The sequence below is a fragment of the Bacteroides sp. 1_1_30 genome, assembly GCF_020982715.1.
GTDB lineage: Bacteria > Bacteroidota > Bacteroidia > Bacteroidales > Bacteroidaceae > Bacteroides > Bacteroides xylanisolvens.
Genome location: NZ_JAJKHN010000033.1, coordinates 1 through 57,671, shown reverse-complemented (window position 1 = coordinate 57,671; position 57,671 = coordinate 1). Strand labels below are relative to the sequence as shown.

53 protein-coding genes and 1 riboswitch (1 of these 54 running past the window's edge) are annotated in these 57,671 nt (G+C 42.7%); of the genes, 31 read left to right on the top strand and 22 right to left on the bottom strand.

Features of this window, described 5'->3' with window-relative positions:
* Both LPH68_RS11825 and LPH68_RS11820 read right to left on the bottom strand, forming a co-directional pair.
* Positions 1 to 820: the start of a DUF3987 domain-containing protein gene (locus LPH68_RS11825; RefSeq protein ID WP_151923472.1), read on the bottom strand. The gene continues 1,022 nt to the left of window position 1, outside the view; only the first 820 of its 1,842 coding nucleotides appear in the window; its start codon is at positions 818 to 820; its stop codon lies beyond the left edge, outside the window.
* Between the two features lie 27 nt (positions 821 to 847).
* The gene (locus LPH68_RS11820) at positions 848 to 1,477 is read right to left on the bottom strand and encodes a BT4734/BF3469 family protein (protein ID WP_004309226.1); all 630 of its coding nucleotides are present in this window, start codon (positions 1,475 to 1,477) and stop codon (positions 848 to 850) included.
* Between the two features lie 167 nt (positions 1,478 to 1,644).
* Here LPH68_RS11820 and LPH68_RS11815 point away from each other — a divergent pair, with 167 nt between their 5' ends.
* The 12 genes from LPH68_RS11815 to galE all read left to right on the top strand — a co-directional run bounded on the left by LPH68_RS11815 (position 1,645) and on the right by galE (position 12,336).
* Positions 1,645 to 1,797, top strand: coding sequence for a hypothetical protein (locus LPH68_RS11815; protein ID WP_004317950.1), 153 nt, complete (start codon positions 1,645 to 1,647; stop codon positions 1,795 to 1,797).
* Entirely contained in the window at positions 1,794 to 1,931 is a 138-nt protein-coding gene (locus LPH68_RS11810; protein WP_153882629.1) for a hypothetical protein, read from the top strand. The genes LPH68_RS11815 and LPH68_RS11810 overlap by 4 nt, the downstream gene beginning before the upstream one ends.
* A 98-nt stretch (positions 1,932 to 2,029) precedes the next feature.
* Positions 2,030 to 3,604 carry an ATP-binding protein gene (locus LPH68_RS11805; RefSeq protein WP_151923473.1) on the top strand — a complete coding sequence of 525 codons (1,575 nt, stop codon included), beginning with the start codon at positions 2,030 to 2,032 and terminating at the stop codon, positions 3,602 to 3,604.
* A gap of 32 nt (positions 3,605 to 3,636) precedes the next feature.
* Positions 3,637 to 5,190, top strand: a complete 1,554-nt coding sequence (locus tag LPH68_RS11800) for an ATP-binding protein (RefSeq protein WP_087317703.1) — start codon at positions 3,637 to 3,639, stop codon at positions 5,188 to 5,190.
* Between the two features lie 237 nt (positions 5,191 to 5,427).
* Positions 5,428 to 5,853: a SoxR reducing system RseC family protein gene (locus LPH68_RS11795; RefSeq protein ID WP_004317952.1), complete on the top strand. Its 426-nt coding sequence runs from the start codon at positions 5,428 to 5,430 to the stop codon at positions 5,851 to 5,853.
* 7 nt (positions 5,854 to 5,860) lie between these two features.
* Positions 5,861 to 6,775, top strand: coding sequence for a Fe-S cluster domain-containing protein (locus LPH68_RS11790; protein ID WP_008022714.1), 915 nt, complete (start codon positions 5,861 to 5,863; stop codon positions 6,773 to 6,775).
* A 24-nt stretch (positions 6,776 to 6,799) separates the two neighbouring features.
* Positions 6,800 to 8,137, top strand: a complete 1,338-nt coding sequence (gene rsxC / locus LPH68_RS11785; RefSeq protein WP_151923474.1) for an electron transport complex subunit RsxC — start codon at positions 6,800 to 6,802, stop codon at positions 8,135 to 8,137.
* A 5-nt stretch (positions 8,138 to 8,142) separates the two neighbouring features.
* Positions 8,143 to 9,150: an RnfABCDGE type electron transport complex subunit D gene (locus LPH68_RS11780; RefSeq protein WP_008022713.1), complete on the top strand. Its 1,008-nt coding sequence runs from the start codon at positions 8,143 to 8,145 to the stop codon at positions 9,148 to 9,150.
* Entirely contained in the window at positions 9,147 to 9,884 is a 738-nt protein-coding gene (locus tag LPH68_RS11775) for an RnfABCDGE type electron transport complex subunit G (protein WP_009039486.1), read from the top strand. The genes LPH68_RS11780 and LPH68_RS11775 overlap by 4 nt, the downstream gene beginning before the upstream one ends.
* 14 nt (positions 9,885 to 9,898) lie before the next feature.
* Complete coding sequence (rsxE, locus tag LPH68_RS11770; protein ID WP_004295586.1) at positions 9,899 to 10,483, top strand: electron transport complex subunit RsxE; 585 nt, start codon at positions 9,899 to 9,901, stop codon at positions 10,481 to 10,483.
* A gap of 22 nt (positions 10,484 to 10,505) precedes the next feature.
* A complete protein-coding gene (gene rsxA / locus LPH68_RS11765; RefSeq protein ID WP_004303570.1) occupies positions 10,506 to 11,078 on the top strand; it encodes an electron transport complex subunit RsxA in 573 nt (190 codons plus the stop codon).
* Positions 11,079 to 11,301: 223 nt separating this feature from the next.
* Positions 11,302 to 12,336 carry a UDP-glucose 4-epimerase GalE gene (gene galE / locus LPH68_RS11760; protein WP_009039487.1) on the top strand — a complete coding sequence of 345 codons (1,035 nt, stop codon included), beginning with the start codon at positions 11,302 to 11,304 and terminating at the stop codon, positions 12,334 to 12,336.
* A gap of 256 nt (positions 12,337 to 12,592) precedes the next feature.
* On the opposite strand, the gene ispE is transcribed toward galE, so the two are convergent.
* Positions 12,593 to 13,417: a 4-(cytidine 5'-diphospho)-2-C-methyl-D-erythritol kinase gene (ispE, locus tag LPH68_RS11755; protein ID WP_009039488.1), complete on the bottom strand. Its 825-nt coding sequence runs from the start codon at positions 13,415 to 13,417 to the stop codon at positions 12,593 to 12,595.
* A 199-nt stretch (positions 13,418 to 13,616) separates the two neighbouring features.
* On the opposite strand from ispE, the gene dnaB reads away from it, so the two are divergent.
* The 6 genes from dnaB (at position 13,617) to LPH68_RS11725 (ending at position 21,083) form a co-directional block, all read left to right on the top strand.
* Positions 13,617 to 15,179, top strand: a complete 1,563-nt coding sequence (gene dnaB / locus LPH68_RS11750) for a replicative DNA helicase (RefSeq protein ID WP_151920955.1) — start codon at positions 13,617 to 13,619, stop codon at positions 15,177 to 15,179.
* Between the two features lie 112 nt (positions 15,180 to 15,291).
* Positions 15,292 to 17,754 carry a phenylalanine--tRNA ligase subunit beta gene (pheT, locus tag LPH68_RS11745; protein ID WP_151920954.1) on the top strand — a complete coding sequence of 821 codons (2,463 nt, stop codon included), beginning with the start codon at positions 15,292 to 15,294 and terminating at the stop codon, positions 17,752 to 17,754.
* 33 nt (positions 17,755 to 17,787) lie between these two features.
* The gene (locus LPH68_RS11740) at positions 17,788 to 18,525 is read left to right on the top strand and encodes a YebC/PmpR family DNA-binding transcriptional regulator (protein ID WP_008643715.1); all 738 of its coding nucleotides are present in this window, start codon (positions 17,788 to 17,790) and stop codon (positions 18,523 to 18,525) included.
* A 9-nt stretch (positions 18,526 to 18,534) separates the two neighbouring features.
* Positions 18,535 to 18,780 carry a TIGR03905 family TSCPD domain-containing protein gene (locus tag LPH68_RS11735; protein ID WP_032843626.1) on the top strand — a complete coding sequence of 82 codons (246 nt, stop codon included), beginning with the start codon at positions 18,535 to 18,537 and terminating at the stop codon, positions 18,778 to 18,780.
* 258 nt (positions 18,781 to 19,038) lie between these two features.
* Entirely contained in the window at positions 19,039 to 20,292 is a 1,254-nt protein-coding gene (locus tag LPH68_RS11730; protein ID WP_008022695.1) for an Nramp family divalent metal transporter, read from the top strand.
* Between the two features lie 29 nt (positions 20,293 to 20,321).
* The gene (locus tag LPH68_RS11725; RefSeq protein ID WP_230296941.1) at positions 20,322 to 21,083 is read left to right on the top strand and encodes an exodeoxyribonuclease III; all 762 of its coding nucleotides are present in this window, start codon (positions 20,322 to 20,324) and stop codon (positions 21,081 to 21,083) included.
* Here LPH68_RS11725 and LPH68_RS11720 read toward each other — a convergent pair.
* Entirely contained in the window at positions 21,078 to 21,485 is a 408-nt protein-coding gene (locus tag LPH68_RS11720) for a secondary thiamine-phosphate synthase enzyme YjbQ (protein ID WP_004312772.1), read from the bottom strand. The genes LPH68_RS11725 and LPH68_RS11720 overlap by 6 nt on opposite strands.
* A 15-nt stretch (positions 21,486 to 21,500) precedes the next feature.
* Positions 21,501 to 21,767 carry a hypothetical protein gene (locus LPH68_RS11715; RefSeq protein WP_008643710.1) on the bottom strand — a complete coding sequence of 89 codons (267 nt, stop codon included), beginning with the start codon at positions 21,765 to 21,767 and terminating at the stop codon, positions 21,501 to 21,503.
* Between the two features lie 92 nt (positions 21,768 to 21,859).
* Here LPH68_RS11715 and LPH68_RS11710 point away from each other — a divergent pair, with 92 nt between their 5' ends.
* The 5 genes from LPH68_RS11710 (at position 21,860) to nhaA (ending at position 27,250) form a co-directional block, all read left to right on the top strand.
* Entirely contained in the window at positions 21,860 to 22,318 is a 459-nt protein-coding gene (locus LPH68_RS11710) for a C-GCAxxG-C-C family protein (protein ID WP_004312774.1), read from the top strand.
* Positions 22,319 to 22,473: 155 nt separating this feature from the next.
* Positions 22,474 to 22,674 (top strand): winged helix-turn-helix domain-containing protein, encoded by a 201-nt coding sequence (locus LPH68_RS11705; RefSeq protein WP_004295603.1) that lies wholly within the window; start codon positions 22,474 to 22,476, stop codon positions 22,672 to 22,674.
* A 128-nt stretch (positions 22,675 to 22,802) separates the two neighbouring features.
* Positions 22,803 to 24,584, top strand: coding sequence for a translation elongation factor 4 (gene lepA, locus LPH68_RS11700; RefSeq protein ID WP_004312779.1), 1,782 nt, complete (start codon positions 22,803 to 22,805; stop codon positions 24,582 to 24,584).
* A gap of 140 nt (positions 24,585 to 24,724) precedes the next feature.
* Complete coding sequence (locus LPH68_RS11695) at positions 24,725 to 25,903, top strand: sodium:proton antiporter (RefSeq protein ID WP_120144364.1); 1,179 nt, start codon at positions 24,725 to 24,727, stop codon at positions 25,901 to 25,903.
* Positions 25,904 to 25,948: 45 nt separating this feature from the next.
* Positions 25,949 to 27,250, top strand: a complete 1,302-nt coding sequence (gene nhaA, locus LPH68_RS11690; protein ID WP_008022684.1) for a Na+/H+ antiporter NhaA — start codon at positions 25,949 to 25,951, stop codon at positions 27,248 to 27,250.
* Here the strand turns inward: nhaA and LPH68_RS11685 are convergent.
* The 4 genes from LPH68_RS11685 to LPH68_RS11670 form a co-directional block, all read right to left on the bottom strand.
* Positions 27,247 to 28,482, bottom strand: coding sequence for a DNA recombination protein RmuC (locus LPH68_RS11685; RefSeq protein WP_118408516.1), 1,236 nt, complete (start codon positions 28,480 to 28,482; stop codon positions 27,247 to 27,249). The two genes, nhaA and LPH68_RS11685, sit on opposite strands and share 4 nt — an antisense overlap.
* Entirely contained in the window at positions 28,482 to 29,336 is an 855-nt protein-coding gene (map, locus tag LPH68_RS11680) for a type I methionyl aminopeptidase (RefSeq protein ID WP_008643702.1), read from the bottom strand. The genes LPH68_RS11685 and map overlap by 1 nt, the downstream gene beginning before the upstream one ends.
* A 100-nt stretch (positions 29,337 to 29,436) precedes the next feature.
* The gene (locus LPH68_RS11675) at positions 29,437 to 30,060 is read right to left on the bottom strand and encodes a DUF4858 domain-containing protein (RefSeq protein ID WP_118408867.1); all 624 of its coding nucleotides are present in this window, start codon (positions 30,058 to 30,060) and stop codon (positions 29,437 to 29,439) included.
* A gap of 111 nt (positions 30,061 to 30,171) precedes the next feature.
* Complete coding sequence (locus LPH68_RS11670) at positions 30,172 to 31,812, bottom strand: B12-binding domain-containing radical SAM protein (RefSeq protein ID WP_008643700.1); 1,641 nt, start codon at positions 31,810 to 31,812, stop codon at positions 30,172 to 30,174.
* Positions 31,813 to 31,923: 111 nt separating this feature from the next.
* On the opposite strand from LPH68_RS11670, the gene LPH68_RS11665 reads away from it, so the two are divergent.
* On the top strand, positions 31,924 to 32,322 hold the full coding sequence (locus LPH68_RS11665) for a hypothetical protein (protein WP_008022678.1): 399 nt from the start codon (positions 31,924 to 31,926) through the stop codon (positions 32,320 to 32,322).
* A gap of 74 nt (positions 32,323 to 32,396) precedes the next feature.
* On the opposite strand, the gene LPH68_RS11660 is transcribed toward LPH68_RS11665, so the two are convergent.
* Both LPH68_RS11660 and rlmD read right to left on the bottom strand, forming a co-directional pair.
* Positions 32,397 to 33,317, bottom strand: a complete 921-nt coding sequence (locus tag LPH68_RS11660; RefSeq protein ID WP_004312314.1) for an RluA family pseudouridine synthase — start codon at positions 33,315 to 33,317, stop codon at positions 32,397 to 32,399.
* A gap of 103 nt (positions 33,318 to 33,420) precedes the next feature.
* The gene (gene rlmD / locus LPH68_RS11655) at positions 33,421 to 34,791 is read right to left on the bottom strand and encodes a 23S rRNA (uracil(1939)-C(5))-methyltransferase RlmD (RefSeq protein ID WP_229077641.1); all 1,371 of its coding nucleotides are present in this window, start codon (positions 34,789 to 34,791) and stop codon (positions 33,421 to 33,423) included.
* 247 nt (positions 34,792 to 35,038) lie between these two features.
* On the opposite strand from rlmD, the gene ppdK reads away from it, so the two are divergent.
* Positions 35,039 to 37,759, top strand: coding sequence for a pyruvate, phosphate dikinase (gene ppdK, locus LPH68_RS11650; RefSeq protein WP_230296940.1), 2,721 nt, complete (start codon positions 35,039 to 35,041; stop codon positions 37,757 to 37,759).
* Between the two features lie 108 nt (positions 37,760 to 37,867).
* On the opposite strand, the gene LPH68_RS11645 is transcribed toward ppdK, so the two are convergent.
* Entirely contained in the window at positions 37,868 to 38,431 is a 564-nt protein-coding gene (locus LPH68_RS11645; RefSeq protein WP_118419475.1) for a YdeI family protein, read from the bottom strand.
* A 406-nt stretch (positions 38,432 to 38,837) separates the two neighbouring features.
* Here LPH68_RS11645 and LPH68_RS11640 point away from each other — a divergent pair, with 406 nt between their 5' ends.
* Together LPH68_RS11640 and LPH68_RS11635 are read left to right on the top strand one after the other, a co-directional pair.
* Positions 38,838 to 39,371 carry an outer membrane beta-barrel protein gene (locus LPH68_RS11640; RefSeq protein WP_009039498.1) on the top strand — a complete coding sequence of 178 codons (534 nt, stop codon included), beginning with the start codon at positions 38,838 to 38,840 and terminating at the stop codon, positions 39,369 to 39,371.
* Between the two features lie 196 nt (positions 39,372 to 39,567).
* Positions 39,568 to 40,140, top strand: coding sequence for a porin family protein (locus LPH68_RS11635; RefSeq protein ID WP_015531006.1), 573 nt, complete (start codon positions 39,568 to 39,570; stop codon positions 40,138 to 40,140).
* A 144-nt stretch (positions 40,141 to 40,284) separates the two neighbouring features.
* Here the strand turns inward: LPH68_RS11635 and LPH68_RS11630 are convergent, their stop codons facing one another.
* From LPH68_RS11630 to LPH68_RS11585, 10 genes are all read right to left on the bottom strand, one after another.
* Positions 40,285 to 40,893 carry a thiamine phosphate synthase gene (locus LPH68_RS11630; protein ID WP_004313169.1) on the bottom strand — a complete coding sequence of 203 codons (609 nt, stop codon included), beginning with the start codon at positions 40,891 to 40,893 and terminating at the stop codon, positions 40,285 to 40,287.
* A 62-nt stretch (positions 40,894 to 40,955) separates the two neighbouring features.
* Positions 40,956 to 41,648 carry a HesA/MoeB/ThiF family protein gene (locus LPH68_RS11625; protein ID WP_151923475.1) on the bottom strand — a complete coding sequence of 231 codons (693 nt, stop codon included), beginning with the start codon at positions 41,646 to 41,648 and terminating at the stop codon, positions 40,956 to 40,958.
* 4 nt (positions 41,649 to 41,652) lie between these two features.
* Positions 41,653 to 42,777 (bottom strand): 2-iminoacetate synthase ThiH, encoded by a 1,125-nt coding sequence (gene thiH / locus LPH68_RS11620; RefSeq protein ID WP_151923476.1) that lies wholly within the window; start codon positions 42,775 to 42,777, stop codon positions 41,653 to 41,655.
* Positions 42,778 to 42,856: 79 nt separating this feature from the next.
* A complete protein-coding gene (thiC, locus tag LPH68_RS11615) occupies positions 42,857 to 44,554 on the bottom strand; it encodes a phosphomethylpyrimidine synthase ThiC (protein ID WP_004303540.1) in 1,698 nt (565 codons plus the stop codon).
* 13 nt (positions 44,555 to 44,567) lie between these two features.
* Entirely contained in the window at positions 44,568 to 45,341 is a 774-nt protein-coding gene (locus LPH68_RS11610; protein ID WP_004295706.1) for a thiazole synthase, read from the bottom strand.
* Between the two features lie 44 nt (positions 45,342 to 45,385).
* Positions 45,386 to 46,003 (bottom strand): thiamine phosphate synthase, encoded by a 618-nt coding sequence (locus LPH68_RS11605; RefSeq protein ID WP_004312310.1) that lies wholly within the window; start codon positions 46,001 to 46,003, stop codon positions 45,386 to 45,388.
* A 4-nt stretch (positions 46,004 to 46,007) separates the two neighbouring features.
* On the bottom strand, positions 46,008 to 46,208 hold the full coding sequence (gene thiS, locus LPH68_RS11600) for a sulfur carrier protein ThiS (protein WP_004303537.1): 201 nt from the start codon (positions 46,206 to 46,208) through the stop codon (positions 46,008 to 46,010).
* A 60-nt stretch (positions 46,209 to 46,268) separates the two neighbouring features.
* Positions 46,269 to 46,362: riboswitch (TPP riboswitch) on the bottom strand.
* A 55-nt stretch (positions 46,363 to 46,417) separates the two neighbouring features.
* The gene (locus LPH68_RS11595; RefSeq protein WP_008648147.1) at positions 46,418 to 48,400 is read right to left on the bottom strand and encodes a HAMP domain-containing sensor histidine kinase; all 1,983 of its coding nucleotides are present in this window, start codon (positions 48,398 to 48,400) and stop codon (positions 46,418 to 46,420) included.
* 151 nt (positions 48,401 to 48,551) lie between these two features.
* Positions 48,552 to 49,169, bottom strand: coding sequence for a superoxide dismutase (locus tag LPH68_RS11590; protein WP_004295710.1), 618 nt, complete (start codon positions 49,167 to 49,169; stop codon positions 48,552 to 48,554).
* A 75-nt stretch (positions 49,170 to 49,244) separates the two neighbouring features.
* Positions 49,245 to 50,984, bottom strand: coding sequence for a hypothetical protein (locus LPH68_RS11585; protein WP_022199083.1), 1,740 nt, complete (start codon positions 50,982 to 50,984; stop codon positions 49,245 to 49,247).
* Between the two features lie 146 nt (positions 50,985 to 51,130).
* Here LPH68_RS11585 and LPH68_RS11580 point away from each other — a divergent pair, with 146 nt between their 5' ends.
* The 4 genes from LPH68_RS11580 (at position 51,131) to LPH68_RS11565 (ending at position 57,052) form a co-directional block, all read left to right on the top strand.
* On the top strand, positions 51,131 to 53,509 hold the full coding sequence (locus LPH68_RS11580; protein ID WP_004312306.1) for an ATP-dependent helicase: 2,379 nt from the start codon (positions 51,131 to 51,133) through the stop codon (positions 53,507 to 53,509).
* Positions 53,510 to 53,534: 25 nt separating this feature from the next.
* Positions 53,535 to 54,227: a hypothetical protein gene (locus LPH68_RS11575; protein ID WP_004312305.1), complete on the top strand. Its 693-nt coding sequence runs from the start codon at positions 53,535 to 53,537 to the stop codon at positions 54,225 to 54,227.
* 266 nt (positions 54,228 to 54,493) lie between these two features.
* The gene (locus tag LPH68_RS11570; protein ID WP_004312304.1) at positions 54,494 to 56,056 is read left to right on the top strand and encodes an ATP-binding protein; all 1,563 of its coding nucleotides are present in this window, start codon (positions 54,494 to 54,496) and stop codon (positions 56,054 to 56,056) included.
* 93 nt (positions 56,057 to 56,149) lie between these two features.
* Positions 56,150 to 57,052, top strand: a complete 903-nt coding sequence (locus tag LPH68_RS11565) for an Rpn family recombination-promoting nuclease/putative transposase (RefSeq protein WP_008776660.1) — start codon at positions 56,150 to 56,152, stop codon at positions 57,050 to 57,052.
* Positions 57,053 to 57,671 lie beyond the last annotated feature (619 nt).

Here is a 57,671-nt window from a genome sequence, read left to right as displayed (position 1 = left end):
TCCTGTTAGGGGGCATTTGTGGAGCCTCCTTTTTGGTTCGTTCTTTTCCCATTGCATCATACTCGGCTTTCTCTTTTTTGTATGCTTTCATCTGTATGGCCACTTCTTTGCGGATCTCGTCGTGGATAGGTTCCACGAGTAAGCGGATGTAGGAAAGGATACCTTTGCCGGAAGCCGAAGGAGCCACTACGAAACATTGGAGGCTGGGGTGATGGTATTTGCCGCCATATAGGCATCGCACGTGGCGCGACATACAAGCACCCAGGGCAGTGAGCGCTCCCAATAACATGATGTCGTGTTGTATTGGGCTGCTCCCGGCTTTTATGATACGTTGCAAAAATTCCGGCCAGTTGTTTTTCGGAAAAGTGGGCAATTGATGTTGCGGTTCACTGCCCGGCAATAGTTCTTCTTCCCCTTCTTTATCATCGGAGATATTGTCATTTCCCACCTTATTATGCGCGCCCGTGTGTGGGGGAAATTTGCGTGCTGTACCTGCTGTACCTTTTGTACCTGTGGGATGTTTGGGCATTTCTTCTATGCAGATGCTTACTCCCGTCGCTTCGGCAAGGTGGAAAGCGGTGCCCAGGTGCACTTCTCCACGTTGGGTGTGGAGTGCGTTGGAGAATACCCGTTCGGCATGTTCGCGCTGATACTTGGGAGATACCCGGCACAGGCGGTGAAAAAACTCACGTCCTGCTTCGCCGCAATCCGTTGCGATGGCGAATGACAATTGTACGTATTCAAGATAAGTGGGAGCAATGTCCGCTCCTGCCGTTTCGACTGCTTCGGTGAGACGGCGTAAAGATTCAATATCGGTCATTTTGATTTATGATTTTTGATTTATGATTTATTCGTTGGTGGTTCTGAACAATGCTTCCGGGTCGTAACTAAGGAAACAGGATCTCACGAGGTCTTTGCCGGAGAAATCTACTTTGGATTTTGTTTCGGAAGAAACTGCTGTTACCGTATTGTATGCCGTCTCTACGTACCGCATCGCCCAACTCATGTTGTCTGTGATATTTGGGATGTCATTTGTCGTGGAGGAATAATGGCAGGGAACAAATGCCTTTACACCCAGTCCGCTGGGGCTGACAAAGGTGAGTACAGGTTGTAGGAGAGGATCGTCATAGAGCATACGTCGCATTTCCACTGCTTCCTGATAAGAGTGGAGACCGTCCACATCTACTATCACCAGGTGAGACGGGGAGACGAAATCCTTACTGCTACGGCGGGTGAATGTGCCGCAGGGGGTCACATACGGTAGTAATGACGCTTTGGCGGTTCGTATATCTTCGGAGTTGCGTACTTGTTCGGTCAGGGCTTTGAGATTCTCGTTGCAAGTAATCATTTGGAAAACTTGTTCGATGGAGACTTCGCAGAAGGGGATAAGCGTGGGAGGAGTCATCAGTCGGCCTTGTTTGTCTTTGATAGGAGCGATAGGTGGCATGAAATAGGACATTCTGTAGTTGTTTGGCATCATTTTCTTTTTGTTTCAAGTTAAAATGTTTATTTTTGCAAAAAAATATGAGTGTGTTTCAAAACACGGCGTAAAATTAGTAAATGCAAAATAGACATCGTCCCGACATGTTGGGATGAAAGTGAAAATAATTAACCGTTACGGTGTAATTTTAACAATAAAAAAGAATGGAAAATGAAAAAGGGTTATATGTAGCTTTAGGAGTTTACATAGGAGAGTTGCAAAAGCGTGCGGATTTGAAAAATGACGAAATACGGAAGAGCGTACACATCGGCCACTCTACTTTTAATGATTTAAAAAAGGGGCAAAACGCCCATTGAGTGATTACGTAAAAGTGGTGGAGTGCTGTCTGGATGCCTTCAATGAAGAGGAAGCCGGAGTTATCTGGGATGAATGGAGGAGAATGTATTTTCGATACAGGAGAAGAAAAGAGGAGGAGAGAGGAGAACGGTGAAAAAACAGATAAGGTAAAAGTGGCAGGCGGGAAAAAGTTTCCCGCCTGTGGTCTTTATGAATGGATTTTTTTGTAGCTTTGTGAAAAATAAGATTGATATGGAAGATTTGCAAAGATTATATCCTATCGGGATACAGACTTTCTTTAAGATACGTGAGGGGAATTTTCTCTATATTGACAAGACGGAATATGTGTACCGGATGACGCATTCGGCTTCCAGCTATCTGTTTCTAAGCCGTCCCCGACGTTTTGGAAAATCTTTGCTTACCAGTACCCTTCACTGTTATTTCGAGGGACGGAAGGATTTGTTTGAGGGACTGGCCATGGAGACATTGGAGAAGGAATGGATACAACACCCGGTGTTGCACTTCGACATGAGTACCGCTAAACATGTGGACAAGGAACAACTGAACGCGGAACTGGAATTGAAACTCATGGCATACGAGGAGATTTATGGACGTGTAGAAGAGGAACTGTATGTGAATCAGCGTCTGGAGGGACTTATAAAACGTGCTTATAAGCAGACCGGTAAAAAAGTGGTTGTCTTGATAGACGAATATGACGCTCCTCTGCTTGACGTGGTTCATGAGGAGAAAAATCTGCCGCAGTTGCGTAATGTGATGCGCAATTTTTACAGTCCGTTGAAGGCGTGTGATCCTTATCTGCGCTTTGTTTTTCTTACGGGTATAACCAAGTTCTCGCAACTTAGCGTGTTCAGTGAACTTAATAATATCACCAATGTGAGTATGCTGCCTGATTATGCTGCCATTTGCGGTATCACTGCTGAAGAACTCCGTACTCAAATGGCTCCCGATGTAAAGCATCTGGCTACCCGGTTGGGAATCACTGCAGAGGAGATGTTGGACAGACTGAAGGAAGATTATGACGGTTATCATTTTTCGTGGCCGTCGCCCGACGTTTTCAATCCTTTCAGTTTGCTGAAGGCGATGGCTTTGGGAGAGATCGGCTCTTATTGGTTTGAGAGTGGTACACCCACTTATATCATAGAGATGCTGCGTAAATATGCTGTATTGCCATCAGAAATTGGTGGCGAGGAAGCGTCTCCCAGTGATTTTAACGTACCTTTAGAGTTGGCTACCAATTATATGCCGTTGCTTTATCAGGCCGGTTACCTTACGATAAAGGGTGCGGATTTGGAATTTGACGCATATATGCTTGATATTCCAAACAAAGAGGTGCGTGTTGGTCTGATGAAAAGCCTGATCCCATCTTATGTGAAGAGTGACAGTCATGAGGTGAACAGTGTGGTGCGTAATTTGGCGCGTAACATTGTGCGGGGAGATATGGACGAGGCTTTGAAGCTGCTTCAGGCTTTTCTTTCCACTGTGCCTTATTGCGACAACACGGATTATGAGGGGCATTACCAGCAGATGCTATATGTGATATTCTCATTGCTGGGTATTTATACCGATGTGGAGGTGCACACACTGAAAGGACGTGTGGATATGGTGCTTCGCACGAGGACTACTCTCTATCTGGTAGAACTGAAATTGAATCAAAATGCGGAGACTGCCATGAAGCAAATTGATTTGCAGCAATATGCAGATCGTTTTACTCTTTGCGGGCTTCCGGTGGTAAAGGTTGCAATAAATTTTAGTGCGGAGACTCGGACAATTGCTGATTGGGTGATTTCAAGAGGAACGTATGCATAGTTGTATTATAATTTAAATAATTTTAAAAGAGTATGAGTAGCAAGATATACCCCATTGGCATACAGAACTTTGAAAAAATCCGGAAAGACGGTTATTTCTATATTGATAAGACTGCTTTGATTTATCAGATGGTGAAGACAGGCAGTTATTATTTCTTGAGCCGTCCCCGTCGTTTTGGAAAAAGTCTGTTGATATCTACGCTTGAAGCGTATTTCTTGGGCAAGAAAGAACTTTTTGAGGGCTTGGCCATGGAAAAGCTGGAAAAGGATTGGACTACATATCCCATTTTTCATATCGATCTTAATACGGAGAAGTATGATACGCGGGAGAGCCTGGATAGTATATTGAATTTCACATTGGAGAAATGGGAACAGCAATATGGCACCGCTCCGTCGGAAACAACTTTTGCATTGCGTTTTCGCGGCCTTATTGAACGGGCTTATGAGCAAACCGGGCAGCGTGTGGTCATTCTGATAGATGAATATGATAAGCCCATGTTACAAGCAATAGGTAACGAGGAGCTTCAGAAGGAATTCCGTAATACCATGAAAGCTTTTTATAGTGTGCTGAAGACCATGGATGGTTGTATTCAGTTTGCATTTTTGACGGGAGTGACGAAATTTGGTAAGGTAAGCGTGTTCAGCGATTTAAATAATCTCGATGACATCTCAATGCGGAAGCAATACGTGGATCTTTGCGGAGTTTCTGAAAAAGAATTGCATGATAATCTGGAAATTGAACTGCATGAACTGGCGGATGCAAAGGAGCTGACTTATGGTGAACTGTGCAATAGATTGAGGGAGTACTATGATGGCTATCATTTTACATACAATTCTATCGGAATATATAATCCGTTCAGCTTGCTTAATACTTTTAAATATAGAGAGTTCGGTAGTTATTGGTTTGAAACGGGAACTCCTACTTATCTAGTGGAGTTGCTGAAAAAACATCATTATGACTTGGAACGTATGGCGCATGAGGAAACGAGTGCCGCTGTATTGAACAGTATTGATTCAACATCGGACAATCCCATTCCGGTCATTTATCAGAGCGGTTATCTCACTATCAAAGGGTATGAAGAGCGTTTTGGCATTTATAGCTTGGGTTTCCCGAATCGCGAAGTAGAGGAAGGGTTTGTCAAATTCTTGCTTCCTTTTTATGCAAACACCAATGCGGTAGAGTCGGAGTTTGAAATACAAAAATTTGTTCGTGAAGTAGAAGCTGGAGATTATGATTCTTTTTTCCGTCGTCTCCGGAGTTTCTTTGCTGATACTCCTTATGAGCTTATCCGTGATTTGGAATTGCATTATCAGAATGTACTTTTTATAGTCTTTAAACTGGTCGGATTTTATGTGAAGGCGGAATACCACACAAGTGAAGGACGTATCGACTTAGTTCTGCAAACTGATAAGTTTGTTTATGTGATAGAATTCAAACTTGACGGGACAGCGGAAGACGCCTTACGACAAATCAACGAGAAACATTATGCACTTCCTTTTGAAGCTGGCGGCAATCGCCGATTATTTAAAATAGGAGTGAACTTTAACGCGAAAATGCGTAATATTGAGAAATGGATAGTGGAGTAATCTGTGAAATAATTGATGGAAAATCCCGGCTGAAGAAATAAAACGGCTGGGATTTTTTGTTTAGGATGTCTATTTGCCATTCTTGAAAAATATCAAATGGTAGCTATATCTTTTCCGTGTGCGATAACGTAAACGCAAAAAATAACAATTTATTATGTAGAAAAAGTTGGGGGAATGCTTCGTAGTTCACAAATTAATGATTAAATTTGCCGCGATTTGTAATGCGGAGTTTGCAAAATGACGAATAATACTATAAAGCATCTAGGTATTGTGGAAAACATACAAGGTTCTCATCTGTCGGTGAGGATTGTCCAGACATCGGCTTGCGCGGCTTGTAGCGCAAAGGGGCATTGTTCCTCGGCGGATAGTAAGGACAAAATCATAGATATTATAGATACCGCGGCTTCTTCCTATCAGGTGGGAGAGAAGGTGATGGTGGTCGGCGAAACGTCGATGGGCATGATGGCAGTGGTATTGGCTTTCGTACTTCCTTTCGTACTTCTTATATTTTCATTGTTTCTTTTGATGGCGTGGATAGAGAATGAGTTGTATGCAGCACTTCTTTCTCTGGCTGTCCTTATACCTTATTATTTCGTTTTGTGGCTCAATAAAACGCGACTCAAACAACAATTTTCATTTACTATAAAACCAATAAATAACTAAAAACATTATGAATTTGATTCTGATTGCAGTGATTTCATTGGGAGCTATAGCGCTCGTGCTGGCCGCTATTCTTTATGTGGCTTCCAAGAAATTTGCCGTGTATGAAGACCCGCGGATTGCTCAGGTGGGAGAAGTGCTTCCCCAGGCTAATTGTGGTGGATGTGGCTATCCCGGTTGTAGCGGATTTGCCGACGCTTGCGTCAAAGCCGGTTCGCTGGATGGTAAATTCTGCCCCGTAGGTGGACAACCTGTCATGGCACAAATTGCTGATATCCTCGGACTTGCAGCCGGTGAAGCTGAACCGATGGTAGCAGTGGTAAGATGTAACGGAACGTGTGCCAATCGTCCGCGTACCAACCAATATGATGGTGCGAAGAGTTGTGCTATTGCCGCTTCGCTGTATGGTGGGGAAACGGGATGTAGTTACGGATGTCTGGGGTGTGGTGACTGTGTGGCTGCTTGTCAGTTCGATGCCATCCACATGAATCCTGAAACGGGGCTCCCGGAAGTGGATGAAGCGAAATGTACCGCTTGTGGCGCCTGTGTGAAGGCTTGCCCGAAGGCGATCATCGAAATCCGTCCGCAAGGAAAGAAGTCACGCCGCGTGTATATCTCTTGTGTGAATAAAGACAAGGGAGCTGTGGCACGTAAGGCTTGTACAGTGAGCTGTATCGGCTGTGGCAAGTGTGTGAAGACTTGTCCGTTCGAGGCTATTACGCTGGAAAACAATTTGGCTTACATCGATCCGAACAAGTGTAAATCTTGCCGGAAATGTGTGGAAGTTTGTCCGCAGAATAGCATTATCGAGTTGAATTTCCCGCCGCGGAAACCGAAAGAAGAAGCTCCGGCTGCTCCGAAACCGGCTACAAAAGTGGAAACTCCTGCTGCAAAGGCTACAGAAGCTCCGAAAGTAACAGAATAATAACAGAAAAAAATACAGAACTGTATGTTAAAGACATTTTCAATTGGTGGAGTTCATCCACACGAAAATAAATTGTCGGCACATCAACCTATTATCACAGCGGAAGTTCCTGCAAAGGCTGTTATTTTGCTGGGGCAGCATATCGGTGCGCCTGCAAAACCGGTTGTAGCGAAAGGGGATGTGGTAAAGGTAGGCACACGGATTGCCGAACCTGCCGGCTTTGTTTCGGCAGCAATTCACTCTTCGGTCAGTGGTAAAGTGGCGAAGATTGATACCATAGTCGATGCCAGCGGTTATGCGAAACCTGCCATCTTCATTGATGTGGAAGGCGACGAATGGGAAGAAACAATCGACCGTAGCACCACACTGGTGAAAGAGTGTGAACTTTCCGCAGAAGAGATCGTGAAGAAGATTGCCGATGCCGGAATCGTAGGTCTGGGCGGTGCTTGTTTCCCTACACAGGTGAAACTTTGTCCTCCTCCTTCTTTCAAGGCTGAATGTGTGATTATCAATGCCGTAGAGTGTGAACCTTACCTGACTGCCGACCATCAGCTGATGCTGGAACATGCGGAAGAAATTATGGTAGGTGTTTCCATCCTGATGAAAGCGGTGAAAGTGAACAAGGCATTTATCGGAATCGAAAATAATAAGCCGGATGCTATCGAACTGATGACCAAAGTGGCTTCCAGCTATGCAGGTATCGAAGTAGTGCCCTTGAAGGTGAAATATCCGCAAGGAGGTGAAAAGCAGCTGATTGACGCGATTACCAAACGTCAGGTGGCGAGCGGTGCATTGCCTATCTCTACGGGAGCAGTCGTGCAGAACGTGGGAACAGCATTTGCCGTTTATGAAGCTGTACAGAAAAATAAGCCGTTGTTCGAACGTGTGATTACCGTGACAGGAAAGTCGGTTGCGAAACCTTCCAACTTCCTGGCTCGTATCGGTACACCGATGAAACAGTTGATTGACGCTTGCGGTGGTCTGCCCGAAGATACGGGTAAGGTGATCGGTGGCGGTCCGATGATGGGTAAGGCGCTCGTAAATATCGAGGTTCCTACTGCGAAGGGCAGTTCCGGTATCCTGATTATGAATCAGAAGGAAGCCAAACGCGGCGAAGCTCAAACCTGTATCCGTTGCGCGAAGTGCGTGAGTGCTTGTCCGATGGGACTGGAACCGTACTTGCTCGGAGCTTTGTCCGAAAACGGAGATTTTGAAACAATGGAAAAAGAAAGAATCATGGATTGTATCGAGTGCGGCTCTTGCCAGTTCACTTGTCCTGCCAACCGTCCGTTGCTCGACCACTGTCGTCTGGGCAAAGGCAAAGTTGGTGCTATGATTCGTGCACGTCAAGCTAAAAAATAACGAATATGGAAAATAAATTAATCGTATCACTATCACCCCACGTTCATGGCGGAGACAGCGTACAGAAAAATATGTATGGCGTGCTGATCGCACTGATTCCGGCTTTTCTGGTGTCTCTCTATTTCTTCGGACTGGGTGCCCTGATTGTCACGGCTACTTCCGTTGCAGCTTGTTTGTTCTTCGAATGGGCGATCGGGAAATATTTAATGAAGAAACCTACCACCACCATCTGCGACGGCTCTGCCATCATCACAGGTGTGTTGCTGGCATTCAACTTACCGTCTAATCTCCCTATCTGGATTATCATTCTGGGTGCACTGTTTGCTATCGGTGTAGGCAAAATGTCTTTCGGCGGATTAGGTTGCAATCCTTTCAATCCGGCACTGGCAGGACGTGTGTTCCTGTTACTTTCTTTCCCGGTACAGATGACCAGCTGGCCGGTAGTCGGACAGTTGACCGCCTATACGGATGCTACCACCGGTGCCACTCCGCTGGCATTGATGAAACAAGCGATTCATGCTGCAGATAAAAGTGCGGCTATGGATGCTTTAAACCAGATTCCGGATGCATTGAGTTTGCTGATCGGACAGAATGGCGGATGCTTGGGTGAAGTGAGTGCATTGGCTCTATTGATCGGACTGGTTTATATGCTCTGGAAGAAGATCATCACTTGGCATATTCCTGTGTCTATCCTGGCTACCGTGTTTATCTTTGCAGGTATCATGCACTTGGCAGATCCGGAAAAATATGTTTCTCCGATATTGCAGTTGCTCTCCGGTGGTCTGATGCTGGGTGCTGTCTTTATGGCAACCGACTATGTGACTTCTCCGATGAGTAAGAAAGGAATGTTGATTTATGGTGTATGTATCGGTCTGCTGACGGTTGTCATCCGTCTGTTCGGTGCTTATCCCGAAGGTATGTCGTTCGCCATCCTGATTATGAATGCGTTCACTCCGCTGATTAACACCTATTGTAAACCAAAACGCTTTGGGGAGGTAGCGAAGAAGAAATGAAAAAGTTAGAATCATCTTTAAAGAATATGTTGCTGGTACTTACGGGCGTGACTGCTGTCTCCGTAGCGTTGCTGGCTTATGTAAATGAACTGACAAAAGGCCCCATTGCCGAAGCGAATGCGAAGACACTGAACGAGGCTTTGAAAAAGGTTCTTCCCGAATTTACCAATAATCCGGTAGCGGAAAGCGATACGATCTTCAGCGAGAAAGACGGAAAGAAGAATGTTGACTTTATCGTTTATCCGGCTAAGAACGGCGAAGAATTGGTAGGAACGGCCGTCGAAGCTAAATCAATGGGATTTGGTGGCGAACTGAAAGTGTTGGTAGGCTTTAACGCCGAAGGTAAAATCTATAATTACTCGTTACTCGCTCACGCGGAAACTCCGGGACTGGGTTCTAAAGCCGACAAATGGTTCGGAGCATACGACCCGGCCAAGGGAGAACAGGCTGTGTCTCATGAAGAGAGTAAAAAGTCTATTTTGGGGATGAATCCGGGTGAAGCTCCGTTGACCGTCAGCAAAGATGGGGGAGCGGTGGATGCCATTACAGCTTCTACCATTACTTCACGTGCGTTTTTGAATGCTGTAAATGCTGCTTATCAGGCTTATAAGGCAGAAGGTGGTAAAGTGAATGGTGTCAGCGGTGCTTCTCAAAAGGCTACAGGCGCAGACTCTGACACTGCTACGGGAGCTACGATAAAAGTTGAACTTACTGATTCGGTCAGTGCTAAATAAGAAAGGAGACAGATATGAATAACTTTAAAGTAATGATGAACGGGATTATCAAAGAGAATCCTACGTTTGTACTCCTGCTCGGTATGTGTCCTACATTGGGTACGACTTCGTCGGCCATCAATGGTATGGGTATGGGACTGGCTACCATGTTCGTATTGATCTGCTCGAATGTGGTGATCTCTTTAATCAAGAACCTGATTCCGGATATGGTGCGTATCCCGTCGTTTATCGTGGTGATCGCGTCTTTCGTAACCTTGCTTCAAATGGTGATGCAGGCATACGTGCCTGGACTGTACGCTACGCTCGGACTTTTCATCCCGTTGATTGTAGTGAACTGTATTGTGTTGGGACGTGCCGAAGCATTCGCCGCCAAGAATAACGCAGTTGCTTCTATGTTCGACGGTATCGGCATGGGACTTGGTTTCACCATTGCCCTGACATTGCTGGGGGCTGTCCGTGAATTTCTGGGAACCGGTAAGATTTTCGATCTGACCATCATGCCGGAAGAATATGGAATGTTGGTATTTGTATTGGCTCCGGGTGCTTTCATCGCTTTGGGATACCTCATTGCGCTGATTAACAGTTTCAAGAAAGCCTAATTCAATTAAATAAGAAAAGAATATGGAATATATATTGATATTTATTTCGGCAATCTTTGTAAACAACATCGTGTTGTCGCAGTTCTTGGGTATCTGTCCGTTCCTAGGCGTATCTAAGAAAGTAGAGACTGCGATGGGTATGAGCGCTGCGGTTGCTTTCGTGTTGACCATCGCTACCATCGTTACCTTCCTGATTCAGAAGTTTGTATTGGATGTTTTCGGGCTGGGATATTTGCAGACGATTACGTTCATTCTGGTCATTGCCGGATTGGTGCAGATGGTGGAAATCATTCTGAAAAAAGTATCGCCTGCTCTGTATCAGGCTTTGGGCGTGTTCTTGCCTTTGATTACAACCAACTGTTGTATTCTTGGTGTGGCTATCCTGGTGATTCAGAAAGACTACGACCTGCTGACAGGTGTTGTGTACGCGTTTTCTACGGCCATCGGTTTCGGTCTGGCACTGGTGCTTTTTGCCGGATTGCGCGAACAGATGAGCCTCGTGAAAGTACCTAAAGGAATGCAAGGCACTCCGATTGCCTTGATTACCGCCGGTTTGCTTGCTATGGCATTCATGGGATTCTCCGGCGTGGTGTAAGGATTTACAGTTGATAATTAAATAGGGGATTGGAAGCTCTGCTGTATGGCGTCATACAGCTTTGAGTTTCCAATTCTTTTTTATACCTGATTGCCACCCAATCGTACCTAAATTACTTTTCAGCAAATAAAATTGTGGCAAATTATTGCTATTCCATTTTATTTCCATACATTTGTAACTCAAACAATGATAAGCCGAGAAACTAACCATTTTTATAAAGTATATGAAAGAAAGAATTTTAGTAACAGGCGGGACAGGATACATAGGGTCTCATACTGTTGTAGAACTACAAAACAGTGGATATGAAGTAATCATCATCGATAATTTATCAAATTCAAGTGCTGATGTTGTTGACAATATAGAGAAAGTTTCCGGTATTCGCCCAGTTTTTGAAAAGCTGGATTGTCTGGACTTTGCTGGTCTTGATGCAGTATTTACAAAATATAAAGGAATTAAGGCGATCATTCACTTTGCAGCGAGCAAAGCAGTAGGAGAATCGGTACAGAAACCGTTGCTTTACTACCGTAATAACCTGGTTTCTTTGATTAACCTTCTCGAACTGATGCCAAAACATGGAGTAGAAGGTATTGTGTTCTCTTCTTCCTGTACAGTATACGGCCAGCCGGATGAATTGCCGGTAACAGAAAAGGCTCCGATTAAGAAAGCGGAATCGCCATACGGAAATACGAAACAGATTAATGAAGAGATTATTCGTGATACGGTAGCTTCAGGTGCTCCGATCAATGCGATTATGCTGCGCTATTTCAATCCGATTGGTGCGCATCCTACGGCATTGCTGGGTGAACTGCCTAATGGGGTTCCTCAAAACCTGATTCCATATCTGACCCAAACCGCCATCGGCATCCGTGAGAAACTAAGTGTGTTTGGTGATGATTATGATACACCGGACGGTTCTTGTATCCGTGACTTTATCAATGTTGTTGACTTGGCTAAAGCCCACGTGATCGCTATCCGTCGTATCTTGGAAAAGACACAAAAAGAAAAAGTGGAAGTGTTCAATATCGGTACAGGACGTGGCGTTTCTGTATTGGAATTAATAAATGGCTTTGAAAGAGCCACCGGCGTAAAATTGAATTATCAGATTGTCGGACGTCGTGCAGGCGACATTGAAAAAGTTTGGGCGAATCCGGATTTCGCAAACCAGGAACTGGGTTGGAAGGCTGTAGAAACTTTGGAAGATACTTTACGTTCTGCATGGAACTGGCAGCTGAAACTCCGTGAAAGAGGGATTCAATAAAAGAGATTTGTTTTAAAATAAACATAAAAGATTAAACAAATCGTGCATGCGATTTGTTTATCTGATGCTAATCGACCTGAAGCTGTTTATGAGTATGCGAATATACGTAAATAGTACTTATGCCTCCCCGGCATAGACAGGAAAGATTGCATAGTAGTTTTGTCGTGTTTTATTTTGTGTTTGTGTTGTGACGGTACTACGACGTGAGTCGTGGTACCGTTTTTTGTTCGCCCATACTGGGCGAACAAAACTATGTTTATAGCTTTCCTTTGAAACAGAAAACGTCGCTTTCTCCTATTGTTTCCGGTAAAGAAGTTCCGGGGGCGAACAGTCCGAACACTGAAGAGCCGGAGCCGCTCATGGAGGCGTAGATCGCTCCTTGATGATAGAGTTCTCTTTTAATTTCCCCAATAACGGGATGTTGCGGGAATACACTTGCTTCAAAATCATTGATTAGGATATCCTTCCATTCTGCAACTGGACGCAGGATTGCCTCTTTGACCGGATATTCCGGACGGTGGGGATGAATATTTGAAAAAGCTTCCCGGGTAGAAACGAAAACGTTCGGTTTGACAATCATGATTTGGTAACCGCTTAATGAAAGCTCGATTGGTGAGAACAGGTTTCCGATTCCTTCGGCATAGGTCGGCTTGTTTTTAATAAAGAAAGCACAGTCCGCTCCCAAAGTGGCGGCATATACCTCCAGCTGTTCTTCGGATAATTCCAGCTGAAAATGATCGTTGAGCAACTTTAGCATAAAAGCGGCATCGGATGAACCGCCCCCCAGTCCGGCTCCCGAGGGAATATGCTTATACAAATGAATTTCGACAGGGGGAAGATGAAACTCCTTATCCAGCAATGAATAGGCCTTTGCCACCAGGTTGTCTTCCGGATTGCCGGCTATCTCCATGCCATACTGGTGGAGGGTAATCTTCTTTTCTGTTTCAGAAGAAGTACGGATTTCGAGAGCGTCTTCGAGGGCTACCGGATAGAAAACGGTTTCCAGATTGTGATATCCGTCCGGGCGTTTTTCCGTGATGGAAAGTCCCAGGTTTATTTTGATATTAGGAAAAGCGAGCATTTGATTTATGATTTATGAATTATGATTTATGGGTTGCTAAATTGCGATGTTGTGGCAAAGATACTAAAATCTTCATTTTTCTTTATTCATTCTTCATTATTATATTCTATCTTTGTCGTTCCGATTGGAAAAAGCCTGCCAATGGAAGCCATCCAATCATAAATCATAAATCAAAATTCATAAATCATAAAAGTTTTTCATGGCCGAACAGAAAAGAAATACCCGCAATACAAAGTCTACTAAGGTACAACCGGTAAATGATTATGGTCGTATTCAGCCGCAGGCACCTGAACTGGAAGAAGCAGTTCTGGGAGCTTTGATGATTGAAAAGGATGCTTACTCATTGGTGAGTGAGATTCTTCGTCCCGAATCTTTTTACGAACGCCGGCATCAGTTGATTTATTCTGCTATCACCGATCTTGCGGTGAATCAGAAACCGGTGGATATTCTGACTGTAAAGGAACAACTTAGCAAACGCGGAGAACTGGAAGAGGTGGGAGGCCCGTTCTATATTACTCAATTGAGTAGTAAGGTGGCTTCATCAGCGCATATTGAGTATCACGCCCGTATTATTGCACAGAAATCTTTGGCGCGTGAGTTGATTACGTTTACGAGCAATATCCAGAGTAAAGCGTTTGATGAAACGCTGGATGTGGACGACTTGATGCAGGAAGCGGAAGGTAAACTTTTTGAGATTTCGCAGCAGAACATGAAAAAGGATTATACGCAGATCAATCCGGTGATTGACGAAGCCTATAAGCTGATTCAGAAGGCTGCGGCGCGAACCGACGGTTTGAGTGGTCTTGAGAGTGGTTTTACAAAGCTCGACAAGATGACTTCCGGTTGGCAGAATTCCGACCTTATCATTATCGCTGCACGTCCTGCGATGGGTAAGACCGCCTTTGTCCTTTCTATGGCTAAGAATATTGCTGTCGATTATCGGAACCCGGTGGCGTTGTTCTCTCTTGAAATGAGTAACGTTCAGTTGGTGAATCGTTTGATTGCGAATGTCTGTGAGATTCCGAGTGAGAAGATCAAAAGTGGACAGTTGGCAAATTATGAATGGCAGCAATTGGACTATAAACTGAAGAATCTGATGGATGCACCGCTTTACGTGGATGATACTCCGTCTCTGTCTGTATTTGAACTTCGAACGAAAGCGCGTCGTCTGGTACGTGAACATGGAGTGAGAATCATTATTATTGACTACCTCCAGTTGATGAATGCGAGCGGTATGGCGTTTGGTAGCCGTCAGGAAGAGGTTAGTACCATTTCCCGTTCGTTGAAAGGACTGGCGAAAGAGTTGAATATTCCGATTATCGCACTGTCGCAGTTGAATCGTGGTGTGGAAAGTCGTGAAGGTATTGATGGTAAACGTCCGCAGTTGAGTGACCTTCGTGAATCGGGAGCCATCGAGCAGGATGCCGATATGGTGTGCTTTATCCACCGTCCGGAATACTATAAGATTTATCAGGATGATCGTGGTAATGACTTGCGTGGTATGGCGGAGATTGTCATCGCCAAGCATCGTAATGGTGCGGTAGGCGAGGTGTTGCTCCGGTTTAAGGGAGAATTTACCCGTTTCTCCAATCCGGAGGACGATATGGTTATCCCGATGCCGGGTGAGCCTGCCGGGGCTATGCTAGGATCGAAGATGAATACAGGTGATGCCGGCTCGATGCCTCCTCCTCCCGCGCCTGATTTTGCACCGCAGACAGCGAATCCGTTCGGAGCACCGGGGGATGGACCTTTGCCGTTCTAGTTGCGTCCTCTGTGGTGAAATAACGCGCAATTTTTTATCAAACCTTCTCGGTCAACCGAAAAATCTTATTAACTTTGCGAATCTTTTTGAGAAACAATAAAAAATTAAGTATATGAATATCTCTTATAACTGGCTGAAAGAGTATGTCAACTTCGACCTGACGCCCGATGAAACGGCTGCTGCGTTGACTTCTATCGGCTTGGAAACAGGTGGTGTAGAAGAAGTGCAAACCATTAAAGGTGGTTTGGAAGGACTTGTGATCGGTGAAGTGCTGACCTGCACGGAACATCCTAACTCTGACCATTTGCATATTACTACTGTTAATCTGGGAGACGGTGAACCGGTACAGATTGTTTGTGGTGCCCCGAATGTGGCTGCCGGACAGAAAGTGGTGGTAGCTACTTTAGGTACGAAACTTTATGACGGTGACGAATGTTTTACCATCAAGAAATCAAAAATCCGTGGGGTAGAATCTACAGGTATGATTTGTGCCGAAGACGAAATTGGGATCGGTACGGATCATGCAGGTATCATCGTATTGCCGGAAACTGCTGTTCCGGGTACGCTTGCCAAGGATTATTATAATATCAAGAGCGATTATGTACTGGAAGTGGATATCACGCCTAACCGTGCGGATGCCTGCTCTCACTATGGGGTAGCTCGTGACCTGTATGCTTATCTGATTCAGAACGGTCGTCAGGCAACTTTACAACGCCCGTCAGTGGATGGCTTTAAAGTGGAAAACCATGACTTGAATATCGAAGTGAAGGTTGAAAACAGCGAAGCTTGTCCGCATTATGCCGGTGTTATCGTGAAAGGTGTAACGGTGAAGGAGAGTCCGGAATGGCTGCAAAACAAATTGCGCCTGATCGGTGTGCGCCCTATTAATAATGTAGTGGATATTACGAACTATATCGTTCATGCTTTCGGTCAGCCGTTGCATTGCTTCGATGCCGGAAAGATTAAAGGCAATGAAGTGATTGTGAAAACAATGCCCGAAGGTACTCCGTTCGTTACGTTGGATGAAGTGGAGCGTAAGTTGAACGAACGCGACCTGATGATTTGCAACAAGGAAGAGGCCATGTGTATTGCCGGCGTATTCGGCGGACTGGACTCCGGTTCTACGGAAGCCACGACAGACGTATTCATCGAAAGTGCTTATTTCCATCCTACATGGGTGCGTAAGACGGCTCGTCGTCATGGCTTGAATACGGATGCTTCTTTCCGTTTCGAACGTGGTATCGATCCGAACGGCGTGATTTATTGCCTGAAACTGGCTGCTTTGATGGTGAAAGAACTGGCTGGCGGTACGATTTCTTCTGAAATAAAAGATGTATTCACTACCCCTGCACAGGATTTTATCGTCGATCTTGCTTACGGAAAAGTACATTCTTTGGTAGGTAAAGTGATTCCGGTAGAGACAATCAAGAGCATTGTGACCAGCTTGGAAATGAAGATTACCAATGAAACGGCAGAAGGACTGACATTGGCTGTTCCTCCTTATCGTGTAGACGTGCAACGTGATTGCGATGTGATTGAAGATATTCTTCGCATCTATGGATATAATAATGTGGAAATTCCGACTACGTTGAACTCCAGTCTGACTACAAAGGGTGAGCACGACAAGTCGAATAAATTGCAGAATCTGATTGCAGAACAACTGGTGGGCTGTGGATTCAATGAAATTCTGAACAACTCACTGACTCGTGCTGCTTATTATGATGGGTTGGAGGCTTATCCGTCCAATCACCTGGTGATGTTGCTCAATCCGTTGAGTGCTGATTTGAACGCTATGCGTCAGACTTTGCTGTTCGGCGGACTGGAAAGCATTGCTCATAACGCCAATCGTAAGAACGCTGATCTGAAATTCTTCGAATTCGGTAACTGTTATTATTTCAATGCTGACAAGAAGAACGAAGAGAAGGTACTGGCTCCTTATTCGGAAGATTATCACCTGGGCTTGTGGGTAACCGGTAAGAAGGTTTCCAATTCATGGGCGCATGCGGATGAAAATAGTTCGGTGTATGAATTGAAAGCGTACGTAGAAAATATATTAAAACGTCTGGGACTGGATTTGCACAATCTGGTTGTAGGTAATCTGACAGACGATGTTTTTGCTGCCGCACTCTCTGTCAACACAAAGGGCGGAAAACGTCTTGCTTCTTTCGGTATTGTAACTAAGAAGCTGTTGAAAGCATTTGATATCGACAATGAAGTATATTACGCCGACTTGAACTGGAAGGAATTGATGAAAGCCATCCGTTCTGTGAAGATCAGCTACAAGGAAATTTCCAAATTCCCTGCTGTGAAACGCGACTTGGCATTGTTGCTTGATAAGAATATACAATTTGCCGAAATCGAAAAGATTGCATACGAAACAGAGAAGAAGCTGTTGAAAGAAGTGGAACTCTTCGATGTATATGAAGGTAAGAACCTCGAAGCGGGTAAGAAGTCGTATGCGGTGAGCTTCCTGCTTCAGGATGAAAACCAGACTTTGAATGATAAGATGATTGATAAGATCATGTCGAAACTGGTGAAGAACCTGGAAGATAAACTGGGTGCCAAACTTAGATAAACTTAAAATTGTCATTATTAAAAATATAAACCAATGGGAAGAGCATTTGAATATAGAAAGGCCGCTAAACTGAAAAGATGGGGCCACATGGCTAAAACTTTTACAAGACTGGGTAAACAAATCGCTATCGCTGTAAAGGCAGGCGGTCCGGAACCTGAAAACAACCCGACGCTGCGTTCGGTGATCGCTACTTGTAAGCGTGAAAACATGCCGAAGGATAACATTGAACGTGCTATCAAAAACGCAATGGGTAAAGACCAGAGCGACTACAAGAGCATGACTTATGAAGGATACGGCCCTCACGGTATTGCTGTGTTTGTAGACACATTGACAGACAACACAACTCGTACGGTGGCTGACGTTCGTTCGGTATTCAATAAGTTCGGTGGCAATCTGGGTACAATGGGTTCTCTTGCGTTCCTTTTCGACCACAAATGTGTGTTCACTTTCAAGAAGAAAGACGGATTGGATATGGAAGAACTGATTCTCGATCTGATCGACTATGACGTGGAAGATGAATATGAAGAAGATGATGAAGAGGGAACAATTACTATCTATGGTAATCCTAAGAGCTACGCCGCTATTCAGAAGCATTTGGAAGAATGTGGCTTTGAAGATGTCGGTGGAGACTTCACTTATATCCCGAACGACTTGAAAGAGGTTACTCCGGAACAACGCGAAACATTGGATAAGATGATCGAACGTCTGGAAGAATTTGATGACGTGCAGACTGTCTATACCAACATGCAACCGGAAGAGGGTGAAGAGTAAAGTAAGGTTATGGAATATGTTTATAAGACCCAGGGAACTTGCAGCACGAATATCGAACTGAATGTGGAAGATGGAGTGGTGAAGGAAGTTGCTTTCTGGGGAGGATGTAATGGTAACCTTCAAGGTATTTCCCGCCTTGTGAGAGGAATGAAGGTGGAGGAGGTGATCGCAAAACTTGAAGGAGTGCGTTGTGGTGGCAGGCCGACATCTTGTCCCGATCAATTATGTCATGCATTGCATGAGATGGGATATTGATTGATCTTCATTTATGTAAATTATATATTGATTTGTGACCTCTGGCAATTGGTTTGTCGGAGGTCATTTTTTTTGCAGAAAGTCCTTATTTCCTTTTCTCGAGTAGTCCTTACTCAATCCTTTTATAATAATGTCCTCATAATTAGTGTATCATCTGTGTCCATAGGTCATCTACTTATTGGTCGGTATTTTGAACTAAAATTGATTCTCACTCGTTATTTATAAGTATATTTGTACTGGATAAACTATTATGCAAAAATGAAGAATATTTTTCAAGACTTAAGACGCAAAGATCATAAACGCTATCTGGGTGGACTGGATGTTTTTAAATATATTGGTCCGGGGCTACTGGTTACTGTAGGATTTATTGATCCGGGAAACTGGGCTTCTAATTTCGCCGCCGGTTCCGAATTCGGCTATTCCTTGCTTTGGGTGGTTACCTTGTCTACTATCATGCTGATTGTCCTTCAGCACAATGTTGCTCACTTGGGAATCGTTACCGGACTTTGCCTTTCGGAGGCGGCCACTAAGTACACTCCTAAATGGGTGTCACGACCTATTCTTGGTACAGCAGTACTGGCGTCGATCTCTACTTCCCTGGCGGAAATTCTGGGAGGTGCCATCGCGTTGGAAATGTTATTGGATATTCCTATTATATGGGGAGCTGTATTGACTACGCTTTTTGTCTCCATCATGCTTTTCACTAATTCGTATAAAAAGATAGAACGTTCCATCATTGCGTTCGTTTCTGTTATCGGGCTTTCATTTATTTATGAGTTGTTTCTGGTGGAAATAGACTGGCCGGCTGCAACGGCGGGGTGGGTGACTCCTTCTTTCCCGAAAGGTAGTATGCTGATTATCATGAGTGTGTTGGGAGCGGTAGTGATGCCTCACAATCTGTTCCTTCATTCGGAGGTGATACAGAGTCACGAGTACAATAAGAAAGATGATGCTTCTATTAAGAAGGTATTGAAATATGAGTTGTTTGACACTCTTTTCTCAATGATTGTTGGTTGGGCGATTAACAGTGCCATGATTCTGCTGGCGGCCGCCACTTTCTTTAAGAGCGGTATTCAGGTAGAGGAACTGCAACAGGCTAAGTCTTTGCTCGAACCTTTATTGGGAAGTAATGCGGCAATTGTATTTGCATTGGCATTGCTGATGGCGGGCATTTCGTCAACTATTACGAGCGGAATGGCGGCAGGTTCTATTTTTGCAGGTATTTTCGGCGAGTCTTATCATATCAAGGACAGTCACTCGCAGGTGGGAGTTCTCTTGTCTTTGGGAATTGCCTTATTGCTGATTTTCTTTATTGGAGATCCGTTTAAAGGATTGATTATTTCGCAGATGGTACTTAGTATTCAATTGCCTTTCACCGTGTTCTTACAGGTGGGACTGACGTCTTCCCGAAAGGTGATGGGCGATTATGTCAATAGTCGTTGGAGTACGTTCGTGTTGTACTCGATTGCTATTATCGTTTCGGTACTGAACATTATGCTTTTGTTTTCATAAAATGAACATGAACTTATAAATATAGAATGATGAAAATTATTACTTATAACGTGAACGGACTACGTGCTGCCGTATCTAAAGGGTTACCGGAATGGTTGGCACAGGAGAATCCTGATATTCTTTGTCTGCAAGAGACGAAACTGCAACCGGACCAATATCCGGGAGAAGTGTTTGAAGCATTGGGCTACAAGTCTTATTTATACTCGGCGCAGAAGAAGGGATACAGTGGAGTGGCTATACTTACCAAGCGGGAACCGGACCATGTGGAATATGGGATGGGAATGGAAGCATACGATAATGAAGGACGTTTCATTCGTGCGGACTTCGGAGACTTGTCGGTAGTCAGCGTTAACCATCCTTCGGGAACGAGCGGAGATGAACGCCAGGCCTTTAAAATGGTCTGGTTGGAAGATTTCCAGAAATATGTGATGGAGTTGCAGAAGTCTCGTCCCAACTTGATTCTTTGCGGCGATTATAATATCTGTCACGAGCCGATTGATATTCATGACCCTGTCCGGAACGCGACCAACAGCGGTTTCCTTCCTGAAGAACGGGAATGGATGACGCGTTTCCTGTCTGCGGGATATGTGGACTCTTTCCGTACGCTTTGTCCGGAGAAACAGGAATATACCTGGTGGAGCTATCGTTTTAATTCGCGTGCCAAGAATAAAGGCTGGAGAATTGATTATTGTATGGTCAGCGAGCCGGTACGCCCGCTGTTGAAACGGGCGTATATCTTGAATGAGGCCGTACATTCCGACCATTGTCCGATGGCTCTGGAAATATTATAGAATGGTAATACTCAATTTACGGGTGTCTCCTCCGTCGCGAAACTCGCCGAGGTAGACGCCTTGCCATGTACCTAAGTTCAAACGGTGGTTTTTGATGGGGATGGTGACCGAGCTTCCTATCAGGGAGGCTTTTATATGGGCACTCATATCGTCAGGGCCTTCAAGGGTATGGATGAAGTAGGGAGCACCGTCGGGAACGAGTTTATTAAAAAACGTCTGAAAGTCATGCCGTACGTCCGGGTCTGCATTTTCGTTGATAGTCAGTCCGGCAGAAGTGTGTTTGATAAAGACTACCAGCAGACCGCTTTCAGGAAGTGGGGGTAGCTGTGAGACAATATCGCGCGTGATTAGATGAAATCCGCGCGAATAATGAGGTAGTTGGATGTCAAATGTTGTAGCCATATATATTTTAGCTTTTTAAAATTTGGATGGTGGATTCAGATCCACATACGGATCTTTGACGGCTGATTCCATCATCGCGTTGATTGTGATTCCTGTGTCTTCTTTATAATTCCTTCTTTTGTTCCATTCACGTATGTCCTTGAGAGTGACATCACGTTTCTTTCTGTTTTGAGGGAAATTACTTTTTCTTTTCCTATCGGCATATTCATCCTTTCTGGCTGCGCTCATCATAGCTTGGATGGCAATGGCTGTCGATTCTTTATATGAAATAGTTTTGTTCATATTTTCTTTTTTTTGATTTTAATCTTTACGCCCTATCTGATACAAAGATACTTTTTTATACTTTTGCACGAAATAAAAATGCAAAATAGTTTATGGAAGATAGAATACAGAAAGCAGTGGAGCTTTTTAAGAGTGGATATAACTGCTCACAGTCGGTGGTAGCGGCTTTTGCAGACATGTATGGATTTACACAGGAACAGGCATTGCGTATGAGTGCTTCTTTTGGCGGGGGCATCGGACGGATGCGTGAAACGTGTGGAGCTGCCTGCGGCATGTTTCTGGTGGCAGGCTTGGAAACCGGTGCTACGGAAGCAACTGACCGGGAAGGAAAAGCTGCCAATTATGCGGTAGTGCAAGAACTGGCGGCTGAATTTAAGAAGCGTAACGGCTCGCTGATTTGTGGCGAATTGTTGGGATTAAAGAAAAAAGAGCCGGTCTCCACTATTCCGGAAGAGCGTACTGCTCAATATTATAGCAAGCGTCCCTGTGCAAAAATGGTTGAAGAAGCGGCAAGAATTTGGTCGGAATATCTCGAAAAGCATCCAAAATGAGCTCCTAAAATGCTTTTTTATTACAAAAACGGTAAAAAAGTGCTCAATAAAGTGTTATATAACATAAAAATAACTATCTTTGCCTCCGAAATAAAATCTGAAAGTCTTTATGGCTGGAAAGATTTTAAGCATGTCTAACTAAAATTGCAAAGCAAATGTTGAAAGAAAAAGCTGGTGTAATTGCAGGTACTATCTGGAATGCACTGAACGAAACAGAAGGAATGACTGCCAAGCAGCTTAAAAAAGCAACTAAATTGGTTGACAAAGATCTGTTTCTCGGCCTTGGCTGGTTATTGAGAGAAGACAAAGTCTCTGTGGAAGAAGTTGAAGGTGAACTCTTCATCAAATTGATCTAAGCGAGTAACTCACTTAAGCAATAAAAAAATGCGTTGGTACATAATCATAATGTTATCAACGCATTTTTTTTTATTCCGCCATTTACGTATCTTTGCACACCAAAAAGATAAAATAATAAGAATTCAGAATGAAGAATATACGCAACTTTTGCATTATTGCTCATATTGACCACGGTAAGTCGACTTTGGCTGACCGTTTGTTGGAGTTTACACATACCATTCAGGTGACTTCCGGGCAGATGCTTGATAATATGGATCTGGAGAAGGAAAGAGGGATCACTATCAAGAGCCATGCTATCCAGATGGAATATACTTATCAGGGTGAAAAGTATATCCTTAACTTGATTGACACCCCGGGACATGTGGACTTTTCGTATGAGGTATCGCGTTCTATTGCTGCGTGTGAAGGTGCGTTGCTGATTGTCGATGCTTCCCAGGGAGTGCAGGCGCAGACGATTTCAAATCTGTATATGGCCATTGAGCATGACCTTGAGATTATTCCGGTGATTAATAAATGTGACATGGCGAGTGCCAATCCCGAAGAAGTGGAAGATGAGATCGTTGAATTGTTGGGCTGCAAACGGGAGGAAGTAATCCGTGCGTCCGGCAAAACGGGGATGGGAGTGGAAGAGATACTGGCGGCTGTGATTGAGCGGATCCCTCATCCGGAAGGAGATGAAGAGGCTCCGTTGCAGGCTTTGATTTTCGACTCTGTATTTAATTCTTTCCGCGGAATTATAGCCTATTTCAAGATCGAAAACGGTATGATTCGCAAGGGAGACAAGGTGAAGTTCTTCAATACGGGAAAAGAGTATGATGCCGATGAAGTAGGGGTGTTGAAAATGGATATGGTGCCTCGTAACGAACTTCGTACGGGAGATGTAGGATATATTATTTCCGGTATCAAAACTTCCAAAGAGGTGAAAGTGGGAGATACCATTACGCATATTGCCCGTCCGTGTGAAAAGGCTATTGCCGGTTTTGAGGAAGTGAAGCCGATGGTATTTGCCGGAGTTTATCCGATTGAAGCGGAGGATTTTGAAGATCTCCGTGCGTCTTTGGAGAAGTTGCAGTTGAATGACGCGTCTTTGACTTTCCAGCCGGAATCTTCGTTGGCTTTGGGTTTTGGCTTCCGTTGTGGTTTCCTCGGATTGCTCCACATGGAGATTGTGCAGGAGCGCTTGGACCGTGAGTTTGATATGAATGTGATTACTACGGTGCCGAACGTTTCTTACCATATATATGATAAGCAAGGTAATATGAAGGAAGTGCATAACCCTGGTGGTATGCCCGACCCGACTATGATTGACCATATCGAAGAGCCGTATATCAAAGCATCTATTATTACTACTACCGATTATATCGGTCCTATCATGACGCTTTGTTTAGGTAAGCGTGGTGAATTGATTAAACAGGAATATATCTCCGGTAACCGGGTGGAAATCTATTATAATATGCCTTTGGGAGAAATTGTGATTGACTTTTATGATAAGTTGAAGAGTATTTCCAAAGGGTATGCTTCGTTTGATTATCATCCGAATGGTTTCCGTACTTCTAAACTGGTGAAGTTGGATATCCTCTTGAACGGTGAGCCTGTGGATGCGCTTTCCACTTTGACGCATATTGACAATGCTTACGATATGGGACGCCGGATGTGTGAGAAGTTGAAGGAACTTATTCCGCGTCAACAGTTTGATATTGCCATTCAGGCAGCTATCGGAGCGAAGATTATTTCTCGCGAAACCATTAAGGCGGTTCGTAAGGATGTGACCGCGAAGTGTTATGGTGGCGACGTGAGCCGTAAACGTAAACTGCTTGAAAAACAGAAAAGAGGTAAAAAACGAATGAAACAAATCGGTAACGTGGAAGTGCCGCAGAAAGCCTTCCTCGCCGTACTGAAGCTGGATTAAAAAACACTGCCGCAAGCAATTTTTCAGAGATATGTTCTGAACAAATTGACTTGCGGTTAGTTTTTAATACACCAGGTGATTGCCTTCTGTCTGCAGAGCTTTCCTTGGCAATCACTTTTTAGGAACAAACAACTATAAATATGAGAAAAGTTCTGTCTTTTTCGGGCTTCCTGATGCTGGGGCTCGTCGTTTCGCAATTCCTGCCGATGATGGCAGGGGATGGCTATGGAGCTGTTAAATCCATATCGAATGTATTGCTCTATGTATGCCTTAGTTTTATAATGATTAATGTAGGCCGTGAATTTGTTCTTGATAAGACACGGTGGAAAAGTTACGCCCAGGATTATTTTATTGCCATGGCTACGGCTGCTTTGCCGTGGTTTATGATTGCCATCTATTATGTGTTTGTATTGCTGCCACCCGATTTTTGGAACAGTTGGGAAGCCTGGAAGGAGAATTTGCTGTTGAGCCGTTTTGCCGCACCGACATCAGCCGGTATTTTGTTTACGATGTTGGCGGCTATCGGGCTAAAGTCCAGTTGGATTTATAAGAAGATACAGGTGTTGGCTATTTTCGATGATTTGGATACGATTCTTTTGATGATTCCTCTTCAGATTATGATGATCGGGCTGCGCTGGCAGTTGATTATTGTGGTGGTGATTGTGTTCCTGTTATTATCGATCGGCTGGCAAAGGCTGAATAAATACGATTGGCGTCAGGATTGGAAGGCTATCCTCTTTTATTCAATAATCATATTTTTGGCTACTCAAATTCTTTATCTCGGTAGTAAGGAATTGTATGGGGAGGAGGGAAGTATTCATATTGAAGTCCTGCTGCCTGCATTTGTGCTGGGTATGATTATGAAACATAAGGAACATGATACGCCCGTGGAACGAAAGGTTTCTACCGGAATTTCATTTTTCTTCATGTTCCTGGTGGGGATGAGTATGCCGCATTTTATTGGTGTGAACTTTGCGGAGACTCATGCAGGTGCTTATTCCGTCACCGGTTCGCAGGAGATGATGTCGTGGGGAATGATTCTGTTTCATGTGGTGATTGTCTCTTTATTGTCGAATATAGGAAAGCTTTGCCCGATGTTCTTTTACCGTGACCGGAAGTTAAGCGAGCGACTGGCTCTTTCCATCGGTATGTTTACCCGTGGTGAGGTAGGAGCCGGAATCATTTTCATTGCATTGGGCTATAACTTGGGTGGTCCGGCGTTGGTAATTTCTGTTCTTACCTTGGTACTGAATCTGATTTTGACAGGAATTTTTGTACTTTGGGTCAAAAATCTTGCTTTAAGGAGTTATACTAATTAGAAAATTCTGTATATTGCAAAACTAATATTATAAAAACATTTCGTTATGACTATTTTGCGGACTATGCGGAACTTCTCGTCTATGAATATCACGGCGAGTATTCTTTTATTCCTGGCTGCTATCTCGGCAGCCATTATTGCGAACTCTTCTGTGGCTCCGGTATATCAGGAATTTTTGTCGCATGAACTTCATTTACAGATAGGAAATTTTAATTTGCTTTCGCATGGTGGGGAAAATCTGCGAATGATTGAGTTTATCAATGATGGTTTGATGACGATTTTCTTTTTATTGGTTGGACTGGAAATCAAACGTGAGCTATTGGTAGGTGAGCTTTCCTCTTTCCGTAAGGCGGTGTTGCCTTTCATTGCCGCTTGTGGTGGGATGTTGTTGCCTGTGATGATCTATTCGCTTATTTGTGTTCCGGGTAGTGAAGGCGGACATGGACTCGCCATTCCTATGGCTACGGATATTGCTTTTTCATTGGGGGTGTTGAGCTTATTAGGTAGCCGTGTGCCGTTGAGTTTGAAGATTTTTTTGACTGCTTTTGCGGTAGTCGATGATATCGGGGGAATTTTGGTGATCGCTCTTTTTTATAGTTCACATGTTGCCTATGGTTATCTTTTGGTAGCTATACTTTTTTATATTTTACTTTATTTTATAGGAAAGTATGGAACGACAAATAAGGTATTCTTCTTGGTGATTGGAGTGATTATCTGGTATTTATTTTTGCAATCCGGTATTCATAGCACTATTTCGGGAGTTATTCTTGCTTTTGTTATTCCCGCTAAACCTCGTCTGAATGTAGGGAAGTACATCGAAAAAATTCGTCATACCATTGCCGGTTTTCCGGCAATGCAATCTGAAAGCATTGTGCTGACTAATGAGCAAATAGCCAAGTTGAAAGAGGTCGAATCGGCTTCCGACCGTGTAATTAGTCCGTTGCAGTCATTAGAAGATAATTTGCATGGAACAGTCAATTATTTGATTCTTCCTCTTTTTGCATTTGTCAATGCCGGCGTTGTGTTTAGTGGGGGAGGCGAATTAGTGGGAGCTGTCAGTATTGCTGTTGCTGCCGGTCTGTTACTGGGAAAATTTATTGGAATATATTTCTTTACCTGGCTGGCTATAAAAATAAGATTGACTCCCATGCCTTTAGGGATGACCTGGAAGAATCTTTCCGGAGTTGCATTGTTGGGAGGTATTGGCTTTACTGTATCACTCTTTATCGCTAATCTTTCTTTTGGGGTAGACTATCCTGTATTATTGAATCAGGCCAAATTTGGTGTATTGACCGGAACCGTACTTTCCGGCTTACTGGGATATGTCGTACTTCGGATTTCGCTTTAATCTGTCGATTCATCGTCTCCATCATCTATCGGAAGAATTTTCATGCTTTCTTCATGTGGCAATTGTTCAACTTGGCGGAGTTTTCGTTCGATAGCGCGAGTCCGCTTACCCATTACTTCTTCTAGTTGGTCGCCGGCATTTTGAAGGTTTTTCTGTACTTTTTCGAGTAGTCCTCCGAATTTGCTGAATTCTGTTTTTACAGCTCCTAATACCGTCCAAACCTCTCCCGTTCGCTTTTGAATAGCTAACGTGCGGAATCCCATTTGCAGGCTATTTAGGATAGCCCCTAGTGTAGTAGGTCCTGTGACAACTATTTTGTAATCTTTTTGCAGAGTTTCTACCAGGCTTGTTCTTCGGATTACTTCGGCATAAATGCTTTCAAAAGGCAGAAACATAATGGCGAAGTCTGTGGTAAAAGGAGGATCTACATATTTGTCGTGAATGTCTTTTGCCATTTTTTTGATGGTTGTTTCCAATTGCTTGCCGGACGATTCTATCAATGCAGTATCTCCTGCTTCAAAAGCATCATAATATTGTTCGTACACATCTTTGGGAAATTTAGCGTCGATAGGCAGATAGACGGTGCTGTTCGCATCATCCTTTCCCGGAAGTTTGATTGCAAACTCAACGAATTCGGTTCCGCTTTTCTTGGTTTTTACATTAGCGTCGTATTGTTCCGGACTCATCATCTGCTCTAATAATGCTCCTAACTGAACTTCGCCGAATGTACCACGCATTTTTACATTGCTCAACACCTTCTTTAATCCGCCTACGTCTTGAGCCAGAGATTTCATTTCGCCTAGTCCTTTCTGCACATTCTCAAGTTGTGAGCGGACAATTTCAAATGATTGGCCAATGCGTTCGTTCAATGTCTTTTGCAATTTTTCTTCCACCATTGTCCTCATGTCATCCAACCTCTTTTCGGTCGATTTAATCAATGATTCCTGTTGACGGGCCATCATATCGAATTTATGACGCTGCAGCTCTCCGTTAGTCAACATATTTTTGTGCAATGCATCTTGCAATTGCTGCATATTCTGATTCAGCGTTTGAGTCATCTCCAAGCGGAGTTCCCGGATGCTGCGATTCAGTTCTTCGCGATTCTCCTGCATTTGTTGGCGCAAAGCTGTTTGCAGTTGTTCCGCTTGCGTTTGATTATTACCTTTTGTAAGTGACAGTATTAGTAAGACTATCACTAATGCGGCAACAACGATAAGTAAAATTAATTCCATTAATAAGTAAGAATTTCGTTTCCGGTTTCAGTAATCAGAATCATGTTTTCCCATTGGGCGGAAGGTAGTCCATCGTCGGTGCAGACAGTCCATCCGTCGGCATCATCTATAAAGACTTCGTAGGTTCCCATGTTAATCATGGGTTCGATGGTGAAGGTCATTCCCGGTACGATCATCATGCCCGTACCCCGTCGGCCGAAATGTTCTACGTCCGGTTCTTCATGGAATTGCATACCTACGCCATGTCCGCAGAGATCACGAACTACGCTGAAACCGTTCTTTTCTGCATGTTCCTGGATGGCGGCGCCTACATCACCCAGTTGTTTCCAGGGTTGTGCGGCGGCAATACCTATTTCCATGCACTCTTTGGTGACCTGTACTAATCTTTGCATGTCAGGATTGACATCGCCAATCATAAACATACGGGATGCATCGGAGAAATATCCTTTGTAAATGGTAGAAACGTCCACATTGATAATGTCTCCGCTTTTTAGAATCTCATTTTTGTTGGGAATACCGTGACAAACCACGTCGTTAATGCTTGTGCATACACTTTTAGGAAATCCTTCGTAGTTGAGTGGGGCAGGGATAGCACCGTGGCTGGTGGTGAAATCATATACTAATACATCAATCTCTTCAGTAGACATTCCTTCGCGAATATTTTCTGAAATATAGTCTAACAGTGCAGTATTGATTTTGGCACTTTCCCGGATACCTTCCAATTGTTCGGGGGTACGGAGTACTTTACGCGGTGGAAGTTTGTAACCTTGTTTTCTGTATTTCTGTATTTTTGCTTCTACTTCTGCCGGATAATTAGAGGGGGTAAACCGGAATCCCTTGATAAAGTTCTTCATTATGATAGCATATTTAATCGTATGACAAAGGTACGAGAATAAATGGAAAATATGCTTTCTTGCTTTCTAAAACTTTTCGATCCTCAATTATCAATAGGATTTACCATTCGTATGAAACGCTAACTTGAGGTATCCATTCCCATCTTTTTCGTATAGCATTATATTGGTATTGCATCCCTGTTTTGATTTTCCAGTTTTTATTTATTTTGAAAACGACATTACTTCCTAATTTGGTTGGTTCCACTTCGGAGGGGAGCCCTCGGTATCTTCGGGTATCGAGGTTTTGTGAACCATATATGTCGAGAGACCATCTGGAGGATAATTTATATTCCATTTGGCTTTGGATATGGAAATGATTGGAATTTTCTGCAAAGTCGCTTTTACTATGCAGGATAAGGTTCTTGTTTATTCTTAACCAGGAATAAGTGGGTAAAAAGGTGGAACCTGGCTTTTGGAACATCTTGTATGTGTGAATAGAAGGTCTCGAAAAGATTGTGGAAGATTTTAAAGTGGGTAGTGTGGGATCAAAATCTACAAATGGTTTTCGAGAGTACATTTTTTGCTCTATTTTTTCGATAAGCTTTCTGTTTTTCTTGATTTCCTGATCGGATTCCAACATTTGCTGAAGTCTCAATGAGTCCTGTTTGCTCCATTCTTGCCCTGTTGCGGATAAGGGGAACAATAATAAACAAAGAATATTCAATTGATATTTCCGAATGTCCATACACTGTGCTAGTAAAGTTTATTGTATGGACGGTGAAAAACAGGATATGCTGCTTTGAACGATTAGTGAATAGTAATTATTTCACATAATATGGGAATACTTTTCTTTTGTTTATGATAATTTTCTAGCTTTGAAAACCGGTTGTATCTTCTGAATTTCCGATTCAAAGCCAAACCAGTAGCCATGTCCTTCTTCATCGACAGGGAGGAAACATAGTCGTAGATTTTCACGGTATGCACCGTATACTACTTCCCAACTTTCAGGAGGTAACTGTCTTTTGGTTCTTACTTTTTCTGCCGGAGCTTTTTTTAATGACATACCTGCTTCTATCCATGCAATACTGACTTGTGTCAGGTAGTCGGGATAATGATTCTTGCAGAAATCATAAAGGATTAATCCTCTTCTTTCCAAGCTAAGAGGAGTGTCGATGACATCTGTCCGGACCAGATGGTCGAGTAGGTCATGTATGAAATGGGGGTTCTCCAAAATTAGTATACGGGTGATATTTCGCCAGGTAGGAGTGTTATAGAAACCGTCTAACAGGCGTGACAGATAATGGGCTGTTTGTAACTCATCTACCGTGATTTCACGGGTTTGAAGTACTTCGTATGGAGGAAGTGGAGAATACTGTATACCTAATTCATCCGCTCTTCTTCGCATTTCGGTGCCCGGAAGTAATTTCAGAGATTCCAGTTGGATTTCTCCTGCGCCATACTCGGTTAAGGTACGGACGTCGTCGAAAATCTCTGATAGATGGTAGAGTGGGAGCCCGGCTATCAAGTCGGCATGAGTTTCCATGTTTTCAAGTGAACATAGATAGTGGAGTCCGGCCAAAGCATCGGAGAGTTTTCCTATTCTTCGACTTTGTTCAAGCACGTTTTCCCGAAGGCTTTGGATACCGGCTTCCAGGTGCAGCAGACCTTTAGGCAGAGTGGCTAATTCCTGTTTGAGTTCATCGGAAAGTAGTGCCGGATGAATTTCCAGATGGAAACAGATGTCCGGGTATTCGCGGAATAAGTTTAATAGCTCTTTTGCCCGTTTATTATTGTAATTGAAAGTACGATCCAGTACTCGCACGTTTTTGATTCCGTGTTCGTGTATCACGTCGAGACGTTCTTTGATTGCTTCGAGAGATAAGGTACGAACCGGCTTTTCACCTCCACTGACACAAAAAGCACAGGTGTTAAAACATCCCCGGGTAGTTTCTAACTGCACAAATGGTTTGCTCCAATTGAAGAAACGGCTTTTTTCAGGAGGAACCAATTCAGAAAAGTTCATGACACGGGCAAGTCCGTTGTCCTGATATTCTCCTGATTCATTCAGGTAACAAAGTCCTGTGATTGATTTCCATTCCTTTCTTGGCTGATTCCACACTTTTAACCATAATGGAAATACTTCTTCGCCTTCTCCGCGAAACACTCCGCTTACAAATTTGTTCTTATATAAGAAAGCTTCATTATCTCCTAAAAATTCGGGACCTCCGAGTATAACACAGCAGTGAGGTAGTAATGCTTTTGCGCGTGAAACAATGTGCAGGAGTTGCTCATGATTGAATAGCCAATTGGTAGCTGCAATGATATCCGGTTGATGGCGGTAGATTTGATTGACGACACTGCCAGTGTTTTCATTGATCGTAGCGGAGACGGTACACCATTCAATGTCTGTATTATTTGCTATTTGGGCATGTAAGGCAGGTAATGCCAACGAAGAATGAGCGTACGAACTATTTAAATCAAGCCAAAGAAGTTTCATGTGGAAATTTTAATATTATCTTTGCAAAGGTACAAAAAACTTGTGGCTTGTAATGTATAGTAAATAAAAAACGCTAATTTTGTATTAATAAACGCAATAAACTAGAGAATTATGGAAATGATAAAGAAATATGCGGGTATCTTGATGATGCTGACTTTATTGGTTGGCTTTACTTCGTGTGAAGACGATGAAGATATTTATGACGATTTGATGGGACGTACTTGGGTTGGTGATTTATGGTTTGGTTCTGACAATAATCCGATAGAAAGTGGTATTCGTTTGGATAACAATGGTTTGGGAATAGATTACCAAGTCTTTGACTACGATGGTAGACCTGCCGGTGATTTGCCATTCCGTTGGTGGGTGGATTATGGAACATTGTATCTTGATTATGGTTATGATTTTGCTTTACGTGAGATTAGAGGTGTTCGTGTTAGAGGTCGTTATTTGCAAGGTGATTTGTATCTTGATGGAGGATATATTGATTATATTGAGTTGCAGATGCAATAGAATAAATTATAATTTAAATAGAAAAGGAGTTATATCAATCGATATAACTCCTTTTCTATTTTGAGCATATTGTTTTATTTTTTTAGAAACAACTTCTTAAATTCCGCCGGATAAGGCGTCTCGAACTCCATTAAATCTCCCGTTACCGGATGATAGAAACAAAGTTTGAAGGCATGGAGTGCCAATCGTCCGATAGGGTTGGGAGAATCTTCTCTTCCATATCTTCCGTCGCCGATAATAGGATGGCCTAAATCCTGCATGTGTACACGAATCTGATTCTTTCGGCCAGTTTCCAAATCGAGTTCCAACAGAGAATATCCGTTAGCGCGTTTGATTGTCTTATAGTGGGTAATAGATTTTGATCCACCGTCATCATATTCACTGGAACTTACGTAAAGCGTTTTATCAGTCAGCCAGGAAACGACTGTATCATAATCTTTTTCCATACTACCTTCCACTACAGCTACATATCGGCGGTCGGTCACTATCTCATGCCAGTTGTCGCGTAGCGTCCGCTGTGTTTTTTCGTCTTTGGCAAACATCATCAGACCGGAAGTATCTCTATCTAAGCGGTGAACGATAAACACACGGAATTGACGTCCGGAGCGTTGCACATATTCATTCAGTATCGTGTAGGCAGTGCGCTCTTTCTGACGCTCCGTATTGACGGATAGAAGTCCTTGCATCTTTTCGACGACAATGATATAGGCGTCTTCATATACAATCTTCAGCAATCTGTTATTAAATTCTTTCTTTCCCTTTTGCTTGCTAATTTTCACTTTCATGCCTGCTTCAAGGGGAAAGTTGAATTGCGTGGTTATCACATTATCAACAAACACGACCCGCTTGCTTAACAACGATTTTAATTTCGTGCGACTTGCATCCGGCATCTTGGCAGCCAGGAACTCCATTAATTCCATGGGCTCTTTGACTGCATAATTGGTATATTGAGCACGTGCTTTTTCAGCAGGAGTTCTTCTAGGTCTTTTTTTCATTTCTTTTTTCTTTTGAGAATTTATTTTTCACCACAGATTACACAGATTAACACAGATTTTTATTACTGATTATTATAATCTGTGCTAATCTGTGGTGAACTCTTTATCGAAGTTCCAGCAACACCACATTTTCTACGTGGTGAGTGTGAGGGAACATATCTACGGGTTGAACAGCCTTCACCTTATACTTTTCATCCAGTAATTGCAGATCCCGCGCTTGAGTAGCAGGATTACAACTAACATATACAATTCGTTTCGGTTCCGCAAACAAAATGACATCAATCACATCCTGGTGCATACCGGCACGGGGAGGGTCTGTGATGATTACGTCGGGGCGTCCATGCTGATTGATGAAATCCTGCGTCAGCATATCTTTCATATCACCGGCATAAAAAATTGCGTTCTTGATATCATTGATCTCTGCATTCACCTTTGCGTCTTCAATAGCTTCCGGCACGTATTCGATACCGATCACCTGACGGGCTTGGCGTGAAACGAAATTGGCAATTGTTCCTGTTCCTGTATAAAGGTCATATACCAGTTCGTTTCCTGTTAATCCGGCAAAGTTACGGGCTATCTTATATAAATTATAAGCCTGTTCCGAGTTAGTCTGATAGAATGATTTCGGGCCGACCTTGAAACGCAGGCCTTCCATCTCTTCAAAGATGTGGTCTTTCCCTTTAAATACGTGAACGTCCAAATCGTTGATGGTATCGTTGCACTTATTATTAATAATGTATAGAAGCGAAGTGATTTCGGGGAAAGAGTCCGCTACGAATTGGAGTAATTGCTTGAACAGTTCCATTTCGTGATCTTCTGTAATCTTGCAAATGACGATTACCATCAGTTCCCCTGTGGAAGATGTGCGTATAATCATATTCCGCAGCATACCTTCCTGTGTGCGCAGATTGATGAAAGAATAATCGTGTTCGTAAGCGTAGTCACGTACTGCGTTCCGGATGCGGTTGGATATATCATCCTGCAACCAGCATTTCTCAATAGCCAGTACTTTGTCGAACGCTCCCGGAATGTGGAAACCTACCGCATTCATCTGATCGTATTTCACGTCCTGACGAACTTCCTCGTTTGTCAACCAGCGCTTATTTGAAAAGGTGAATTCCAGTTTGTTTCTGTAAAACTCCGTTTTGTCAGAACCGAGAATCGGAGAAATCTCGGGAAGTTCGATCTTTCCAATACGTCTCAAATTATCTTCCACTTGCTTTTGCTTATATCTGATCTGCTCTAAATAGGGGAGCACTTGCCACTTGCAGCCACCGCATACGCCATAATGTTGGCAGAAAGGAACAGCGCGATTGGGCGACAGCTCGTGAAACTTTACCGCTTCAGCTTCGGCATATTTATTCTTTTTACGCTTGATTTGCAGGTCTACAACATCACCCGGCACTACATAGGGAACAAAAATCACCAGGTCGTTTACTTTTGCGATGGCTTTTCCTTCGGCAGCCACATCCATGATTGTTACCTTCTCCAATAAGGGAAGCTCTTTTTTCTTTCTTGCCACTTTTACACCAGTCTAATAATTACTTTGCAAAAGTAGGTATTTTTTTTGGAAAAAATTCGGGTATACAGAATTATTCCGGATTGTAATGTCGAAATTGCATTTTGATAGAAAGTTTTTTCGCAAAAAGTTTTCAAGTTTGAGAAATATCCTTAGATTTGCGAACAGAAAAAAGTCATAATGTAACTTTAAACACAATATTATGGATAAAAAAAGAGTTTATACCTTTGGTAATGGTCAGGCAGAAGGAAAGGCTGACATGAAGAATTTGCTCGGTGGTAAGGGAGCCAACCTTGCTGAAATGAATTTAATCGGAATTCCTGTCCCTCCCGGATTCACAATAACTACAGATGTTTGTACGGAATACAATACGTTAGGACGTGATAAAGTGGTTGAGTTGCTGAAAGATGAAGTTGTAAAAGCGATCGCTCATGTGGAAGCGTTGATGAAATCTAAATTCGGTGATGTTGAAAATCCTTTGTTGGTATCTGTACGTTCCGGTGCACGCGCATCTATGCCGGGTATGATGGATACGATCCTGAACCTCGGATTGAATGATGAAGTGGTGGAAGGTATTATCCGTAAAACGGGTAATGCACGTTTTGCATGGGACTCTTATCGTCGTTTTGTACAGATGTACGGTGACGTTGTGTTGGGCATGAAGCCTACCAATAAAGATGATATTGACCCGTTCGAAGCTATCATCGAAGAGGTGAAGAAAGCGAAAGGGGTAGAACTGGATAACGAGTTGAAAGTGGAAGACTTGCAGGAACTCGTAAAGAAATTCAAGGCCGCTGTAAGAGAACAGACCGGAAAAGATTTCCCGACTGGTGCATACGAACAACTTTGGGGAGCTATCTGTGCTGTATTTGATTCATGGATGAATGAACGCGCTATTCTTTATCGTAAGATGGAAGGTATACCTGATGAATGGGGTACAGCTGTCAATGTACAGGCTATGGTGTTCGGTAATATGGGTGATACATCGGCTACAGGTGTTTGTTTCTCACGAGATGCCGGTACAGGCGAAGATCTTTTCAATGGTGAATACCTGATTAACGCACAAGGTGAAGATGTAGTGGCAGGTATCCGTACTCCACAGCAGATCACTAAGATTGGTTCTCAACGTTGGGCTGTATTGGCTGGCATTACCGAAGATGTTCGTGCTGCTAAATTCCCTTCAATGGAAGAAGCAATGCCGGAAATCTATAAAGAACTGGATGCTCTTCAGACTAAACTGGAAAATCATTATAAAGATATGCAGGACATGGAGTTCACCGTACAGGAAGGTAAACTCTGGTTCCTCCAGACACGTAACGGTAAGCGTACAGGTGCTGCCATGGTAAAGATTGCTATGGACTTGCTCCGTCAGGGTATGATTGACGAAAAGACTGCTTTGATGCGCGTGGAACCGAATAAACTTGATGAATTGCTCCACCCTGTATTCGATAAGGATGCTTTGAAGAAAGCCAAAGTGTTGACCCGTGGTCTTCCGGCTTCTCCGGGTGCTGCAACCGGTCAGATCGTATTCTTTGCTGATGACGCTGCCGAATGGCATGCTGCCGGTAAACGTGTGGTGATGGTGCGTATCGAAACTTCTCCAGAAGACTTGGCCGGTATGGCAGTGGCCGAAGGTATTCTTACGGCTCGTGGAGGTATGACTTCTCACGCGGCTGTTGTGGCTCGTGGTATGGGTAAATGCTGCGTATCGGGTGCAGGTGCATTGAACATTGATTATAAAAACCGTACGGTAGAGATTGATGGTGTGTTGCTGAAAGAAGGTGACTATATCTCTTTGAACGGAAGTACAGGTGTAGTATATAATGGTAAGGTAGAAACGAAAGCTGCAGAGCTTTCCGGCAACTTTGCCGAATTAATGACACTGGCTGATAAATATACTCGTTTGCAGGTACGTACCAATGCGGACACTCCTCATGATGCGGAAGTTGCACGTAACTTCGGTGCAGTAGGTATCGGCCTTTGCCGTACAGAACACATGTTCTTCGAAGGCGAAAAGATCAAAGCAATGCGTGAAATGATCCTGGCGGAAAATGCAGAAGGACGTCGGAAAGCATTGGCTAAGATTCTTCCATATCAACAAGAAGACTTCAAAGGTATCTTTAAAGCAATGGCTGGTTGCCCGGTAACCGTTCGTTTGCTTGATCCTCCTTTGCATGAGTTCGTTCCTCACGATTTGAAGGGACAGCAAGAAATGGCGGATACGATGGGTGTAAGCCTGCAATATATCCAGCAACGTGTAGAATCACTGTGTGAACATAACCCGATGTTGGGTCACCGTGGTTGCCGTTTAGGAAATACTTATCCTGAAATTACTCAAATGCAGACACGTGCAATTTTGGGTGCTGCATTGGAACTGAAGAAAGAAGGAGTGGAAACTCATCCGGAAATCATGGTTCCGTTAACCGGTATCTTGTATGAATTCAAGGAGCAGGAAAATGTGATTCGCTCGGAAGCTAAGAAATTGTTTGAGGAAGTAGGAGATAGTATTGACTTCAAAGTAGGTACAATGATCGAGATCCCGCGTGCTGCTTTGACTGCCGACCGTATTGCTTCTTCTGCCGAGTTCTTCTCATTCGGTACAAATGACTTGACGCAGATGACCTTCGGTTATTCTCGTGATGATATAGCTTCTTTCCTTCCTGTTTATCTGGAAAAGAAGATTTTGAAAGTAGACCCGTTCCAGGTTCTCGACCAGAATGGTGTGGGACAGCTGGTACGTATGGCGACAGAAAAAGGCCGTGCTATCCGTCCGGATTTGAAATGTGGTATCTGTGGTGAACATGGTGGTGAGCCTTCTTCTGTGAAGTTCTGTCACCGGGTAGGTTTGAACTACGTTAGTTGTTCTCCATTTAGAGTGCCGATTGCCAGACTGGCGGCGGCGCAGGCAGCGATAGAAGGATAGTCAAATACGCTGGTTAGGTACTTAACTATCTGATAAATAGACTGTAAATACTTGCGAAAGTATTTGCAGTCTATTTTATTTTAGATTATCATTGATTTTTAGTTGGGATTAATAGTATTTCTCAATTCCACCAAATCCTCTGATTTTTTTATTTTCTTTCGTTTTATTGATAAAGTTGTTTAATCGCTTTTCAAATTCTTCAGGTCGTTTTCTGGCTGCTTCAATGTATGCAATTCGGATACGTTTATATGCGTCGGAAAAATGGAGATAATTTTCCCATATTGTCTTATCTTCCTTCAATCTTTCAATTATATCATTGGGGAAAATGAAAGGATCAGACAATACATTTCGTATTTTATCTTCAAATTTGGGGTGTATCATTTTATTTTCCAATAGCCACTTAAGTCTTTCTTTGTTAGCTTGCGAATAGGTACTTTTAGGGTTTCTGGGTGTGAAATGCTGAATTTTATGTTCTTTGTCGAGCGATTTTATTGTACTGTCAATCCACTCGAAACAAAGAGCTTCTTCAACAGCGTCGTTGTATGTGATACTTTTTTCGCCTGAAGACTTGCTGGGAAATACAAACCAAACTTCATTGGCAATCTCAAAGTTGTCATTCAACCACTTTCGCCAATCTTTTCTGTTCTCGAAATACTTTATTTCTATTGACATACCCAATCGTTTAAACTAACTGTTTTATTGCCTTTACTTTCATAATAACGAAGCATTTTACACTATACAATGTCAGTCAAACGCGTCTGTGTCTGATGGCTGAAAGGCTTACCACCCGTCAAAGATACTAAATCTTAAAGAAACAGTCCTCATTACTTCTTAAATCCTTTGGCTTATTATGGTATGACAACACTCACTACATGCAATATATTTGAATAAGAATCGATAGCAAGAATTTTGTGTTGCTATATAATATGATGTACAGAGTCTCCGTTAAACATTTATTTGGTGTTTATTATAAAAAACTAACTAAATGTTTGTTTGTTCATAAAAACTGCTTTACATTTGCACCCAGAAATCAATCGACCGAATTGGGGTCTAACGTTTAATTTAAAAAACAAAGAAAATGAAAAAGGGTTTATTATTGGTAGTTGTGATGTTAGCAACTATCGCTGTAAAAGCACAAGACATTTACGTAGGCGGATCTTTGAACGTTTGGCGTAACAGCACAGGCAACACTACTTCTTTTAAAATTGCTCCGGAAATCGGATACAACTTTAATGAAACATGGGCGCTGGGTGCTGAATTAGCGTATGGACATGAGTATGCAAACAAAGTTTCTATGAATTCATTTGACTTTGCTCCGTATATCCGTTTCTCTTATTATGAAAGTGGTATTGTGCGTTTATTCTTAGATGGAACCGCTTCAATCGGTTTTGATAAAGTGAAAGATGGAGATACTTTTAAAAGAGGTCAAGTCGGTTTGAGACCGGGAATCGCAGTTAAGTTGAATGACAATTTCTCTTTTATAGCTAAGTATGGTTTCTTGGGTTATCGGAGAAATATGGATTATGATGAGGATTATGCTCCTATTAAGCATTCATTCGGACTTAATCTTACTAGCGAAGACCTTTCAATTGGTTTCCACTACGCATTCTGATAAGAAGAAAAGTAATTCAACAAAATAGGAAAGGGAGTTCTCAAAAATAGGGAATTCCCTTTTTTTATGTATAATCTCTATAAATTACGCACTTGTTAACGAAAAAGTTGTTTAATACAAATTACAATTATACATTTGCATTGTTAAACAATAAGGTCAATAAAAACCTTTAGTATTAATTTAAAACTTTAAAATTATGAAGAAGAGTGTTTTGTTTGTTTTATTTGCGCTGATTTCAGTAGCAGGTTTTTCTCAAATTACAGGTTGGAATGCCAAGGTAGGGATGAACTTTAGTAATTATACAGGTGATCTTGATCTGAATGCAAAAGTTGGCTTTAAGCTTGGAGGAGGTTTTGAATATGCTTTTAATGATACATGGTCATTGCAGCCTTCATTATTCTTGACTAGTAAAGGTGCAAAGAAAGATGGAAATAGCATTAATGCAATGTATTTGGAATTACCGGTAATGGCTGCTGCACGTTTTAATGTTGCAGATAATACGAATCTTGTAGTTAATGCAGGTCCTTATTTTGCTTGTGGTATTGCTGGTAAAACAAAATTTGATTTAGGAAACGATACAGAACGTAAAGTTGATACTTTTGGTGATGATGCTTTGAAGCGTTTTGATGCAGGTCTTGGCGTAGGAGTTGCATTGGAATTTGGTAGAATCATTGCAGGTTTGGATGGTCAATTCGGTTTGGTTGATGTGCAGAAATTTGGTAATCCTAAAAACATGAACTTTTCTATTGTTGTAGGATATAAGTTCTGATAAGAAAACACTGAAAAAATAGAGAGCCGTTGCAGAAGGTAATTCGCAACGGCTTTTTTAATATTTCATGATTGGGAAAAACACTTCTCTTATTGGATAAAATGAGGAAGCATAACCAGTTAGTTTTATGATCGGCTATATTTATTAATCTGATAGTTTCTTCAGCTTTTTGAAATGCTCGATTACGGCTAAATAATTTTGGTCCTGACAAGCGTCGAATCTATTCCAGAGATCTCCTAAGACGACAGCCCCTCCGAAACCGAAATCCTTAATCTCCAATAAATTGTCTTCATTGATACCTCCCAATGCCATCACTTTCGAGTCGATAATCTTGGCTCTTTGTGCTTCGCGTAACTCTTCGGCAGTGTATGTTGAATAGTAATTCACTTTAGAGATACTGTCATAGATAGGGCTCATAAAAACATAGTCGTAAAAGTGCTTTCTGTTTTTTACCTCCTCCACTGAATGGCAGGAACAACTGATATGACCATAATAATCATGCGGTTCTTTGGGGTTACGCGCATTCAGGTGAATTCCCATCAGGTTGAATTCTTCTTTTAGATAAAAATGCTCATGTGTAACGATGCGACGGTGATATTTATCCGGAATAAGTGTCAATAGCCGTTCCGAATACATAGCCGGAGTCTCCGGCTTTCTAAGATGTAGGACATCCAGCCCCTCTTCGAAAAGAGCGGTAATAATCTTATCTTCTTCGACGAAGAAAGTAGGGGTGGTAACTACAATTAGTTTCATTTCTTTTGTTAAAATTGGATTGTTTAGCAAAGTTACTAATTAACTATGTCAGAAACCAACCTTTATAGTGAAAATTTGTTAGATTGCAGTGTCCGCAGGTCAATTGTCCATAGTTCGCCGGCTAAAACATCACCAAAGCCACAGATTATTTTCAATACTTCCGTAGCTTCAATGCTCCCTACAATGGCAGGAGTAACCCCCATCACTCCTTTGGGCGGAGGAGGCATCCGTTGCATTTCTTCTTCATCGGGATAAAGATCCCGGTAGTTTTTCTTTTGATTTCCGTAGTTGAATACAGAAACCTGTCCTTCAAAACCGCAGATAGCACCATATACGTAGGGCTTTTTCTGTTCAATGCAAATGTCGTTAATCAGGTAGCGGGTGGCAAAGTTGTCGCAGCCATCCACCACTATATCATATTCCTGAATGATATCATACGCATTGTCTTTCGTCAGCCGGGCAGCGTAGGGGTGTATTTCGATTTCACTGTTGAGAGCGGAGAGCCGTTCCGCAGCACAGATAGCTTTTGGTTTACCTAATTCCTTTTCGGAATAGAGCACTTGTCGTTGTAGGTTGGTGATGCTTACCAAGTCATCATCTACCAGTCCCAGGCATCCCACACCGGCGCCTGCCAGGTAGAGAGCAATGGGAGAGCCTAGCCCTCCCACACCTACAATAAGCACTTTGGCTTCCTGCAGTTTCTTCTGACCTTCTTCTCCGATTTCGGGAAGTATGATTTGTCTATCGTACCGCATCTGCCTATCTTTTAAAATCAAAAGACTGATCCCAATCCTTCCAAACCGGTTCGCGACCCAGTTTCTTCAAGTCACGTTCCACTTCAACCGCCTTTCGCTCATCACTTACGTGAAATTGTTTCAGGGTTTGAGGATAACTGTAATATCCTCCCGGTTCAGTTTTACTCTCCGCACTCATGGTTGTAACACCGAGCGTTGCCATGTGATTTCGGATTTCTGCACTTTCACGGGTGGAATAGGAGATATCTACGTCGTGGTCGAAAATTCGCATCGCGAATGTAAGTTGAGCCAGTTCCCGGTCGTTCATGACTACATTCGGTTGGAATCCGCCATTTTCAGACGGACGCATACGCGGGAAATTTACGCTGTATTTCGTTTTCCAATAATGCTTCTGCAGATAACGCAGATGATAAGCCATCATCGTTACGTCTGTCCGCCATTCTTCCAGACCGATCAGGACACCCATGCCAATCTTATGTACACCTGCCTGTCCCATACGGTCGAAGCCGTCTACACGCCATTCGAATTTAGATTTCATGCCTCTCGGATGATATGTCTTGTAATTTGCTTTATGGTAAGTCTCTTGAAAACAGATCACTCCATTCAGACCATGATTAGTCAGTTCCTGATATTCTTTTGCTTTAAGGGGCATTACTTCAATTTGCAGGTTGCTGAAATAAGGTTTTGCCAAATCCAGCGCCCGGGCAATGTAGGGAACACCTGCTGCGGCAGGGTTTTCACCGGTTACGAGCAGTAGATTTTCAAAAGGAGCCAGTCGTTTGATGGCTTTGTATTCGTTGACAATCTCTTCCTCTGTCAGTATCGTTCTCTTCATCGGATTGCTGATGTGGAAACCGCAATAGACGCAGGAGTTGGTACATGAATTAGTCAGGTAGAGCGGTACGAACATGGAGATAGTCTTACCGAACCGTTCCATCGTATATTTCTGACTAAGGCGTGCCATCACTTCCAGATAAGGAGTGGCGGCAGGTGAAATCAGCGCCATAAAGTCGTTGACATCCAGATGCTCTTTTTTACCCAATGCACGGCGTACGTCGGCATCTGTTTTGGAATAGATGGCTTTTGTCGTCTCTTCCCAGGATATTTTTTCTAATTCGTCGGAGAACATTTTAATCAATTAAAAATTAAAAATTGAAATGAGGGGAGAAGGTAGGTCAGTGGGCTGACTTTCTGTTTCTCCCTACTCATTATTTGTTGGTTTTAGCGCTTTTCTTTAAATCGCGTGACAATCTCATTGCACAGAAATTAGGTCCGCACATCGTACAATATTCTCCATCGATATGATGTCCTGCACGAAAATAGGTCTGCGCCCGCTCCGGGTCGAGAGACAGGTCGAACTGATCTTTCCAGCGGAACTCATAGCGAGCTTTACTCAATGCGTTGTCTCGTACCTGTGCACCCGGGTGTCCTTTTGCCAGGTCAGCGGCATGAGCGGCTATCTTGTAGGTAATGACTCCTACGCGTACGTCCTCTTTGTCGGGTAAGGCAAGGTGTTCTTTCGGAGTGACATAACAAAGCATAGCCGTACCCAGCCATCCGATTTGTGCGGCACCGATAGCAGAAGTGATATGGTCGTATCCGGGAGCAATATCCGTCACCAACGGGCCGAGTGTATAGAATGGGGCGTCATGGCATTTTTCAATCTGACGTTCCATGTTCTCTTTGATTTTATGCATCGGAACGTGTCCGGGGCCTTCAATAAATGCCTGAACATTCTTATCCCAGGCACGAAGCACTAATTCTCCCATGGTATCCAGTTCGGCGAACTGCGCTTCATCGTTCGCATCGTAGATAGAACCCGGACGAAGTCCGTCGCCTAAAGAAACGGCTACATCATATTGTGCCAGGATATCACAAATATCATCAAAGTGATCGTATAAGAAACTTTCCTGATCGTGTACGAGACACCATTTACTCATTATGCTTCCTCCACGGCTGACAATACCGCACAACCGCTTATCGGCAAGATGAACATTATGGCGGCGGATCCCTGCATGAATGGTGAAGTAATCTACACCTTGTTCACATTGTTCAATCAATGTATCCCGGTAGATTTCCCAGGTGAGGTCTTCCACTATGCCGTTCACCTTTTCAAGTGCCTGATAAATAGGAACCGTGCCGACGGGTACGGGACAATTACGGATAATCCATTCGCGTGTTTCATGGATATTTTCTCCTGTGGAAAGATCCATCAAGGTATCGCCACCCCATTTGCAGCTCCACAATGCTTTCTCCACTTCTTCATCTATGCTTGAGGTAGTAGCCGAATTTCCGATATTCGTATTGATTTTCACAAGGAAGTTGCGTCCGATAATCATCGGTTCAGCTTCTGGGTGGTTGATATTGGCCGGTAATACAGCACGTCCTTCTGCAATCTCCTGACGGACAAATTCTGGAGTAATGTGGGTCTTAATTCCCAATTCCTCGCAATTCATGTTCTCGCGGATTGCTACATATTCCATTTCAGGGGTGATAATCCCTCTTTTGGCGTATGCCATTTGAGTGATTGCTTCTCCTTTTTTAGCGCGATAGGGCAGAGCGATGTGCTCGAAACGTAAGTGATCGAGACTTTTATCGTCCCTTCTCATTTGTCCGTATTCCGAAGTAATTTCGGGAAGTTGTTCCACATCACCACGGCCTACAATCCATTCTTCACGCATACGGGGCAGTCCTTTTTTAAGATCAATGCTCATATCTGCATCGCTGAACGGTCCGCTGGTATCATATACATATATCTCCGGGTTCGGTGTTGCTATCTTTTCTTCGCCTTCAAAGCTGACACTGGGCACTTGTTCCACTTTCCGCATCGCTACACGGATATTCGGATAAAGTTTACCGGGTAAATAGACTTTCTGCGAGCGGGGGAATTTTATTTTTTGTTCCATAGTTTATTCGTTTTTAATCAAGAAAAGCCGTTAGAGGTGAACTTGCTTCTGCCACGAAGTCGACGGCTTGTAATCCTAATCCTGCTTCGTAAGCCTGTCTTCCGGCTTCTGTAGCCGCTTTGAATGCTTTTGCCATTTCTACCGGATTTCCGGCAACGGCTATTGCGGTATTAACTAATACAGCGGAAGCTCCCAGTTCCATTGCTTCGGCAGCATGACTGGGTGCACCGATACCCGCATCTACGACTACCGGGATACCTGCCTGTTCGATAATGATTTGCAGGAATTCTTTGGTCTGCAATCCTTTATTGGTACCGATTGGTGCACCGAGCGGCATAACGGTAGCTGCGCCCGCTTCTTCCAGACGTTTGCAGAGTACAGGGTCAGCCTGACAATAAGGCAACACGATAAAACCCAGTTTTACCAGTTCTTCCGTAGCTTTCAGTGTCTCGATAGAGTCAGGGAGCAGATAGCGTGGGTCCGGGTGAATTTCCAGTTTCAGCCAGTTTGTTCCAAAGGCTTCACGAGCCAACTGTGCTGCAAAAACAGCCTCTTCTGCATTACGTACACCGGAAGTATTGGGCAATAGCTGAATATTCGGATGAATAATATGTTTCAGCATGTCATCCTCTTTGTTGTCCATGTCGATTCGTTTCATGGCAACAGTAACCATTTCCGTGCCTGAAGCCAGAATAGCTTGTTCCATTACTTCATTGGAATTGAATTTTCCTGTTCCCAGGAAAAGACGGGAGTTAAATTCGCGTCCCGCAATTACTAACTTTTCCATTCTATATATATTATAAATTAAATTACTGATTGTACATCATTGCTTTACGCATGATTCAGGATTCTACGTGTTTCTTCTATCGGATTATCCGCTCCGAGAATGGTTCCCGACAGGGCTATCCCGTTTACTCCTGTGTGAAGTATGGCAGGAATATCCTCATAAGTGATTCCTCCAATCGCTACTACGGGGATTTCGATATTCGCCTCTTTCATCTGTGAAAGGATGGAGGAATAGCCTTCCAATCCCAGTACAGGGCTTAAATTCTTTTTAGTGGTAGTAAACCGGAAAGGACCGATGCCAAGGTAATCGGCACCGGCACGATAGTGCTGTACAACATCTTCGAATGTATTTGCAGTGCCGCCGATAATGAAAGCCTCTCCAAGAATTTGGCGGGCCTGGTCGATAGGCATATCCTTTTTGCCCAGATGCACACCGTCCACTTCCAGCTTTCGCGCCAGTTCAACGTGATCGTCCAGAACCAAAATTGCTTCGTGCTCTTTACAAAGCGGTTTCAGTTGCAGGGCTACTGCCTCCACTTCTTCGAGAGGAGCCTCTTTCATGCGTAGTTGGATCCATTTGCACCCGCCTTCGAGTGCCATACGTGCCGATTCGAGGTACGAGTACCGTTCGGTCTGATGCGTGATAAATTGTAGACTGACCATTCCCTTATCCTCCGCAAGCAGCTTTGATAATCACCAGGTTATCGTTCTCATGCAATATGAAACCCTCCCATTCGGTACGGGGAATCATTTTGTTGTTTACGGCGATAGCAATGCCTTGAACCGGAAGTTCGAGCTGTGCTGTCAGTTGTGTAAGGGTAGAGTCGGGAGTAATTTCCACCTCTTTGTTGTTCACTTGTACTTTCATTGTCCTATCAGAATAAATAAGTTGAAAGTAAATACAAAGAGCGTGCTTGAATGGAAAGGCGATAAGAAGAAACACAATCCCTACGTCAGTACTAACTGCCTCAGGTTCCTAGGGTATAATCTCAGCCCCTCATGGGGCACCCCTTTGTCTTTACGGGGACAAAGTAAGTGAAAAAGAAACAGAAAAACACTAAATCATTCGATTTTTTTTCATTTTTCTGTTGATTCCTGTTTTTTGATAGGATGAGAAAAGATAAATCGGGCGCCATTTTTGTAATTCTTGTCAATCCAGATATCACCTCCCATATATTGGATGGTCAGTTTGCAGATAGCCAGTCCCAATCCTGTACCCTGTACGAACTCGTTCAGCTTTTCGAAACGTTGGAATACCAGCTCCTGTTTATCTTCGGGGATTCCGGTGCCGGTATCAGTTACCGAGAACAGCATACATTGCTTTTTTTCGTCCACTTCATAATCCAGCGTAATACTTCCTCCGGCAGGAGTGAATTTCAAGGCATTGTTCAGCAGATTGATAATAATCTGCTGCAGGCGCAAGGGATCTGTGTAGAGCATGTAAGGCTCTTTAGGCATTTGCAGTTTAATGTCTACATCCATTGTCTTGTTCCGGTTGGTCAGAGTAATCATATTCTGGCAATGGTTCACCAGCTCACACCATTCATAGTTGAATTGCAGTTTTCCTGATTCCAGGCGTGATATATCCAGTACATCACTAATCAGTTGGAGCAACAGATTGGAGTTGGTCTGGACAATATCTGCGTATTCTTTCAGTTCGTTATTCTGCTCTACCGAACCGATAATCAGACTGGAGAAACCGACAATAGCATTTAGCGGAGTCCGTATCTCGTGGCTCATATTCGAAACAAAGGCACTTTTCAGTTGGTTAGCTTCTTCGGCGCGCTCTTTAGCATCACGCAATTCGACTTCAGACTCTTCCAACTTCTTTTTATCTTCCCGTAGTTGTTTCGTAGTTCTTTCAAGGTGATTCTTCAGGATTTTAGTCCGGTAATAGTAATACAGCGAAATCATTAGACTTCCTACTAATACGAGAAATATAATCAGGATGAATTGTACTTCTGTCTTATAGGCCACAAAGAATGGGATGGGCTGATTGATTACCATTGAGTTAACAGGTAACTTCTTGTTTTCAAATCCCCATTCCTTTAGTTTCTTCGCATCAAATTTATATCTGTTGGGTAAGATATTGATACTGCTGATATCAGTTTCCTTCTGGTCTAAAAAGCGGTAGGCATATTCTCCCATGCTTTGTCCCACTCCTTCATATTGCGGGACATATCCTCCGATAGCCCAGTAACCTATTGCAGTGGAAGTCATGCTGAACATAGGCAGGAGAGGATTGGCTTTGGAAAAAGCATAAACGGAGTTATTCATGTAAGTAATACCCCGGTTATCGATTCTCCAGATGCCAAGCAACATGACTGTGTTTCTGGGAAGATTGCGCAATTGACTGGCAGCCATATCGAGTGTATGGATGCGGCCATCGACGTAGGTGATAGACAACTGTGGGAAATGTTGCAGGTTTTTCTTGAACCATGCCAGTTCGGCAAGTCCGTTGTATGTGTTATCCGATACAAATACAAGGTGTTCTGTTTCCGGATAGAAATCCTGTATCATTTCAATATCTTTTTTAATGTCATATTCGTATGTGCTACAATATCTTACGTTGTATTCCTTCATGCGTTCCATTAAGTTAATGCTTTCGGGATTATAGCTTCGGATGTCGGTCGAATCCTCCGGAATACGTATTCCGTTGCGTGATGCCATTGCACAGAAAACAGGAAGCTGCTTGTACTTTTCATCTTCGAGATGGAGGAAACTGCTCCATGCTTCACCACCCAGGAGAATAACTAATTTGGCTTTCGGATGTTTGTCCAGAATATCGGTCAATGTTTTTTTCCATTGATGCGCCTGCGTTAAGTCTGTTGCATTCATATTTTCTACCATGGTCGAATATCTTCCTCCCAATTGGGTGTAGGTCTCTATAAATGTGCTGATGTTATCGTAGGTATATTTAGTGTCAGAATTATAAGAGGTGATAAACAGGATTTCTTCCTCAGATTCTTCTGTGGTGGCAGCATTGCCGAAAAGGGGGAGGAAAAGGAGTACAGCAATGGAGACAATAAATCGTATTTTTTTTCTTTTATACAGTATCATAATTGTTTGTTATGTTGTTTTATGAGTTGCAAAAATACAACTAATGCATCTGATATACAATAAAAGTCTGTTTCTTTTTAATCTGTAAAAAAGGTCGCTGTGAAAAACACAACGACCTTTTCCATAAGTATAGTTTAGCTTGTAAATTTGATTACATTCTTTTTTCAACCACATCCCAGTCGATGATATCCCACAGGGCGTTTACGTGGTCGGCACGGCGGTTCTGGTAATCCAGATAATAGGAGTGTTCCCAAACGTCAAATCCAAGAAGTGGTTTCAAACCGGCACGTACCGGATTGCTGCCGTTCCCCTCTTTAGTGATTTTCAGTTTACCGTCTTTATCTACGGATAGCCAAGCCCATCCTGAACCAAACAATCCGACTGCTGCTGCATTGAATTCTTTCTTGAAGTTTTCAAAGCTGCCAAAGTCACGTTTGATGGCTTCTCCCAGTTTACCGGCCGGCTCCTTCTTTGAAGGTTTCGGGGCAAATTGCAGGAAGTACAGGTTGTGGTTCAATACTTGTCCGGCGTTATTGAATATAGCTCCATCCGGTGCGGCTGCAACGATTTCTTCTACCGTTTTACCTTCATATTCTGTTCCGGGCACGAGGCTATTCAGATTATTTACATACGTTTGTAGATGTTTTCCGTAATGGAAATCTATTGTTTGCTGACTGATTACAGGTTCCAACGCATTGTTAGCGTAAGGAAGTTTAGGCATTTCGTAAGTCATGGTCATCATAATTAAAGACATTAATATAGTATTCATAATGTTACAAGTTTTAATTGGCTTGTTATACTATAATAACAGAAGCCCTTTGCAAAATGTTCACAGCATCTTACTTTATTTGTAAATGTACTGTATGCGTTCCACTTCTTTCGGATGCTCACGGTCGGTCCGGCAGATCCATTGGCCCGTATTATCATATTCATAATAAGAATTGCTATCGATCTGGTTTCCGTATTTATCGTACAGGCAGGTCAGGCATCCCGATGTTTTCTGGTTATTGCCTAAAATCCGTTGGTAAACGATTTGTGTCAGATAACCGTATTTATCGTATTCATAAGCATCTTTTTGTGAAATAATCTGATCCGAAGAATTGGCAAAAAGCAGGTTTTGATGTTGGGATGAAATCAATCTGCCTTTATCATCATATTTGTTTGCGGTGTACGCCTGAAGTTCTCCATTCTTATTATACTCTTTGGTTTCGGTCAATAACCCCTGTTTATTATAGGAACTTATGATGACTCTTCCATCTGTATACTTGAGCGAATCACTCTCGATACTTCCGTCCGTACCGATACGGCGTGTCCGTCGGTAGAGATCCGTTTTGGTTTTCGGATTCGTTTGCACTTCAAAGATGCAGTGACCTTGCGGATCGTATAATCTGTTCGTTTGTATTTCATTGCTTGGCTGACCGTTCTTTACGGTAAGCGACAATGTAGAAATGAGCTGCCCCTTATCATCATACGAATAAGTGGTCGAGGTATTTCCCGTACTGTCATTTTCCGCAGACTTAATCAATCGTCCTCCATTATAGTATTTCACAGAAGTAGGAGTGGATATGATTGTTTGCAGAATAAACGGTGTCCGTAGTGCATTGGCCTGGTCACGAAATTCCTTATACCTGTGTGTGCAAAGAAAATCCTGCAGCATACTCAAAGATTCGGAATTGACAATGGCAGCTTTTAAAAGCTCAAAATCAGCTTTTTCACTAAGATATTCAAGGTCGTCCAGATGAGTACGTGCTGTAGAAGTCAGGTAAGGTGATTGCTTATACTCGTCAATAATCTGCCGGATGGCTGTTGCGTTTCCTTTCTCCCGGAGGCTGTCGATTCCTTGAAACAGAAAATCATCGTATAACGCGCGAACTTCCGGAAGGAATGGACGCGTATCTTTATCCGTGAAGAATTTCTGCATGTTGGCGTTATCAAAAAATGCCTTGAAATTCGCTGATGTCGGATTACTCTTTACAATCTGGTAAAGCCGTTTGTTTTCCGCAGTGTTGATTTGAGAGATAAATTTGCCGTTCGGATATTCCGTGATGTACGTTTGATAAATATTCAGCGTAGGTGTTTTCAGCATACCTTCCAGTAAAGCCATTTCACGGATGTCCCGCACCTTTTGCAAGATGGCAGAATCTCCCGGATAACCGCTTGACTGGATACTGTCCATCAACGTCTTGCTAAAAGGAATTTGATCTTTCGAAGCATCCAGAATGGAGATAACGGCCAGTTCTGCTTTGTTTTGTACGTTGGAAAGTTGTATTTTCTCTTCTTCACAGATATTGGGAAAATAAGCTTTCGTTGCCCTTTCGTAGCATCCGAAATAGTTGGTGGCAGCCTGTTCGCTTTGCTCGTTCCACAATCCGTTGAGCACATCCAATAATGCCAGTTCCTCGGCATAATAGGTTTGTGTCTCGTCATCTATCTTATCACGGTTTTTCTGCCATTTGTCGGCGTCATTATCGTTCAGATACCTTAGCAGCTTTTCCAGGCGGCTCTGCTTTTGTGCCATTGCCTGTGGAATGCAGGCGACCAGAAACAAACTCAAAATAATCGATAAAAATATACTTCTTTTCATTGCTTTTTGGTGTTAGGTTAAAATAGTTAGTGATGAAAATTCATAAAAATACCTTCATTCTCGAATGAATATTATACTTTTGTATTGAGAACAAATTTGAATGCCAAGGGTTTGTTAAAAATCCACATTGTTTTTATAATGCTGTTATGAATACCAATTATATAGATGAATTGAACGAGAGTCAGTGTGCTGCAGTGACTTATAATGACGGTCCTTCGCTGGTGATAGCCGGTGCAGGTTCGGGGAAGACGCGTGTATTGACTTATAAAATCGCTTACTTGCTGGAACAGGAGAACGGCTACAATCCGTGGAATATCCTTGCACTGACCTTTACGAATAAGGCGGCGCGCGAGATGAAAGAGCGTATTGCCCGTCAGGTAGGTATGGAAAGGGCACGTTATTTGTGGATGGGGACTTTCCATTCCATCTTCTCACGGATTCTTCGTGCCGAAGCAACATTTATCGGGTTCACTTCCCAGTTCACCATCTATGATACGGCTGATAGTAAGAGCCTGCTTCGTTCCATCATCAAAGAGATGGGATTGGACGAGAAAACTTATAAACCGGGAGTAGTGCAGGCACGCATCTCCAATGCCAAAAACCATTTGGTCACTCCTACGGGATACGCTGCCAATAAAGAGGCTTACGAAGGAGATATGGCTGCCAAGATGCCTGCTATCCGTGATATCTATACTCGTTATTGGGACAGATGCCGTCAGGCGGGAGCGATGGATTTTGATGATTTATTGGTATATACCTATATTCTGTTTCGTGACTTTCCGGAAGTGCTGGCACGTTATCGCGATCAGTTCCGTTATGTATTGGTGGACGAGTATCAGGATACGAATTATGCGCAGCATAGCATTGTTCTACAACTGACTAAAGAAAATCAACGGGTCTGTGTAGTGGGAGACGATGCGCAAAGTATCTATTCTTTCCGTGGGGCGGATATTGACAATATTCTCTATTTTACAAAAATCTACCCCAATACGAAAGTTTTTAAACTGGAGCAGAATTATCGTTCCACACAAACCATTGTTTGTGCTGCCAATAGCTTGATTGAGAAGAATGAACGCCAGATACGGAAAGCCGTGTTTTCGGAGAAAGAAAAGGGGGAACCTATCGGCGTATTTCAGGCGTATAGCGATGTGGAAGAGGGAGATATTGTAGCTAATAAGATTGCAGAGCTACGACGGGAGTATCGCTACGGATATGCTGATTTTGCCATCCTGTATCGTACGAATGCACAAAGCCGTATTTTTGAAGAGGCTCTTCGGAAACGGAGTATACCTTATAAGATTTACGGAGGACTTTCGTTCTACCAGCGAAAAGAGATAAAAGATGTGATTGCTTATTTCCGTTTGGTAGTGAATCCGAATGATGAAGAAGCATTCAAGCGAATCATTAATTATCCGGCTCGTGGTATTGGAGATACGACAGTCGGGAAGATTATATCGGCGGCTACCGATCATGGCGTAAGTCTTTGGGCGGCACTCTGTGAACCATTGAGTTACGGACTGGATATAAATAAAGGAACGCATGCAAAACTGCAAGGCTTTCGTGAATTGATAGAAGGTTTCATTGTCGATCAGGCAGATAAGAACGCTTATGAAATAGGAACGAATATCATCCGTCAGTCCGGCATTATCAACGATGTTTGTCAGGACACATCCCCCGAGAATCTAAGCCGTAAGGAAAATATAGAAGAGTTGGTGAATGGAATGAATGACTTCTGCGCTTTGCGGCAGGAGGAGGGTAATCCGAATGTGTCTCTTACCGATTTCCTTTCGGAGATTGCATTGCTTACCGATCAGGATTCCGACAAGGCGGATGATGGGGAAAAGATAACGTTGATGACAGTTCATTCGGCTAAAGGATTGGAGTTTAAGAATGTATTTGTGGTCGGTCTGGAAGAAAACCTGTTTCCCAGTGGGATGGTAGGAGATTCTCCCCGGGCACTGGAAGAAGAACGTCGTTTGTTCTATGTAGCTATTACTCGTGCGGAGGAACATTGTTATCTGTCTTTTGCCAAAACCCGTTTCCGTTATGGAAAGATGGAATTTGGAAGCCCCAGTCGTTTCTTGCGTGATATCGATGTTCATTACTTGCAATTGCCGCATGAGGCAGGAGTGAGCCGTGCTGTCGATGAAGGTGCAGGACGTTTCCGTAGAGAGATTGAAGGAGGATTCACCCGTTCAGCTTCTCCGTCGCGTGCCCCTTTCGGAAGTACATCTTCCGAACAACGTGAACGTCCGAAAGCACAGATCATTGCTTCCAGCGTACCGAGGAATTTGAAGAAAGTTAGTACTGTTAGCCCAAGTAGCGGTGCACAGGCAACCTCTTCCACTTCGCCATCGGTAGCAGGAGTACAGGCCGGACAGATGATAGAGCACGAACGTTTCGGATTGGGTGAAGTGATTAAAGTAGAAGGAACGGGAGACAATGCGAAAGCAACTATTCATTTTAAAAATGCGGGAGACAAACAACTATTATTACGTTTCGCTCGTTTTAAAGTGGTAGAATAAATAATAACACTAAATAGAGAGACTCATGAAGAAACAACTAACAGTAATTTTGCTTTCCGCTTTGATTGTGAGTGGATGTGCGTCGGGGCGTATGGGAAATCCGGGAGCTATCATGGCAGGTGCTTCTATCGGAGGTAGTCTGGGAAGTTCGATAGGCGGACTTATCGGAGATAATAATCATGGCTGGAGGGGCGGTTACCGTGGTTCTGCTATTGGGAATATTGTGGGAACCATTGCCGGTGCGGCTATTGGAAACGCGTTGACGGCGCCGAGGCAAGAGCAAATAGAGGAAGATGCGTATATTCCTGAAGTACGGGAAGTGCGTGTGCAAAAGTATAAGAAACAGCCGCAAGTGCAACAGCCTATTTCTCAACTGAAGTTGCGCAAGATCCGTTTTATAGATGATAATCGCAGTCATGTGATTGATGCGGGAGAAAATAGCAAGATAATCTTTGAGATTATGAATGAAGGGAGAAATCCTGTTTATAATGTAGTTCCTGTGGTAGAAACGGTGGGGAAGGTGAAGCATCTCGGCATTTCTCCTTCCGTGATGGTGGAGGAAATTCTTCCGGGTGAAGGCATCCGTTATACCGCTTCCATTCATGCAGGTGAAAAATTGAAAGACGGTGAAGTGACATTCCGTGTCGCAGTGGCGGACGAGAATGGAATGATTTGTGATTCGCAGGAATTTACCTTGCCTACACAGCGCGGAAACTAGAGTTAAAAGCCCGAAATATTCGGTTTAAATATAGTGACGCTATCCCACCAATATAGTGACGCTATCCTAAGCATATACCGTCACTATATTGGTGGGATAGCGTCACTATTTTAATGGCTATTAATAAGGTAGTTCTTTAGATAAGTTTATGTGAATCGAACAATGCAATTGAATGATATTGTAGGGTTTTATAATAATATTAAGTGTCATGTAATCATTTTATTTCGTATCTTTGTTCATATTTCCAATAAAAGCATTAGAGTGGTATGAAAGAGACATTTAGAAGATATCCTATCGGAATACAGAATTTTGAGGATTTACGTAATAATGATTGTGTGTATATTGATAAAACTGCATTAATTTATCATTTGACTCATACAAATAAGATTTATTTCCTTAGTCGTCCGCGTCGCTTTGGAAAAAGTCTTCTAGTCTCTACTCTTGAAGCTTATTTTTCCGGAAAGAAAGAGTTGTTCGAAGGATTGGCTATGGAACAGTTAGAGAAAGAATGGACTGTTTATCCTGTGTTGCATATTGATTTTAGTAGAACGAAATACACCACAATCGAAGATTTGCAAGAGCAATTGAATCTTTATCTAAGCGAATGGGAGAGGACTTATGGGAAAAATGAAGAAGAAACGAGCTATGCAGCCCGTTTAACCGGTTTGCTTCAACGAATCTACCAACAGACAGGAAAGCAGGCTGTTGTATTGATTGACGAATATGATGCACCTTTATTGGATAGTAATAGCGACTCTGCTTTACAAGGACAATTGCGAACTGAAATGCGGAAGTTTTTCAGTCCTCTTAAAGCGCAAGGGCAATATCTTCGTTTCTTGTTTCTGACAGGAATCAGCAAGTTCAGTCAGATGAGTATATTTAGTGAGCTGAATAACTTGCAGAATATCAGTATGAGCGATGATTATAGTGCTATTTGTGGTATTACAGAGCAAGAGTTGCTAAGTCAGATGCAACCGGATATTGAGAGGATAGCTCAAGCGAATAATGAAACCTATGAAGAAGCTTGTCGGCATTTGAAACGGCAGTATGACGGTTATCATTTCAGCAAGATTTGTGAAGATATTTACAATCCGTTCAGCCTTTTCAATGCATTTTCGCAAAGAGATTATAAGAGCTTTTGGTTTTCTACCGGCACGCCTACTTTCTTGATTGAAATGTTACAGCGAATGGACTTCAGTCTTACTCTATTGGAAAAGATGGAAGTGAAAGACGAAGATTTTGATAAAGCGACAGAGGTTATTACCGATCCGATTCCTGTACTTTATCAGAGTGGCTATTTGACTATTAAAGGATATGAACCTCTCTTTCGTACATATACATTAGGTTATCCCAACGAAGAAGTTAAGATAGGCTTTATTGAGACTCTGATCCCTTCCTATCTCAATCAACCGACACGTGAAAGTAATTTTTATGTAGTCTCTTTTGTAAGAGACCTGATGAAAGGTGATATTGAGCAGTGCCTTCTTCGTACTCGTTCTTTCTTTTCTTCTATACCTTATGATTTGGAGAATAATCAGGAAAAGCACTATCAGACTATTTTCTATTTGTTATTCCGTTTGATGGGGCAATATGTGGATGTAGAGGTTAAGAATGCTATTGGTAGGGCTGATGTGGTAATCAAGATGCCTGATGCGATTTATGTGTTTGAATTTAAGGTAGACGGAACTCCCGAAGAAGCGTTGGCACAAATTAATAGTAAACAGTATGCCATTCCTTATGAGGTAGAGCATCGCAAGGTTGTTAAAGTTGGAGTGAATTTCGATAGTACAACGCGGACTTTGGGACAGTGGAAGATAGAATATTCTTAGTAGAAAGAAATTGAAGCATATATACTTGAAATCAAACATTTTCTGCTTACCTTTGTTAGCTTGAAACAAGATAACAAGAAAGGAGACGAACTTATGTCAAGTAATTATATTCGTTTCGATTGGGCTATGAAACGTTTATTGCGTAATAAAGCCAATTTTGCAGTTCTTGAGGGCTTTCTAACTACTCTTTTGAATGAAAAGATAATCATTCGGAAGCTTTTAGAGAGTGAAAGCAATCAAGAAGATGAGTTTGATAAGTATAATCGTGTAGATATGCTTGCTGAAAACTCGAAAGGTGAACTTATTCTGATTGAAGTTCAGAATAATAATGAGTATGCTTATTTTCAACGTATGCTGTTTGGTACTTCAAAATTAGTAACCGAGTATATTAATCGTGGAGAAGGTTATGATAAGGTACGTAAAGTATATAGTGTCAATATTGTCTATTTTTCTTTAGGTAGTGGCAAAGATACCGTATATCACGGTAAAACGGAATTCCGGGGAATTCATCAGGGAGATATGCTTGAACTGACTCCTTTTCAAAAACAAACTTTTAAAGTGGATACAGTAAGTCAACTTTATCCTGAATATTATATTTTGAAGGTCAATGATTTTAATCAGGTAGCTAAAAGTCCGTTGGAAGAATGGATCTATTATCTGAATACAGGTGATATTCCTGATAGTGCGACTGCTCCAGGTTTAACAGAAGCCCGTGAACGATTAAAACTTGACAAGATGACTAAAGCAGAGCTTGATGCTTACTATCGCCATTTGGATAATATTGTCATATTAAAAGATAATATATTCACTGAACGTGCTGAAGGACGCGCAGAGGGTCATGCTGAAGGGCGTGTAGAGGGTCGTATGGAAGGTATTAATGAAGGTCGTCTGGAAGAGAAAAGGGAAGCTGCAAGCAATATGAAGTCTTTAAATATTCCTCTCGATGTTATTTCGCAAGTCACAGGTTTGTCTATAGAAGAGATAAAGGCGTTGTAATAAACGCCTTTATATAATTGTTAGTATCCTATATCATCTTAGACATGATATAGGATTTTTTATATATAGAAGTCTTGAAATGAGAACATACATAAAAATAGGATATTTTATGCGTTTCTCCTGCTTGAATTTAAGACAGAGTCTTGTATGCAAATAAATATGTGAGTAATTAGGGATTATGGAAATCCGTGGTGCTTTATTTTATATTATTTGGATGCTTATTGTTTGCTGTAAAGAGATTATTTGCGGATATTCGTTTGATTATTTGATAAGTACTTTCTTTTTGCTATATTTGATTTGGATGGAATATAGTGTGAAATAGCTGAAAATATACCGATAAATTTGGGTCTCACCGATGAATGTATTGTTCCTCGGTGAGGAAGGAAGCGACGCACACCGGGCAACGAGTCGTTCCTCGGTGAGGAACAAAGCTTAGTTAGCGGTAAATAATTCGTTTTTTATCCCTTATTTATGTAATATTTAGTCTGAAAACGGTATATTCTTGCATTGATTTATGCATTTATTTCTCTTCTTGCTTTTATTTTGATTTAATATTTATAGAGTGAATCTTAAAAATAGACTAATTTCTTTGGTTGGAAAGATTATTTTTGATATAACC

Bases quoted from the DNA above. Each gene is read 5' to 3' on its own strand.
- LPH68_RS11820 (WP_004309226.1), bottom strand. From the start codon at position 1,477: ATGCCAAACAACTACAGAATGTCCTATTTCATGCCACCTATCGCTCCT.
- LPH68_RS11815 (WP_004317950.1), top strand. From the start codon at position 1,645: ATGGAAAATGAAAAAGGGTTATATGTAGCTTTAGGAGTTTACATAGGA.
- LPH68_RS11805 (WP_151923473.1), top strand. From the start codon at position 2,030: ATGGAAGATTTGCAAAGATTATATCCTATCGGGATACAGACTTTCTTT.
- LPH68_RS11800 (WP_087317703.1), top strand. From the start codon at position 3,637: ATGAGTAGCAAGATATACCCCATTGGCATACAGAACTTTGAAAAAATC.
- LPH68_RS11795 (WP_004317952.1), top strand. From the start codon at position 5,428: ATGACGAATAATACTATAAAGCATCTAGGTATTGTGGAAAACATACAA.
- LPH68_RS11790 (WP_008022714.1), top strand. From the start codon at position 5,861: ATGAATTTGATTCTGATTGCAGTGATTTCATTGGGAGCTATAGCGCTC.
- rsxC (WP_151923474.1), top strand. From the start codon at position 6,800: ATGTTAAAGACATTTTCAATTGGTGGAGTTCATCCACACGAAAATAAA.
- LPH68_RS11780 (WP_008022713.1), top strand. From the start codon at position 8,143: ATGGAAAATAAATTAATCGTATCACTATCACCCCACGTTCATGGCGGA.
- LPH68_RS11775 (WP_009039486.1), top strand. From the start codon at position 9,147: ATGAAAAAGTTAGAATCATCTTTAAAGAATATGTTGCTGGTACTTACG.
- rsxE (WP_004295586.1), top strand. From the start codon at position 9,899: ATGAATAACTTTAAAGTAATGATGAACGGGATTATCAAAGAGAATCCT.
- rsxA (WP_004303570.1), top strand. From the start codon at position 10,506: ATGGAATATATATTGATATTTATTTCGGCAATCTTTGTAAACAACATC.
- galE (WP_009039487.1), top strand. From the start codon at position 11,302: ATGAAAGAAAGAATTTTAGTAACAGGCGGGACAGGATACATAGGGTCT.
- ispE (WP_009039488.1), bottom strand. From the start codon at position 13,417: ATGCTCGCTTTTCCTAATATCAAAATAAACCTGGGACTTTCCATCACG.
- dnaB (WP_151920955.1), top strand. From the start codon at position 13,617: ATGGCCGAACAGAAAAGAAATACCCGCAATACAAAGTCTACTAAGGTA.
- pheT (WP_151920954.1), top strand. From the start codon at position 15,292: ATGAATATCTCTTATAACTGGCTGAAAGAGTATGTCAACTTCGACCTG.
- LPH68_RS11740 (WP_008643715.1), top strand. From the start codon at position 17,788: ATGGGAAGAGCATTTGAATATAGAAAGGCCGCTAAACTGAAAAGATGG.
- LPH68_RS11735 (WP_032843626.1), top strand. From the start codon at position 18,535: ATGGAATATGTTTATAAGACCCAGGGAACTTGCAGCACGAATATCGAA.
- LPH68_RS11730 (WP_008022695.1), top strand. From the start codon at position 19,039: ATGAAGAATATTTTTCAAGACTTAAGACGCAAAGATCATAAACGCTAT.
- LPH68_RS11725 (WP_230296941.1), top strand. From the start codon at position 20,322: ATGAAAATTATTACTTATAACGTGAACGGACTACGTGCTGCCGTATCT.
- LPH68_RS11720 (WP_004312772.1), bottom strand. From the start codon at position 21,485: ATGGCTACAACATTTGACATCCAACTACCTCATTATTCGCGCGGATTT.
- LPH68_RS11715 (WP_008643710.1), bottom strand. From the start codon at position 21,767: ATGAACAAAACTATTTCATATAAAGAATCGACAGCCATTGCCATCCAA.
- LPH68_RS11710 (WP_004312774.1), top strand. From the start codon at position 21,860: ATGGAAGATAGAATACAGAAAGCAGTGGAGCTTTTTAAGAGTGGATAT.
- LPH68_RS11705 (WP_004295603.1), top strand. From the start codon at position 22,474: ATGTTGAAAGAAAAAGCTGGTGTAATTGCAGGTACTATCTGGAATGCA.
- lepA (WP_004312779.1), top strand. From the start codon at position 22,803: ATGAAGAATATACGCAACTTTTGCATTATTGCTCATATTGACCACGGT.
- LPH68_RS11695 (WP_120144364.1), top strand. From the start codon at position 24,725: ATGAGAAAAGTTCTGTCTTTTTCGGGCTTCCTGATGCTGGGGCTCGTC.
- nhaA (WP_008022684.1), top strand. From the start codon at position 25,949: ATGACTATTTTGCGGACTATGCGGAACTTCTCGTCTATGAATATCACG.
- LPH68_RS11685 (WP_118408516.1), bottom strand. From the start codon at position 28,482: ATGGAATTAATTTTACTTATCGTTGTTGCCGCATTAGTGATAGTCTTA.
- map (WP_008643702.1), bottom strand. From the start codon at position 29,336: ATGAAGAACTTTATCAAGGGATTCCGGTTTACCCCCTCTAATTATCCG.
- LPH68_RS11675 (WP_118408867.1), bottom strand. From the start codon at position 30,060: ATGGACATTCGGAAATATCAATTGAATATTCTTTGTTTATTATTGTTC.
- LPH68_RS11670 (WP_008643700.1), bottom strand. From the start codon at position 31,812: ATGAAACTTCTTTGGCTTGATTTAAATAGTTCGTACGCTCATTCTTCG.
- LPH68_RS11665 (WP_008022678.1), top strand. From the start codon at position 31,924: ATGGAAATGATAAAGAAATATGCGGGTATCTTGATGATGCTGACTTTA.
- LPH68_RS11660 (WP_004312314.1), bottom strand. From the start codon at position 33,317: ATGAAAAAAAGACCTAGAAGAACTCCTGCTGAAAAAGCACGTGCTCAA.
- rlmD (WP_229077641.1), bottom strand. From the start codon at position 34,791: ATGGATGTGGCTGCCGAAGGAAAAGCCATCGCAAAAGTAAACGACCTG.
- ppdK (WP_230296940.1), top strand. From the start codon at position 35,039: ATGGATAAAAAAAGAGTTTATACCTTTGGTAATGGTCAGGCAGAAGGA.
- LPH68_RS11645 (WP_118419475.1), bottom strand. From the start codon at position 38,431: ATGTCAATAGAAATAAAGTATTTCGAGAACAGAAAAGATTGGCGAAAG.
- LPH68_RS11640 (WP_009039498.1), top strand. From the start codon at position 38,838: ATGAAAAAGGGTTTATTATTGGTAGTTGTGATGTTAGCAACTATCGCT.
- LPH68_RS11635 (WP_015531006.1), top strand. From the start codon at position 39,568: ATGAAGAAGAGTGTTTTGTTTGTTTTATTTGCGCTGATTTCAGTAGCA.
- LPH68_RS11630 (WP_004313169.1), bottom strand. From the start codon at position 40,893: ATGAAACTAATTGTAGTTACCACCCCTACTTTCTTCGTCGAAGAAGAT.
- LPH68_RS11625 (WP_151923475.1), bottom strand. From the start codon at position 41,648: ATGCGGTACGATAGACAAATCATACTTCCCGAAATCGGAGAAGAAGGT.
- thiH (WP_151923476.1), bottom strand. From the start codon at position 42,777: ATGTTCTCCGACGAATTAGAAAAAATATCCTGGGAAGAGACGACAAAA.
- thiC (WP_004303540.1), bottom strand. From the start codon at position 44,554: ATGGAACAAAAAATAAAATTCCCCCGCTCGCAGAAAGTCTATTTACCC.
- LPH68_RS11610 (WP_004295706.1), bottom strand. From the start codon at position 45,341: ATGGAAAAGTTAGTAATTGCGGGACGCGAATTTAACTCCCGTCTTTTC.
- LPH68_RS11605 (WP_004312310.1), bottom strand. From the start codon at position 46,003: ATGGTCAGTCTACAATTTATCACGCATCAGACCGAACGGTACTCGTAC.
- thiS (WP_004303537.1), bottom strand. From the start codon at position 46,208: ATGAAAGTACAAGTGAACAACAAAGAGGTGGAAATTACTCCCGACTCT.
- LPH68_RS11595 (WP_008648147.1), bottom strand. From the start codon at position 48,400: ATGATACTGTATAAAAGAAAAAAAATACGATTTATTGTCTCCATTGCT.
- LPH68_RS11590 (WP_004295710.1), bottom strand. From the start codon at position 49,169: ATGAATACTATATTAATGTCTTTAATTATGATGACCATGACTTACGAA.
- LPH68_RS11585 (WP_022199083.1), bottom strand. From the start codon at position 50,984: ATGAAAAGAAGTATATTTTTATCGATTATTTTGAGTTTGTTTCTGGTC.
- LPH68_RS11580 (WP_004312306.1), top strand. From the start codon at position 51,131: ATGAATACCAATTATATAGATGAATTGAACGAGAGTCAGTGTGCTGCA.
- LPH68_RS11575 (WP_004312305.1), top strand. From the start codon at position 53,535: ATGAAGAAACAACTAACAGTAATTTTGCTTTCCGCTTTGATTGTGAGT.
- LPH68_RS11570 (WP_004312304.1), top strand. From the start codon at position 54,494: ATGAAAGAGACATTTAGAAGATATCCTATCGGAATACAGAATTTTGAG.
- LPH68_RS11565 (WP_008776660.1), top strand. From the start codon at position 56,150: ATGTCAAGTAATTATATTCGTTTCGATTGGGCTATGAAACGTTTATTG.